Below are 56,692 nucleotides of genomic sequence, written 5' to 3' on the forward strand. Positions count from 1 at the left end.
AAACTGATTCCTGAAGAGCTGGTCCCCGTACGTCCAGTCGGCCGTATGGTGCTCAATCGCAACCCCGACAATTTCTTTGCGGAAACCGAGCAGGTCGCATTCTGTACGGCTCACGTCGTGCCGGGCATCGACTTTTCAAACGACCCACTGCTGGCCGGTCGCATCCATTCATATGTCGATACGCAAATTACCCGGCTGGGCGGTCCTAACTTCCACGAAATTCCCATCAACGCGCCCGTCGCCCAAGTACACAACAATCAGCGAGACGGCATGCACCGACAAGCCATCAACCGCGGCCGGGTGGCTTATGAGCCCAATTCACTCGCTGGCGGCTGCCCTTTTCAGGCCGGGGCTGGCCAAGGCTTTGTGACTTTCCCTGAACGTCTCAAAGCTAAAGAAGAACAGGGCAAGGTGCGCGGTAAACCCGAAAAGTTTGCTGACCATTACACCCAGGCCACCCTCTTCTACAACAGCCAAACCGAACCTGAAAAAGCCCACATCGCCGCCGCCTTCCGCTTCGAGCTAAGCAAGCTGACAGTGCCAGCCATCCGTGAACGCATGATCTCGTCGTTACGCAATGCGTCTGAAGAACTGGCCACCAAGGTGGCGCGTGACCTCGGTATGAAGGAGCTTCCTGATCGCATGCCGCGTGCCATCGACCGCGTGGCTAAGGCGGAGGTCACCCACGCACCGTCTTTGTCGCTTTTCGCCAAGCCGGGTTCCACAGGCATCCGCGCCCGCAAGATCGCAATTTTGATAGCTGACGGCTCCATCGGTGCCACCGCTACCCAAGTGCATGAAGCACTAGTAGCTGAAGGTGCCGTGCCGCGTTTTGTGGCACCCCGTATCGGTGCCGTGAATACAGCAGACGGTACGGCCATCGACGCAGATGCTTCGCTCGAAAACGAGCCTGGCTTTCTTTTTGACGCCTTGGTACTTGCCGATGGCGAAAAAGGCGTAGCCGCTCTCAAGGCAGACGGCCACACCATGGAATTCGTCAAAGACCAATATCGACATTGCAAGACCATCATGGCCATCGGTGAGGCCCAAGCTCTATTTGATATGGCTGATGTCAGCCCGTCGCTTCCGTCGGGTGATCCCGACCCAGGCATCGTTGTTGGGGCTGGAAAGCTCGACAGTGCTATTCAGGCATTCGTTAAGGCGCTCCAGGATCATAGACATCCAATCCGTGAAACTGACCCGCCGCTCGTCTGATGAGTTTTGCGGGCGGAGACGCGCGCGAGTTACAAATGGCGTCGTTCCAACAAGAATGAGGAAAGAAATCGTGATTGGCATCATCGTTCCGGCCCATAACGAAGAAGAAACGATTGCAGGCTGTGTCACATCCCTATTGACCGCATCACAAGCCCCCGCCCTTGCGGGCGAAGCTGTCGAAATCATTGTGGTGCTCGATGCCTGTCGCGACAGGACAGGGTCCGTGGCACGAGCGCTGGGCGTGAGAACCATTGAAGTACGCGCGAACAATGTTGGGCTGGCGCGGCAAGCAGGCGCAGCTTCCGCGCTCGCTCGGGGCGCGCGGTGGCTTGCGTTTACCGATGCCGACAGCGTGGTAGGACCTCAATGGCTGACATCTCAACTCGCACTGGGCGCAGACGCTGTGTGCGGCACCGTGTCAGTTGAAGACTGGGGCACTTACGGCGAGCGCATGCGTCGCCACTTCCGCCTTACTTACAAAGATACGAACGGTCATGCACACGTACATGGTGCCAACATGGGGGTCAGCGCCCAAGCCTACGTCGCAGCTGGCGGCTTTATCGGACTCCAAACCGGTGAAGATGTGGCGTTGGTTGAAGCTCTAAAAACGTGCGGGGCGCGGGTCGAATGGTCTAGCGCACCGAGAGTAATAACGAGTGTCCGAAAAAACTTCAAGGCCCCAGGCGGATTCGGAGCGTATTTGCAAAAAGTAGAACAGCTTCGCCAATGGGTCGGAGTGGACGTGGCGGCGGCATGAGCGCGGCAGTTGCTGAACGGATCACTGACTTGTTCAATGGCGATATGCCGGACGATGCCAACTGGCTGGAGTTGCTTTTAAAAAACAGGCTCGATCAGCTCCCCTACCCCGGCAGAGGGGGAACGCTGGAACGCTGGAAAGCACTCGCGGCGGTAGCCGAGTTCGACCTGTCTCTCACAAAACTATACGAAGGTCACACCGACGCACTGGCGATCATCGATGAACTTGCCCCAGGCAGTGCTGCGACATCTTCCGGAGCATGGTGCGTCTGGGCTGCAGAGTCGCCAAAAGGTCGTGCATTGATTCACGGCAATGGATCAGATGTCGAGCTGAGTGGCTCAAAGCACTGGTGCTCCGGTGCGATAACTGGCGACCACGCTCTTTTGACCGCTTGGGCCAAAGACGAAGATCTGCCTCATCTCATCAGCATCGACCTTGACCAGCCGGGTATTGCCATCGATTCGGACAAATGGAAAGCGGTGGGAATGGCTAGCAGCATGAGCGTCAATGTCGCCTTCGATGGCGCAAAGGGTAGCCGACTGGGTAAGGCCGGGCAATATCTGAGCCGCCCCGGTTTTTGGCAAGGCGGCGCAGGCATAGCAGCTTGCTGGTATGGAGGCGCAGTAGGAATTGCTACAGCGCTCCGAAAAGGGCTTCTGGAGAGTTCGGGCGATGACCAGCAGGGATACAAGCTCGCATCCCTTGGCAAGATCGACCTGGCGCTAGAAGAGACGGGGGCGATACTTCGCCACGCAGCGCGATGGATTGATGACCATCCGTTTTTTGATGCCAGTCAAGTCGCATTGACAGCTCGCCTCTCCGCTGAAAAATGTGCAAAGTCTGTGATTGATGAGGTGGGTAAGGCCATGGGTGCCACACCATTTTGTCTGAACGAGAAATTCGCGAAGGCTGCCGCGGATTTGCCAGTGTTCATCCGCCAAAGCCATGCGGAAAAAGATTTTGCAGCTTTGGGGGAGCGTTCACTCACAAGGGAAGCTCCGGCATGGTCGCTGTAAATGACAGGGCAATCCGGGACGCAGGAACGCCGGAAACTAGCTGGCAACCCTGGCTCAACTATCAGAAAATCCCATTGATCACCCTGGATGCGCTTTGCCCTCCCGCTTCAAGGCTGGTAGTTATCGCCCCCCATCCCGACGATGAAGTACTGTCCTGTGGCGGTCTTCTAGCAATGTACTCAGGGCACCGTTCACCGCTCGTTGTTGCTGTGACAGACGGTGAGGCAAGTCATGGAATAACGGATGTGCAAGCGGGTGCACGACTAGGCGCGCGGAGGGCCGAAGAAAGCTATGCTGGGCTGCGAGAACTGGATGTCATGCCCTCGTCCGTCGTTCGCCTTGGCCTACCCGATGGGAACATCCAGAGGCTAATACCTGTCCTCGAAAAACGACTTCACGCCCTACTTCGTCCCCGAGATGTGGTGATCTCAACCTGGCATTTGGATGGTCACCCTGATCACGAAGCGGTAGGCGAAGCCGCCTCAAAAGCAGCTGCAAGCAAAGGATGCCGAATGCTTCAAGCGCCGGTGTGGATGTGGCATTGGGCTAATCCAGGCGATAACCGCATTCCCTGGCAGAAGCTGATTGCTTTTCGCCTTCCATTTTTTGCATCATTAGCTAAACGACAAGCTCTGACGCGCCATAGAAGCCAGCTGGAGACAACTGCGCTGAGGGCCAACCCTATTCTTATTCCATCTATCGTCGACCGCGCTGCGCGCGAACATGAATATTTTTTTATCAATTGAATATGTCCCTCGATCCGACGTCTCAACCAGACCGCCCAGAATATTTTGATGCCATGTTCGCCAAGAGCGACGACCCCTGGAAGTTTCAGTCGCGTTGGTACGAACGTCGCAAACGCGCACTTACCCTTGCTTGCTTGCCATCCGACAGGTATTCGTATGGGTTCGAGCCAGGGTGTGCAAACGGTGAACTGTCTGCCCGGCTTGGGACCCGATGCGAAAAGCTACTCGTTAGTGATGGCGTTGACAGGGCAGTTGCCCTGACTCGGGAACGACTTAAGGATCAGAAGAATGTGGAGGTCCGAAAGGCATGGCTGCCCAAGGATTGGCCTCGCGACAAATTCGATCTGATCGTGTTGAGCGAATTCCTTTTCTACCTTAAGGCGGACGCGGTTGAAGAAATCGCATGGAAGGCACAGGAGACGCTCACACCAGGGGGAGTCATTCTTGCTTGTCATTGGCGGCATCCGATCGAGCACTGCGTGATTACGGGCGATGACGCTCACAAAGCTCTAGAAAAATTTATACAGCTGCCTAATCAATGCCATGTCGTAGAGCCGGATCTGCGCATAGACGTATGGTGCGCCGGCCCGACCGTTGCAGCGCGCGAAGGTCTGACTTGAAAACTGTACAGCCGATCCCATTGTCTTCGTCCGATTAACTCCACGACCCTCTTCGTATGTCCAGCAGTATCAAATTACCTTCGCTTTCTCCAGATATTCGACTCTTTGGCAATGTCGGCGAAACCATGCTTTCTGAGTTCTTCCGCCAGCAATCTGAAGTTCAACCTGGAAAGTCAATCGTTATGGAGTTGAGTACTTCCGGGGGCGACGCGGACGTTGGTCGTCGAATTGCGCAAGAGGTGCGCATGTGGAGGGACTGCGGGCTTGAGATATTTTTCCTTGGAAAAACGTATGTATTTTCAGCCGGTGTGACGATCATGTCCGCATTTCCCAAGACACACCGATTCCTAACGGCCGATTGCGAACTTCTGATTCACGAACGCAAGATGAAAAAACAACTGAACCTCGAAGGCGCGTTGCGAGGTTGTATGTCCACCGTCAATGACGTATTGGCTGAGATCGAATCGGGGCAGCGGCTTGAACACGAAGGGTTCGCGCAGCTTGCACAAGGCAGTACGCTGAGTGCTCAAGATATCCAAAAACATGTCTATACCAAAGACTGGTACCTGACGGCAAATGATGCTTTGCAACTGGGGCTGGTTGGCGGGGTGATCTGAAAGGTTAGGCTATGTTTGAGCTTCAAACATCCTGGTGGGAATTGCCATTAAGAGCGTCAATCATTTACGTCGCCTTACTGGTCATGGTACGACTCTCTGGAAGACGTACCGTCGGGCAGTTCACACCTTTCGATCTGCTGGTAGTGATGTTACTCAGCGAGTCGGTATCTTCGTCTTTGAATGGCGGTGAAGATTCCATCATCGGAGGTCTACTAGCTGCGGCCACCCTCATTACCCTTAATCTATTGATCGCGTTTTTGACTTCTAGAAGTGCGCGACTACAGCAACTTATTGAAGGCGAGTCTGTGTTGATCGGTCGTGACGGAAAAATTTTGTCAGGCGCGCTGAAGAAATATCGCATTCCGGTTAGTGATGTGGAAGAGGCCTTAAGGGAAGCTGACTGCGACCAAACGGATATGCGATTCGCCTTTTTAGAAGCTGATGGGCAAATCAGCATTCTGAAGGAATCCTCGGCAAATTTCTACCAAACGAAGCGCTGAATGCCTACACGTTCATGCACCAAATAGCGTCGAGCATGAAGTCACATTTGCATATTCTGTCAACACCTAACCTTTGGAGGAAATAACAATGTCAGATACCTATATTCCCACCGCAGGCTTGATTCAGGACGACGGACCTCTATACGGAACAAGGGCAGGCGCAGACGGGTCCTGCGTCAGCTGGGGTGCGATATTTGCCGGCGCGACGGCAGCCGCAGCCCTTTCACTGATTCTGCTGATACTGGGTGTCGGCCTTGGTCTGTCGTCCGTGTCGCCTTGGGCCCAAGCAGGTGTCAGTGCCGCGACCTTCGGCGCCGGCACCATTCTCTGGCTCAGCTTTACGCAACTCGCCGCCTCCGGCATTGGCGGGTACCTGGCGGGCCGCCTGCGCCGCAAGTGGGCCGGCGTGCATAACGACGAAGTCTACTTCCGCGACACGGCTCATGGCCTGCTGGCCTGGTCGATTGCCACCCTGGTTACCGCGGCTCTTCTGGCGGGCACCGTCACTGCCATCGTTGGGGGCAGTGCGAAGGCCGGCATTGCGGTTGCGGGTGGCGCAGCCTCGACCGCAGCAGTTGCTACCGTCGGCGGGGCTGCCGGCAATGATCCGATTCAGGGCTATGCAGTTGACTCACTGTTTCGTCGCGACACCGCGGCAGCAGCCGCAACTACGGCGATTCAGGGCACGGCTTCTTCAAGCACATCGGTCATGGCACCAGCCCCAATGCAAATGTGGAACCCTGATGCACGTCCTGCCACCGCTGAAGTCGTGCGCATTTTTGCCAATGCCCTAAACAACGATGCCGCGCTGCCGCCCGAAGATGTGCGCTACGTAGGCCAGCTGGTGGCGCCGCGTGCAGGCATCAGCCAGCAAGACGCGGAAAAACGCGTCACCGACACCTATACCCGGGTTCAGGCTAAAACAAAAGAAGTGGCGGACAAGGCCAAAACAGCTGCCGATGATGCTCGCAAGGCGTCTGCCTATGCATCGCTGTGGCTCTTCGTGTCGCTCCTCTTGGGCGCCTTTGTCGCCAGCCTGATGGCTACTTTCGGCGGCCGTCATCGCGACATTTGAATACCAACACTAGGAGACCATTCATGCGTTCACTTTTACTTCTTCTGCTCGGCGTGCCACTGCCCATCATTATCCTCATTGCATTGTTTACCCACTGATACTTCGGCATCGCCCTGAGCGGCTATCCTGCTCACCCTCTAAGACTGCGGATGCTGCAAATACAGGTATGAGCACGGTACTCGTCCATTCCCTTAAATCGCTAGGGCACTGGCTAGCCAGTCAGGGCTACCGCTTTGTTACGCCTACGCCAGCTACACACCAGCGCGTGAATACCCGCCATGCGAGTTCAGCCACCAACTTGAGGGATGTCTTCGGCTGGAGCCGGCCCTTCACTGAAGACATGCTGGACAGCCGGGCACTCGGCTGGCTACGCGACGCAGACCTCTTGGAGGTCGCAGGCGAAAACTTTCGCAGCCGGGTTCGTTTTTCTTCCATCGGTGAGCACCTGTACGCCCACTCGGCGTACCCGACCACCGATGCGAACGCCATTTTTTTTGGACCGGATACCTATCGATTTGCAAACCTGGTCGCTGCAGAAATGCAAGCCCGATCATTGGTGCCTGGCGCGCGTATTCTGGATGTTTGCTGTGGCGGCGGCCCCGGCGGCATTGAGGCCGCTATCTGCAGCAAGCCTGCCGAAACGGGTTTTGCTGACATCAATGAAACGGCGCTGGACTTTGCCCGCGCCAATGCCGGACTGGCCGGCTTAGAAGGCGCGGCTTTTTTTCAGGGCGACCTGTTCAATCCCACCGATGGCTTGTTCGATCTGGTGATCGCCAACCCACCGTATCTGGTAGACCCGGCGCACCGTGTATACCGAAACGGGGGCGGCGAGCGAGGCGCAGGATTGTCGGAACGCATCGTCCTCGAAGGGCTGACGAAACTGGCCCCAGGGGGGAGGCTCATTCTGTATACCGGCGTGGCCATCATTGAAGGTGTCGATCCTTTCCACAAAAAGATTTCCCAATTCCTGCAGGAAAAAGGCGCGCATTTCAGCTACCGCGAAATTGACCCAGATGTCTTTGGCGAAGAACTGGAAACACCAGGCTACGCAGATGCTGAGCGTATTGCCGCCGTGGGGCTAGTCGTGCACAGCAACTCGCGCAACAGCCCATGAGGTTTCTCGGCATAGGCACATACAACGACCTCGCGGCGATGTATCACGGTCTGTCAATGCGCGGGCATGAAGTAAGGGTCTTTACTGCGGGGGAAGCTTGGCAAGACATCTATCGGGGCATACTGAACTTTACGCATGACTGGCAGTCAGAACTCGGATGGATTCGCGAAGCCGGCAAGGAGGGCATCATTGTTTTTGAATCCGCAGACCAGGGTCAGCTGCAGGACGATCTGCGGCGGCAGGGCTTTCAAGTCGTTGGGGGCAGCGCTCTGGGTGACCGTCTGGAGGCCGATCGTTCATTCGGTCAGCAGGTCTTCCGGGATGCAGGGCTGCACATCGCAGCCAGCCACAGTTTTGTGTCATACGACGAAGCGCTACATTTTTTGAGGCGGCGTAGTGGGCGTTATGTGCTGAAGTTCAACGGTGCCAATAGCCCACGCACCCGCAACTACATCGGGCAACTGGACGACAGTACGGATATGTTTGCCTTGCTTGAGATGTATCGCGACCATTCGCCCGGGGACGGCAAGCCGGACTTTGTATTGATGCAGCATGTGCAGGGTGTGGAAGTCGGCGTAGGCGCTTATTTCAACGGCCGATCTTTCCTTGAGGCGGTGTGCATCGACTTCGAACACAAGCACTTTTTCCCGGGTGAGCTCGGCGAACTCACCGGTGAGATGGGAACCATCGTCAGCTACCGGGGCGCGGGCAAGCTGTTTGATGCGGCGCTTGCACCGCTCACGGGCCTGCTAGCTGATGGCGGCTATTGTGGTTACATCAACGTCAACATGATCGTCAATGCAGAAGGGCTGTGGCCGCTGGAATTCACCAGCCGTTTCGGCTACCCCGGTTTTGCCATCTGCGAAGCCCTGCACGCCGATCCGTGGGAAAACATCTTCCAACGGATGGCGCGCCGGGACAGCCTGGGCCTGCGGACGCGTAGCGGATTTGCTGCAGGAGTGGTCCTGACGGTGCCGCCCTTTCCGTACAGCCAAGGCTATGAACAGCTTTCGAAAGGAGAACCCATCTGTCTGCGCCCGGGACTTTCTGACCAGGATCGCAAGGCTATTTATTTTGCCGAGGTCGAGCGAGTAGGCGACCACTTGGTAACCAGCGGTGCCACCGGTTATGTGGGCGTGGCTACCGGAACCGGTTACAGCGTGATGCAGGCCAGGGACGCCGCATACCGCATCGCGCAGCAGGTCATCGTTCCCAACATGCGTTACCGAACTGACATTGGTGATCGTGTCATTAATCATGATTGGCAAGCGCTGAGAACACTGGGGTGGCTTGGTGGGGATGCGCTAACAAGCTGAGTGTCTTTTAAGGTAGGAACCCTCCGACCTTTCCTGATGTGCAGAGCCTATAGGCGAGGCGCTTGCAAGGCACAACACTGTTCACTTACCAACACAGATTGAACCCATGTTTATTGCCGCACACGAATGGTTTGCACCTGTACTCGAAGAATCTACGGTTAATGCAAATACGCTCGCCGAGCTATACAAGGGCCTGTCAGAAGATTTCGAAAGCGAAGAGCTCAAGCACAAGGCCCGTCTTTTCCTAGAAAGTGAAATCGCCAAGCTCGACGCATCGGCCTGTGATCTACCGGCGCAGGCACACGAATTGGAGGACTGGATGCAGACCAGCAGTCAGCCTGCAACTTCGCGCTATGGGCAGTACCTGGAAGAGCGCAAGGCTGGCAGTCCGAGGCGCTATTTCAGCAACCGTGCCCATGCGCTTTATTTCCTCCGCGCGGTTGCACCGACCAAGCTGGTAGACGGTGCGTGGGTGTATGGCCTACTGAATCACTGGCGCAATCCGCGCTTTGCAGATCTCATACGCACTTATTTCGAGGAACTCGGCGAAGGATCTAACGATAAAAACCATGTGTTGATCTACCGCCAGTTATTGACACGGTACGGTCTCGATCCCGTAGACGACTTAGCCGAAAGTTTCTACACCCAGGGCTTGATCCAACTCGCACTCGCTGGCCACGCAGAGGAGTACCTACCCGAGGTGATTGGCTTCAATCTGGGGTATGAGCAATTGCCACTGCATTTACTTATCACCGCTTACGAACTCAACGAGCTTGGGATTGATCCATACTACTTCACATTGCACGTCACAGTCGACAACGCAAACACTGGACATGCTCGCCGAGCGGTTCAGGCAGTACTGGATAATATCCCGAAGTTGGGCAGTGCAGACGAGTTCTGGCGGCGAGTCCGTATAGGTTACGGGCTGAGCAACGCAGGTGTCGGAACCACTGACGTAATCGACGGATTTAATATCGACCGCGAGGTCGTCCGAATCTTTGCCCACAAGAGCGAAGCCGGACACGGCGCGCATTCAGACTATTGTCGCGTTGGCGGCCGAAACGTCAATGACTGGTTGGCACGCAAGGAAGACATCCCTGAATTCCTTTCCGCCCTAGAGAAGGCCCGCTGGATAAAACGTGGGGTTCCCGTCGAGCAGAGCCGCTTCTGGGGACTGCTTCAAGGCAGCCGTGCCGAGATGTTTGGAGTGTTCACGTCCTACGAGCTACAGGTAATTCATGACTGGATCCTGGGTGATGCAAGCCGTGACGGTCATTCTTACGCGGAGATTGACAGCGCGAATAGCGTCCCGCGGCGGGCGAGCTTCAGGGTAGCAGCTCGGCTCGCGGCGACACGCTCAGGTATGTCGCTGGACCTTCACACGCAGAGTCCCTCCACATCGATGTTGGACAGTGATCTGCAGAGCCTTACACAGCAACTGCCTACGCTTGACGCGGCGGATCAGGCGTCCATATTGGTAAAGGCTATGGCGCCATCTCAGCACTGGACACCTGCCGGCTTGCATGCAACCAAGCTTTTTGGGAGGCTCTTTTTTTCGGGAGCGTAAGTCCCTACAGTCAACTGCTTACTGTCTTTTAACCTTCGCCAGTCCTGTATTTCATGCGTACCACCCATCGGGTGTTGTACTTCCGGCACCACAGAGATTCAAGCCAAAGTCAAGATGGGATTGCTAAAAAAAGTATCGATTTAATTTTTTTTCAGAACTTGGGTCAGGTAGAGCTCGGCGGCGTATCAAGTCAGACTCCAGACAGTCCACCGAGAAAGCGATTTTAGGCAGCCAACTGAGCAATCTAGCTGAGAGCGTCGACTACCTCGTCGCTTACAACGAGTTCGAATGGGCCGATATGGCTTAGTTAAGGATCAGTTGCTTAAAAGGTTTTAGCGATCGATCGACGACTACCAGTCCCCGCGCCGCGGGATTGTTACTTCAAAGGAGGTCCCTGCCTCGCGGTTAGATCTAACTTCAATCGTGCCGCCGTGAAGCTCAACAATCTGACGCGCAACAAACAACCCGAGGCCCATGCTGGTGCTGGGACGCCTCGCCACCTCTTCGTCAAGCGGCAGCTGCACCATGGCCAGGAATATCGCCTCCATGGATTCAGGCGGAATAGCCTCGCCGTAATTGCTGACGGTAATTTTCACCTCGTCGGCCTGCCCAGCAACCTTAACCTTTACAGGCGTGCCCGGCTCCCGATACTGTGCGGCATTGGCCAAGAGGTTGGTCATGACCTGCTGCATGCGAATGCAGTCGAAGTAACCGTTGAGCTCGCCGTGCACCTCAAGCACATATTCACATTCAGGGTGTGCAAGGCGTGACTCATCAACCGCGTTATGCGCCACTTCACCAATGCTGCAATTTTCAGGCGTGTGGGGCATTTTTCCGTCCAGCTGGCTGCGCGAGTATTCAAGCAGGTCATTCACCATGGCTGTCATGGTTGCGGCACTTCTCTGTAGCCTGAGGCCGATCGATTCGTTTTTGCTGGAGTCATTCCCCAGCCGCGCCAACAACTGCCCGGACATGCTGATAGCTGAAAGGGGCGTTCTCAGATCATGGCCAAGAATGGCCAGCATACGATCGCGCGTTTCGCTACCGCGGTGAGAAAAAGTAACAGCCGACTCCGCCAGCGCTTGGTCTACCGCTTCATTGAAACGCACGATGTCGTGCGTGACGCCTTCATCAAACGTAACGACTCCCGCCAGCCAAAGACGCAGCACACTGGCCCGCAATGCTCTGAATTCCGCAGTCAACTGCACCAACGTAAAGCCACTACCCTCACGCAGAGTGCCGTGAATCGACGCAGCCGTGTTTTTAAAGTGGCTGACTTTACCGTGCGATTTATCCGTGCTTTCCAGCTGGGTTTGCGCGGTGTCTATATCTATAGAAATTGCAGTGAGCATTTGCCTTGCGTGATTACGCAAGGCTTTTGTCGCCATTCCTGAGGCAGCAGGCTCAAGGGTTCTAGCAAATGTGTCCCACTCAGCTAATATTTCTTCAGCGCTCTCGTCTAGGTATTTTGATAATTTCAGACAATGATCCAACGCATTGAAATTGCTTTATGAAATTATTTTAAGTAGGGGTATTTGCCCAAATTTGTAAGACGTTTTCCATACGGCACAGCTTGAAAACTCGGATTTTGGCCTTTTAGGTTCAATATAAATGAATGCCAGTGCCGCAGAGAGGTCAGGTTCTGGTTCGCATGATGGCTGTGTCGGTGAATTTCCGGGATACGCTTATAGCTGCAGGCAAGAATTTCCGCGGCGCGGTTCCGGAAGACACAATTCCGCTGTCAGATGGCGCAGGTGTCGTTGAGGTCGTGGGCGATGGTGTATCTGCATGGCGACCAGGTGACCGTGTTTCCAGCACCTTCATGCCGCGATGGCTTGCCGGCGGAATTACTCGTGAAAAGGCGGCGTCGGTCACAGGGACAACAATTGATGGCGTCCTTACTCAGTGGAAAGTTTTTAATGCAGATGAAATCGTACGCATTCCCGACTATCTGAGCTGGGAGGAAGCCGCTACCCTTCCGTGTACTGCGTTGACCGCGTGGAGTGTTCTGAACGGTCCCGTACCGGTGCGTGCTGGGGAAAGCGTGGTTGTCCTTGGAACTGGAGGCGTCGCACTCTTTACTGCGCAGTTCGCGAGTGCAATGGGTGCTCGCGTAATCATCACCTCGTCGAGCCAAAGCAAGTTGGAACGGGCACTCACACTTGGGGCCACAGACGCCATCAACTATGCGGATAATCCGCGGTGGCATGAGTCCGTGCTCAAGCTTACAGATAGCAATGGGGCCGACCATGTTGTCGAGACTCACGGGCCCGCAACTTTTGAGACCTCCATTGCATCCTGCCGTATGGGCGGCCAGGTCCACGTTGTTGGAACGCAGCGAAATGCTCAGATAGATGGCTCGGCGATTTTGCGGGCAAGAATTTGTCTAAGAAGCGTCACGGTAGGCTCTCACGAAGCCTATTACCAAATGAACTGTTGTTTGACACAGCATCAAATAAGACCCGTCATCGATAGGACATTCGCGTTTGAAGAAGCCCAAGACGCCTTCGCTTAATTGAGCTCAGGGGCGCACTTTGGAAAAGTTGTTGTGCGAATTGATTGACAAGGCAATCCAGTTCGCTGGATTCCCTACTTCCACAACGAATCTAGGGCCAGTAGGCAGCAGCTCTAGCTTCGAAGCCGCGCCAATAAACATTTTTTCGGGAAGATTACACCTGGAATAATCCCGCTTATGCCAATTTAGCAACCCGATTCCCAAGCAAGCCTTTTCTATGGCAGCGTTGCTTGGGACGAATACGGGCTTACTGCAGCGGTTCAAACTCCAGCGACTTCACGTTAGCCTTCATCAGGCTGAGCTTCTGGCGCGAGAAGTGCGACTTGGCTGTGAAGTTGATGGGGGCCATCACCGAGGTTTCCATGTCCTTGGTGTTGTCCATCTCCTTGATGGTGCAGGCCCATGTCAACGCCTTGCCGCAGCGGCGCATGGCTTCGATCAGGGTTTTGGTGCCGGCGTAGGCCACTGGCGTGTAGCGGTTGACGCGTTTCAGGTCGTCTTCGGACAGCAGCTTGGTGGCGCGCGCATAGAAGGCGCGGCTCTGGGCGCTGCCTTCTGGCACAACGTAATCAATCATGTAGAAGTTGCTGGCTGCCGAACCCATGGCCTGCAGGGCCGAGGGGTAGCGGCCGATCCAGGTTGCGCCTACCGGGATCTTGGAGCCCAGGCGTTCAAGCTCTTTCACCATGGCGATGTTCTCTGTGACGATGCCGCCGGCCAGCAGAATTTCCGCGCCGGCCTTGGTGGCTGACAGCATCTCGGCCGAGAAATCCTTCTGGCCCCGGCGATAGGCCGTTTTGTAGACGACATTGAGCTTGTATTTGGCGGCAGCACGCTCCCAGCCTTCACGCATCAGCGAGCCGAGTTCGTCGTCCTGCGTGACCACTGCCCATTTTTTGTTGGGGAAGAGCTTGTTCAGCTCGGTCACCAGCGCCTCAACGCTGTCCTGGTGCGAGGCGCCGCCGACATAGATGTTGGGCACCACAGGCGTGTGCAGCGAATCGGGAAAACTCAGCACGTTGATGGCGGGAATGCCGGTTTCCTTCAGCATGGGCAGCAGCGCGACGCTGGGTGCAGAGCCGGAGATGGCTGCGAGGGCAAAGACCTTGTCGCTGGTGATCAGCTTGCGGGCGGCCTGCACCGCGCGGGTGACGACATAACCGTCATCTTCGGAAATCACGCGGATCTTGCGGCCATTGACGCCGCCGGCGGCATTGGCTTCGGCCACGGCCATCTTGGTGCCCAGGCTCAGGGCCACGCTACCGACGGAAGCAGGCCCGGTCAGTGGCGCGATTTCGCCGATCACGATTTCGGTGTCTGTCACACCCTGCTGCGCGCTGGCGAGCAGGGGGCTGACGGCCAGCAAGGCGGCAGCCAGGGCGGGCAATGTGCGTTTGAGGTTCAGTTTCATGGTTGTCTCCTGCTATTGGTTTCAAAAAGCTGTTTTCACGGGACCATCAGGGATGGGGTTTCTATCGGTAACTCTCAGTGACTCTCAATGACTTTCGTCAACTCCAGTAAACGTCAACGTTTTTGTTGACAGATTTTTCGTGCATGCTACTTCGGGTAAAGAAGGTGGTCAACAGGGTAAATCGGGTGAGGCGCGCATCAGTAGCGCATGGGCCGGCTGGTCCAGAGGCGTTTGAGGTCTATCCACAAACCGACCAGGCCGCGCGGGTCCAGCATCAGGAAGCCGACGATGGCGCAGCCGTAGAGGATGCCCTTGATCTCCAGCGCCACTGAATTGAGCTGCCAGCCAAAGGCGGCACTCACGGCGCCCAGTAATTGCGTGCTGACTTCCGGCAGCGAGATGATGAAGATGGTGCCTATCACCGTGCCTAGCACCGAGCCTATGCCGCCCACAATCAAAATGGCCACCGCCTCAATGCTAAGAAGAAAGGGAAAACCCTCGACGTTCGCAAAGTTGATGAACAACACCATCAGGGCGCCGCTGATACCGGTCAGGAAGGAGCTGATGACAAACGCCAGCAGCTTGTATTTGGTCAGCGAGATGCCCATGGCGACCGCCGCCTGGTCGTTGTCGCGTATGGCCATGAAAGCACGGCCCAGCCGGCTGCGGCGGATATTGAGCACGCCCAGCAGCGTGGCCAGCGTTAGCGCCAGACACAGCCAGTAGAGCGCACGCTCTGACGAAAAATCAATGCCGAAAATGACGGGGCGCGGCACCATGAGGCCGCGGCCGCTACCCGTGAAATCGCCGCCCGCCAGGATGAGCGAGTAAACAATGAAGGTGAAGGCCAGCGTTGTGATGGCCAGGTACAGGCCCTTCAGGCGCAGCGAGGGTATGCCGACTACAAGGCCGGCGACTGCAGGAACCACGCCGGCAAGCCCAAAGGCAAGCAGCGGGTGCAGCCCAAACCTGACAGTGGTAATCGCATAGGCATAACCGCCAAGCACCAGAAAGGCCACATGCCCCAGCGACACCAGCCCGGTAAAGCCGGTCAGCACATTGAGACCCAGCACGCCGACCAGGGTGAACAGCACTGTGGTGAAAAACCCGGTGAGGTAGGGCGAGGCGACGAAAGGCAGCGCGACCAGCGCCGCCAGCACCACCGCATACCAGAGACGCACCGCATTGGAGTCGGTGAGGTTGAGCTGCTCCGAAAAGCTTTGCTTGAAGTTGCCGCTTTGCATCAGACCCTCTCAATGTCTTTCTGGCCGAACATTCCGAACGGCCTGACCATCAGGATGACCAGGATCATCAGGAAACCGGCGATCTCCTTGAGCAGGGGGGCGATGTAACCGCCCACCAGGTTCTCGAAAACACCGATGAAAATACCGCTGGCGCCAGACCCTATGACAGCATCAAGACCGCCAAACACGGTAGCCGGGAAGGACTTGAGACCCAGCGTGAAGATGGACGGCGACAGCTCGAAGCTGACCGCAAAGAACAAACCGGCCAGCCCCGCAAGCACAGACGACGTGGCCCAGGCCACAGCCTGTACGCGCGAGACCGAGATGCCCATCAGGCTGGCAGTGCGCGCGTCCGCAGCCACCGCCCGCATGGCGATGCCGAAGCGGCTGTAGCGGAAGAACACATGCGTGAGCGCCAGGGCCAGCAGCAACACCACAATCACGGCAATCTGGCTCACACGCATGCGCAGGCCGGCAAACACCACGATATCGCTGGCGTATTGCACATCCACGCGCTGCTGCTCGCCGCCCCAGATCATCAGCACGACTGACGTGATGATGACGCCCAGGCCCACCGTGACCAGCACGGCAGAAAACACCGGCTGCCCTATCATCTTTCGCATGATGAAGCGTTCAATCAGCAGCCCCAGCACAATGCTGGAGAGCAGTGCGCCACCCACCAGTGCCCAGGTGCTTGAGCCCAGCGCCGTGCTGATGGACCACGAGATATAGGCGATCAGCATGCCGAGCTCACCCTGTGCAAAGTTCAGCAGGCCGGTGGCCTTGTATGTCATGGCAAAGGCCATCGCCATCAGGCCGTAAATGGCCCCGATGGCAACACCGGAGTAGACCAGCTCAAGCGTGTATCTCATGCCGGCGCCCCTTCGCTGCTTTTTGTTTCTTGTGTTTTCTCGCCATAAATGATGGCCAGTTCGCGTGCAAATTTCTTTTCAATCACGGTGCGGCGTATCTTCTGCGTGGCAGTGAGTTCACCATCGTCGTGGTCCAGTTCTTTTTCAAGGATCACAAAACGCCGGATGTTCTCGACCCGGGCAAAGCGGGCGTTGACCTCATCGACGTTGGCCTGCACCAGCTCGCGCACCTTCGGGTGCAGTGCCAGCGATTTGTAGCCGCTGTAGGAGATGTCACGCTCGCTGGCCCAGCGGCCCACGGTTTCAAAATCGATCTGTATCAGGCCGCCCAGGAAGTGACGGCCATCACCCACCACAATCGCTTCGTGGATGAAGGGGCTGTCGCGCAGCGCGTTCTCGATTTCCGAGGGCGCGATGTTCTTGCCGCCACTGGTGATGATGATGGCCTTCTTGCGGTCAACGATGACCAGCTCACCTGCCTCATCCAGCTTGCCGATGTCGCCGGTGCTGAGCCAGCCCCCGTTATCCATCGTCGAGACAGTGGCCGCCTCGTCGTAAAGGTAGCCCTTGAAGACACCGGGCGACTTGAGCAGGATTTCGCCATCGTCTGCAAACTTCAGCTCCACGCCGTCCAGTGGCAGGCCGCAGGTACCGATGCGGCTGCTGCGGTCAGGGCGCTGCACAAAAGCCATGCCGCAGCTTTCGGTCAGGCCGTAGCCCTGGCATATCTGCAAGCCGAGGATATCGAAGAACAGCAGGGTCTCGGGCGAGACCGAAGCACCGCCGCAAACCCGCACGCGCGAACGGTCCAGCCCCATCAGGCGCTGCATGTTGCGGTACATCAGCCAGTACCAAAAGCTGTATTCAATGCTTTCAAACAAAGAACGCCGCCCTTGCCGCGCAGCTTTCTTTTCAGCCAGCTTGCGGCCGCGGCCCATCGCCAGGTTGAAGACCCGGCACCACGGGTTGCCCGGCTCACGCGCCTTGAAGGTGGTGTTCTGCTGGAGCTTTTCCCAGATGCGCGGCACGCCCAGAAAGAAGCTGGGCGCGATCTCGCGGATGTTGGCGGACACGGTATCTACCGACTCGGCGAAGTTCACCACGCCGCCCAGCACCAGATGCAGGACCATGGAATACGAACGCTCGGCAACGTGGCACAGCGGCAGATAGCAGACGGCCTCATACTGGCCCGCCTTGAGGCCGCTCGCCTGGGCAAAACGGCAGGTCGCAAAGGTCAGGTTGCGATGCGTCAGCATGGCGCCCTTGGGCGGCCCGGTGGTGCCCGATGTATAGATCAGCACGTTCACATCGTCGATGCGGCCGGCATCAGTCTCGCGCTTGAGCCAGTCTGCAGCCTCGGGCTGGGTGTCCAGCAGTTGCTGGCCTTTTGCAAGCAGCTCGCCAAAACTATGCACCATTGCCTTGTCATAGTGGCGCATGCCTTTGGGGTCTATGCAGATGACGTGCTTAAGCTCCGGCAGGCCGCCTTCTTTTTGCATCGCCTCCAGTACCTTGTCGGTCTGCTCCTGGTCGCCGCAGATCACGACGCTGGCTTTGCAATGGCGCACCACGTACTGCAGTTCGTTCCACGGGTTGGTGGGGTATATGCCCACCACCTCAACGCCCATCAGTTCGGCACCCAGGTCGGCAAAAAACCATTCCGGCATGCCTTCAGCTGCAATCGCGATGCGGTCACCGCGCTTGAGGCCCAGCTCACGCAGGCCAAGTGCCACCTGGCGCACCTGCGTGTTATAGCCCTGCCATGAAATGCCCTGCCAGATGCCCAGGCGTTTTTGCCGCAAGGCCGTGGCGTTAGGCGTGTGCCCTGCGCGCCAGGCCAGCAGCTGCGGCAGCGTCATGGCCTGCGCGGCCGCGAGTGTCAGTTCTTCACGCATCGGATGGCGCCTCTTCGCCCAGGTAGGCCTTCGTCACGGCCGGGTCGTTCATGATTTCCGCAGGCGTTCCGGTGGCGATCAGGCAACCAAAATCAAGCACGTAGATGCGGTCGGACAGGTCCATCACGACCTGCATGTCGTGCTCGATCATCAGCACCGTGATGCCCAGTTCGTCGCGGATATCAAGGATGAAGCGCGCGATATCTTCTTTCTCTTCGCGGTTCATGCCGGCGACGATTTCATCAAGCAGCAGCAGGTCGGGGTCGCTGGCCAGCGCCCGGCCCAGTTCAACCCGCTTTTGCTGGCCGTAAGACAGCGAACCGACAATCTTGTCGCGCAGGCTTTCAATTTCAAGAAACTCCACGATCTGCTCGACGCGCTCACGTGCTGCGACCTCCTCGCGCCGCGCACGGCCAAGAAAGAATATCGATTCCAGCGGGTTGCACTTGATGTGCGTGTGCCGGCCGACCAGCAGGTTCTCTATCACCGTGCTGTGCTTGAACAGCGCCAGGTTCTGGAAGGTCCGTCCCATGCCGGCGGCAGCATAGTTCTCGGGGCGCTCGCGCGCCATGCTTTTTTCCTTGAAGAAAACCTCGCCTGAGGTAGGCCTGAGCACACCGCTGATCAGGTTGAAGAGTGTGGTCTTGCCCGCGCCGTTGGGGCCTATCAGGCTGCAGATTTCGCCGGCATTGACGTGCAGGCTCACCTCGTTGACAGCCGTCAGGCCGCCGAACTTCTTGACCACCCCGCGCGCTTCCATCAGGTGGGTCATGACAGCCACCTCTTGCGCCGTTTGTAATGTTTCACGTCACGCATGCTTTGCACTTCACCACTCTTGATTCCCAGGTAAAACTCACGCACATCGGGGTTGTCTTTCAGATCTGCGGAGCTGCCGGTCAGCATGACACGGCCGTTTTCCATGATGTAGGCGCGGTCGGCAATGGCCAGTGCTTTCATGGCGTTTTGCTCGACCAGCAGGATGGTGAGTTTTTCGTCGCGTGCGAGCTGGCGAATGCGCTCGAAGATTTCGTTGACCACCAGCGGCGCAAGACCCAGGCCGGGCTCGTCAAGCGCGAGTATGCGCGGCTTGCTCATCAGCGCACGGCCAATCGCCACCATCTGCTGCTCGCCGCCAGACAGGTAACCGGCCACTTGCGTGCGCCGCTCCTGCAGGCGCGGAAACAGGTTGTAGACATATTCGAGGCTGTCGCCCAGGCCCGCGCGGTTGCGGTGGTGGCCGCCGACGACCAGGTTCTCCTGCACGGTCATGGAGGCAAACAGGCGTCGGCCTTCCGGCACATGCACCAGCCCGCGCCCGACGATGTTTGCCGCGGACATGCGGCCCAACTGCTCGCCCGCGTAACGGATTTCACCTTTTTCAATCTTGCCGTCTTCAAAATCAAGAATGCCCGAAATGGCTTTCAGCACCGTCGATTTGCCGGCACCGTTGGCACCGAGCAGGGCCACGATCTGTCCGGCGTGGACTTCAAATGAAACGTCGCGCAAGGCCTCGATGGCGCCGCCATAAACAACCTGGAGGTTGTTGACGGCCAGCAGTGGCTCGTCAGGGGGCGTGGTGTGGTCTGTCATGTTGTGAATGCCTGCCGTTCGCTTGACGAAGACTGCGCCGATGCTTCACCTATGCACTGCGCCAGCTGGCCATGAAAGTGTTGCAGGCCGGGCTCATTGCGACCAAAAACGATGCGGTCGCCAGGGACGGCATGTATGGAGTTCTGTATGCCCTTGGACACAACCCAGTCTTCAGCGATCACCGTGCCGGTCATGATGTTCCAGTTGCGGCTCCACTTGTCCTTGAACTCGGCCTCTGCCATTTCTTTTGTCGTGATCGACTGCACGTGCGTCAGGGATTTGTCCGGCTGCCCCGCCGGAAAGGATGTCCAGCATTCGAAGTGATCGCCCTGCCATACCAGCACGGTGTTCGGGAAGATCATGTAGTTGACGGCGAAGTGTTTGATGAGTTCCATCGTCTCAAGATGCGTCTTGGGCTGGCCACGCAGCTTGTCGAACGATGCCCGCACGCCGACCATGCGGCCATGCGGGCCAAAGGCATGAAACGGCGAATGGTTGCCGTGAAAGTAGGGCGCAATGCTTTTGGCATGCAGGGCCGAAAAATGGTAGACCTCCAGGAACCCGTCAAGGACAAATTTCCAGTTGATGTCTGCGGGCATGAAGGCCTCACGCTCCATCACCAGATCCGCCGGTTTGTAGCTGGCGAGCTCGGCATCAAGCGCGCCCAGGTGGGCAGCGACGTCAATGGACGCACCCGGCGTGGCCACAACCCAAATGAATCCGTGGCGCTCTTCACATGGCAGTTGCTGTAACCCGTACTGGGCCTTGTCGGTGTTGGGGAAGGCCTCTTGGCGGGGAATGCCGCGCAGGCCGCCGTCGGTCTTGAAGGTCCACGCATGGTAGGGGCACACAAAGGCCCTGCGATTGCCCTCGCCCTCTGCGCACAGGCGTGTGCCGCGGTGGGTGCAGATATTGAGCATGGCGCGCACCGAACCATCTTCCTGGCGCACGATGAGCAGGGGCAGGCCCGTGGCGTCGTGCGTGAAGTAATCACCAGGCGCCCTGATCTTGGAGCTGTGCCCGACGATCACCGGGTGGCTGCGCAGCACCTGCTGCTCTTTCGCCAGCCAGGCCGGGTCGGAATAGTTGCTGGCGTGCTGGGGCGCTTCTTTCTCCCACATCGTGGTGGTTCCGTTGTCCATGAAGCCTTCAACTTCCACGACGATGGCGTCAAGCGTTGCCCTGTCCATAACGATTGCCTCTTCTTTCTTCTTCTCAGCGAGCGATTGATAAAACACACTGCGCATCCCCGGAGCCGCATTCGATCGCACGGGAAATTTTGACGCCGTGAGTGCAATTGTCAAACACAAACTTTTCGTCGTCAACGTACGTGTTGACAATTTTTGTCGGGGTCAACCCTTGGTGAAACCCTTGCAGCTTCATGGCTTCACGCGCCATTGCCGGGCCCTGCAACGCCTGCATCACGCAACGCCCGGATGTTCTGGTGCTGCAGCCGCGATCTCCAGCGCCTTCATCACCATGGCGCGTCCTGCGCCCATCTTTATCGCATTGCCCAGATGCAGGCGCATGCCGGGCATGAAACGATGGGTAGGCGTCGCGTCTGCCGCCATTGAGATCAGCTCCTTGGTCAGGACCGGCAGGTGGGAAGACTTCCAGGGCACAGCGCAGTAACGAAAGAATGCGTCGAAACCTTCGTGTGAGGCCTTGAGCAGGTTTGCCAGGAAGCCGGGCACCTCGCGCTCGAAACCCTGCCAGTAGCCGCCTGTGCCTATCCACTTGTCCCAAAGCTGCTGACGCGTTTCATCCAGCGGCGGCGTCGGGCTTGCTGCATTTGAAGCCGGAGTCGCGGACAGCTCATTGACAAGCCGCGTGCCCTCAAACAATGAATGCACACCCAGCCCCGACACCAGCAGCACAACTTCATGCAGCTGATCCGTGCTGGCGCCAAGATCCATCGCCAGCCGCGCCTGCTGCCGCGCGCCTTCGCTGTCCAGTGTGGTCACCGAGATGCGCACGGCAAACGCAATCAGCGTGCAGGACAGATCATCAAGCACGGGGCCTGCATCTGCGGCCTGCAGCAGCCGTGTCGCCTCTTCGCGTATGTCTGACAGTGTGACCATGGTGATGTGTGGGAAATATTAAGGCGCTCGGTCGCGTTATCTCAGCGCAAAACCTTCGTAATCCCTGGACGCAATGTCCTCGCAGAACTTGCGGTACTCGGGCCCACCGGCGACGTGGACCATGGCGCGGCGGGTCTGCGTACCGTCCGGGTGCGTCTTGACCTTGACCCACCATGCATCGGCCTCGGTCAGCAAGGTCTTGGAAAAGTCTTCATAAACCTGTTTGGTCCATTTGTCCTGCGCTTCTTCAAGCGGCTCGGAATACACCAGCTTGTGGTCACGCATGTAGCCCAGCATGCGGCTCACCCATTCAACCTGCAGACCACCGCAGACGCCGACATTGCAGAAGGTGGCGCCGTTGTGCGGGCCGACAAGCGTGAAGAAGTTGGGGAACTTGCGTACCTGCAAACCAAGATAGGTCAGCGGGCCGTCGTCCCAGGTCTGCTTGAGCGGCTCACCGCCGCGGCCGCGAATATCGATGAGGTCAAGCGAACCTGTGACCGCATCAAAGCCGGTGGCATAAACGATGACATCCAGGTCGTAGCTCTGGTCGCCAACCTGCAAGCCCGTGGGCGTGACGCGTGTGATGGGTGTCTCGCGCACATCGACGAGCTTCACATTGGGCTGGTTGTAGACCTCGTAGTAATAGGTCTCCATGGGCACGCGCTTGGTACCGAAAGGGTGATCCTTGGGAATCAGTTTCTCGGCCGTCACCGGGTCCTTGACGCGCTGGCGTATCTTGCTGGCGATGAATTCAGCCAGGTAGTTGTTCGACGTCTTGCTGGTCAACAAATCCCTGTAGCCAGACAGCCAGATGCCGTAGCCCGGCATGTCGTAGAGCGACTCGAAAAGCTGTGCGCGCTCTTCAGGCGTGGTCTGGCTGCCCTTCTTGTTGTTGCGCTCGTAAGGAAAGCCTGTGGGCGTGGACGATACAAAGGCCAGGATCTTTTCGTACTCGCTGCGCAGCTTGACCATCTCGTCTTCGGTGATGGGCGTGTTGCCCAACGGTGTGCACCAGTTGGGCGAGCGCTGGAAGACAACCAGTTCTTTTGCCGACTTGGCGACGATGGGAATCACCTGAACGCCGGTGGCACCGGTGCCTATCACGCCCACGCGTTTGTTGCTGAAGTCGATCTGCTGTGCGCCGTTCGGGTCAGACGGGTCACGCGGCCAGCGCGATGTATGGAAGGACTCGCCCTTGAAATCTTCTATGCCCGCAATATTGGGCATGCGGGTAGCCGACAGCGGCCCGACTGCAGAGATAAGGTAGCGGCACGAGACCTCGCTGCCATCATCAAGGCCCAGTTCCCACATGTCAGTGGCTTCGTTGAAATGGGCTTTGGTGACACGGGTGTTGAACTGGTAGTTCTTGCGGATGTCCATCTTGTCAGCCGCATAGTTGCAGTAACGCAGCATGGTCGGCTGGCCGGCAAAACGCTCGGTCCAGGTCCACTCGGGCATGATGCCCTTGAGGCCGAAGTAGCCGTAGGCATAACTTTCCGTGTCAAGCCGGCAACCAGGGTAGCGGTTCCAGTACCAGGTGCCGCCCACATTGCTGGATCCGTCATAGCCCTGGACGGAAAAGCCCATCTCGCGCAGGACATAGGTCTGATACATGCCCGTGATGCCTGCGCCTATGACGACGGCATCAACACTGCGGGTCTCGACTTTTTTCAACATCTGGAAATCTCCGTGACTGGGGACGACTTTGGACAATGGGCGCCTCAGCGGCCCTGCCACTGTGGTTTGCGTTTTTCGGCGAAAGCCTGGCGGCCTTCAAGCCTGTCGGCGGTAAATGCATAAGCCTCGATAGGTTCGTAACGAGTGGCCAGCGCCACTTCCAGCGGCATGTCCAGACGGGACAGCACAGCAGCCTTGGCGGCCTGCGCTGCCAGCGGCGAGGCGGCGCAGAGCTTGTCTGCCCAGCGCTGGGCTGCGGCCATCAGGTCCGCAGGCTCAACCACCTCACTGACCAGCCCGAAGTTCAGCGCGTCCTTCACGGGCATGCGCTCACCGGTGAGGATCATGGTCATCGCGATGCGGTATGGCAACTGGCGGATAGCGCGGTGCATGATGCCGCTTTCGCCCATGATGCCGGCCTTGGTTTCGGGCATGCCGAACTGCGTATTGCTGGCAGCCACCATGACGTCGGCACACATGACCATCTCGAAACCGCCGCCCAGCACGTAACCGTGCACTGCAGCGACCAATGGTTTTTTCAGCGTCAGGAGCGGGCCGCCTACACCGGTGATGCCGCCGCCAAAAGCGATGCGGCTGGTCGGCTCTGCGTCACCGCTGACATCAGCGCCCGCGCAGAAAGCCTTTTCACCTTCAGCAGAGAGAATCGCCACCCAGATGTCGGGGTCATTGTTGATCTCCAACCATGCGTCATGGAGAAGCTGGTTCATTTCGCCGCTGATGGCGTTGAGTGATTTGGGCCGGTTCAATCGGACGTGGGCAACATGCCCTTCCCGTGAAAACTCTACATCTGCCATGAATATTTACTCCTGTGTCTTTCGGTAAGTCTCGGGGGCCGGCGCGGTCAGCGGCGTGCTCGGCGGTGAACGGTATGCGGCGATGGCATCCTTCATGCCAACCTCGACTATCCATTTGCGAAGCTCAAGCACTGACGGTGTCATGTGCAGCAGCGCATCCATCTCGGCCACGGCGGCGCCCGCTTCGCGAAAGCCGCAGGCTTCTGCTGCGCGGTTGATGGACAGCTTCTTGATGCGCAGCACGGACGGCGGCGTCTTGGCAATTCGGTATGCAAGGAATTCGACCGCGGCAATCAGCTCATCAGCCGGAACGCTGTGGTTGGCCCAACCCCATTCGACTGCCGTGCGGCCGTCAATGCTGTTGCCAGGTATGAAGGACATTTCCTTGGCGCGTTTGGGGCCGACCAGAGGCGTCCAGACCGGGGCGATGTAGCCACCGCCTATCGGCAAGGTCGGCTCGCTGATGCGCGCATCGTTGGCAACAATGGTGATGTCGGCGTACACACATATCTGGGTGGCTCCTGCGGCGCAGTAGCCGTGCACCGCTGCGATGACGGGTTTGGGGTGGTCCCAGATCGCGAGGTAACGATCAAGGTTGCGGCGCAGGCGGTCCCGGTCAGCCACCGGGTCGTCGGAGTTGCCCACCTTGCCGTACTGACCCATGTCGTAACCGGAGGAGAAGCCGCGACCTTCACCGCGTATCGCAATCACCGAGCCACCTTCGGTCTCAAGCCGCCTGAGCGCATCACTCAATTCATCAAGCAGCTCGGTGGACAGGGCATTGGCCTTGTCCGGGCGGTTCAGGATCAGCCACGTCAACGGACCCGCATGCTCGATACGGATGGTGTTGTAGCTGAAAGGCTTTGCAGCGCTGTCCATGTTGCTCACCTGGTCGTCCTCAGGCGCGACCGATGGGTACGCATTCCTTGACGTGGAAGTCCTTGTGGCCCGTGACACGCAACTCGCGGCGCTTGAACTTCCACACGCCGTTCACGCGCACCACCACATCGTGGTACTGGCCATAGACATGCGAGTCAGGCCGCTCACGTGTGTAGCGGTGCCAGGCATAGAGCACGGCACGCGTATGCGCTTCGTCATTGCCCTTGAAGTCGTGGACGATGTTGGACACATGGTGGCTGGTGCCCACAAAGTAGCTGCCTATGCCCTCCAGCGTCTTGGCATATGCCTCGCGGCCGACGGCGCCGAAGTTGGGGCCGTAAATCACTTCGCAGTCATCGACAAAGAGGTTCACCAGATCTTGCGGGTGATTCATGTCGAGATGAAACGCGTAATCAAAAATCAGTTTGTTGATGGCTTCGATATCTATCAGGCGCTGTACGCCCGGGTCTTGTGATGTGATGCTCATGGGAGTGAATTCCTTGTTGTCAACATGAGTGTTGATAATAGGCACGGCGGGATTTTCTGTCAACACGCGTGTTGAAAATTTAGGTGAAAATCCGCCCGGCATTCGGGTTTGTACTGATTAAAACGCGGCTGCAAGGGCTGTTCGCAAGCCCTTGCAGCGCACAAAAGACCCGCCAAAGCCCTCTAAAAGCTTTTGCAAGGCCTTTTCAGGCCTTGTGGGTATCGGCTGATTCAGCCAGTCGCTGGCGCAGGCCGCGCTTGTCGATTTTGGTCAGAGACATGGGCCACGCGCCGGGAGCGACGAAGTGGACTTCGCGCGGCACCTTGTAGTTGGCGATGCGGCCCTTGCAAAACGCTATCAATGCCTCTTCGGTGAGATCAGCGCCTTCATGCAGTTCAACAAAAGCCACCGGCACTTCGTCGAGCCTCGGGTCAGGCTTGCCCACCACCTCGGCAATGCGTACGGCCGGGTGCTGGCTCAAGTAAGACTCGACCTCGACGACGGCGACATTTTCGCCACCCACCTTGAGCATGTCCTTGAGGCGGCCGCTGAAGACCAGGTCGCCGTCTTCCGTGCCGACATACAGGTCGCCGGTATGCAACCAGCCTTCTGCGTCGAGCGAGGCAGCCGTCTTCTCGGGGTCCTTGTAATAGCCATCCATCACGCAGTAACCTCGCACCCAGATTTCGCCGATATCGCCTGCCCGGCTTTCTTCACCGGAGTGCGGGTCGACCAAGCGCACCTCAAGGCCGGGGTAGACCTTGCCCTGCGTGTGCGCACGTGCTTTCGGGCTGTCGTCCGGCCTGCTGAGGCCAAAGATGCCTGCAGTCTCTGTCATGCCGCAGCCCTGGAGGATTTCAGCGTCCGGGAAACGCGCCTGCACCTTTTCGACCAGTGCACCCGAGGCGATCAGCACGATGCGTTTGACATGCGGCAGGCTCTCGCCGTCAAATCCTGGCTGGTCCATCAGGCCCAGCACGATGGCGGGAAACCAGGGCCAGATGGTGGTGGCCTTGCCGTCCTTTATCAACGCAAGGGCGCGCGGCGCGTCGTAATACAGGTCGGTGGTGTAGGTGATGCCCGCGCCCCAGGCGCCTATGGCCGGCCCCAGTGAGCCGATGTGAAACAGCGGCCCCGCGCCCCAGTGCACATCGTTGTTACCGCAGGCCAGCCTGAACTGCGCGCGTTCAACCGGTCCGCGCGACAGGGCCTCGTGCGAGAGCATGCAGCCTTTGGGGTTAGCCGTGGTGCCCGAGGTGTAAATGATGATGGCTGTGTCACGCAGGCGCACGTGCTTGCGCAGTGCCTGCACATGCGAGTCCGCCACGCTTTCGGCAGCCGATGCAAACGTCCTGCTGTCCATGTACCCGGGGCTGCTGGCACCGCGCAGGAGCACCGCGCGCCTGAGCATGGGGGCCTGGGACAAGGTGACATCAACACCTGCAGGTGTATCTGCCAGGCCGGGCAGGGCATCACAGAGCAGATCCGCAAAATTGACGTGTGCGTTGTCATCTTCCTCTGTGAGCACAGCCACCAGATCGGCATTGCGAATGATGTAGGCCAGTTCGGTCGCCTTGTGCCGCACATTGAGCGGCACCACGACTGCACCCATCAGCGAGATGCCGAAAAATGCCTGGACAAAATCGCTGCTGTTCGATGCCAGCAGCCCGACATGCTCGCCGCGCTTCACGCCCTGCGCGAGCAGCCCGCGCGCCACGCGCATGGCGCCGTCCAGCAACTGTGAATAGGTGACGCGTGATTCGGGAAAAACCAGCGCATCGCGGTTGGGGTGGCGGTTTGCGCTTTTGACCAGCAGGTCGCCCAGTGGCGAAACCTCGGTCCAAGGACTGGATGTCAGCATGTGTGGAGCTCTATCAGGTTGGAAGGCTGGGGCGCCGCACAAAACACTGCTCGCGCGACCCCGCCATTGGGCGGCAGAATACGTCGTGAAAACTCAATAGTCAACATTTGAGTTGACTATTGCGGGTAAACCCGCCAGTCTGGCCCGGCGTAACTCAGTCCGTTTTGGCTTTTTGGCGTACCGGCTGCGGATTCATGCCATTGAAGAAGATTTCGCAAAAGCCGGCGGCAATCTCCTTGGCGCCGCGCTTGCCGCCCGGCTTGAACCAGCGGTGTGTCCAGTTGAGCATGCCGAACAGCGCATTGACCGAAATGCTGGCCGGTATATCGCTGCGAAGTATGCCCTCGGCCATGCCTTCCTCCACCAGCTTCATGAAGATGGTTTCCCAGCGGCGCGTGTGTCGCGACATGGCCAGCGCCCATTCAGACGTATCACCGTCGACCTGGTGCATTTCTTCCTGGATGTAGACATACATGTGCGGGTAGTGCTCTTCGTACGAACACATCAGCGCTTCGACGAGTTGCACCAGCTTCTGCCCGGCATCGAGCTCTTTCGACTTGAAGATGCGCTGCGCCTTGGCGGCATTTTTGTTGACCAGGTCCTGCACTGCTTCGCGGAAGAGTTCTTCCTTGCTGCCGACGTAGTAATACACCGTGGCACGGTCGACGCCGGCGACCTCGGCGACATGAGCAAGAGTGGTGGACTTGTAACCACGCTCCCTGAACAGGCGGGATGCCGCCTTCACGATTTCATCGCGCTTGAGCTTGTAGTCCGCACTGCCATCCGACAGGGCCGACTTGCGGCGACGGGCGATATTGCTGCCGTTTTCCATGGTGTGTTGGTCTCGAAGGGTACTGCTCAAAAGCCGCTGGGCACGGCAACGGGGTTCGTGTGCATTATGAATGAAGCAGACCGTTTTATCGCTGCCATGCAGCGCCCGCTTTAAGTCAACATTATTGTTGACAACTGGACAAGCTTACCTCAAACTTCTATCCATCAGAGTGGTCGTCAGGCCATCAAGTGGAGACGCCGCACATGACAGTTCATCTCAGGTCACACCTGCAAGCGCCATGAAAACCGCACTTCTGGTAGGCGGCACGGCAGCCACGGGCATTGCCATTTCGGCAGAGTTGCGCGCCCGCGGCTTTGAGGTCACGATTTACCACCGCGGACTTCATGAGGTCCCCGAGCTGAATGACATCGAGCACATCCATGGCGACCCGCACCATGAGAGCACCATAGACCACGACCTGGCGGGCCGCCATTGGGATGTCACCGTCGCAACCTATGGCCGCATACGCCACCTGGCCGCCGCGTTACGCGGCCGCACCGGGCACTTTGTGTCGATCAGCGGTACGCCGGTGGTCGGCATGCAGCCGGGCGTTCCCATGCGCGAGGATTTCCCCTGCGAAACCGCGCAGCACGCACCCGCAGGCCTGCGCGGTTTGCTGGCGAAGATCGCGCAGACCGAAGAGGCGGTGCTGGCCGCCCATACACGCGGGGATTTTGTCTCGACAGTGGTTCGCTATCCCTATGTCTACGGCCCGCATGCCGTTGTTCCCATGGAATGGCACGTGATCAGGCGTGTGCTGGATGCGCGCAGCCGCTGGATATTCCAGGGCGCCGGCCTTGCCCTGCAGGGCCGCTGTGCATCGCCCAACGCAGCCCGGCTGGTGGGTCTGGTACTTGACCAGCCGCAGCATTCAGGCGGCGAGATTTACCACGCCGCCGATACGCGCCAGTACACACAACGCGAATGGGTAGACCTGGTTGCGGCCGCCATGAACCACGAGTTTCAGCCGGTCGACATTCCCGCCGCCATCTGCGCACTGGGCCGATCTGCCGTTCCCATGGCCGGTGAATACAACTGGGTGCGTGGAACTGACGTCGATACAGGTCGCCTGCGGCATTCGCTGGTCAGCAACGAGAAAGCCCGGGTGCAACTGGGCTATCAAGATGCGGTGACGCCCGCCGACTGGATTCGTGAAACCGTGGCGTACTGGCTGAAGTCGCCCCCGCTGGTTGACGGGCTCTCAGGCCGGCTCGGCCCTGACGATTTTGACTACGCAGCCGAAGACAGCCTTCTCGCCTGGTGGGACACGGCCCTTGCCCAAGCGCCAGACTGCGGCACACCACTGGTGCGCTCGCACCCCTATGACCACCCCACGCAGGCACCGCTAGCAAAGTCGGTGCAGGCCCCTCCACACTGACACAACGCAGGATCAACACGATGAAGATGGACAACAAGGTAGCCGTGCTGACCGGCGCAGGCAATGGCATTGGCGAGGCACTGGCAAAACGCATGGCCGCTGCAGGCGCGCGCGGCGTGCTGGTCAGCGACCTGAACGAAGCCGATGCACAGCGCGTGGCGGACGAGATCGTCGCCGCAGGAGGCCGGGCGTTCGGCATGGCGGCAGATGTGTCGAGCGAAGCGGCCATCCAGCGCCTGGTTCAAGAAGCTGAATCGCGCTTCGGGCCGGTAGACCTGTTCTGCTCCAACGCCGGCATCGTCGATGAAGGCGGGGCCGACGCGCCCGACAGCAAATGGGAGCGTTCATGGAAAATCAACGTCATGGCCCATGTGTTTGCAACGCGCGCCGTGCTGCCCGGCATGCTGGCGCGCGGGAGCGGCTACCTGCTCAGCACCTGCTCGGCAGCCGGCCTGCTGACCAGCCCGGGCGCGGCCCCCTATGCAGTGACCAAACATGCTGCCATTGCGCTGGCTGAATGGCTTGCCATCATGCATGGGGATGCGGGCATCAAAGTCAGCGTGATCTGCCCGCAGGCGGTACGCACAAAATTGCTCGAACACTCTATCAGCTCGGGCAATGCAGCATCAGATGCATTTGCGAAAGTCGGCAAACTGATGGAGCCCGACGAAGTCGCAGCCACCGTAATGACGGGCGTTGAGAAAGAAGTCTTTCTTATACTTCCTCACCCCGAAGTCCAGGGTTTTGTGGCTCGCAAGGCCTCAGACATTGACGGGTGGCTTGCTGGAATGCGCAGGTTTCTCGCGAAGCACTAAACAAGCTGCGTGAGTGTGCGAGGCAACTGCTTCCGTTGGTGGCGGCGGGTCAGTTTGTATTCAGTTCTTCACCTCAGGCCTTGAGCTTTGCCAAATCCCTAGGAACAGGCCTCTTAGACGCGGTGGACTATTTATGGAATGGCGTCAGTGCTCGGGTAGGTGATTATGCGTCTGCCCAATAGTGCAGACCGCCACGCTCCTGAAGTTCTTCCACACGGCGACCACCTCATGAGCTATTCAGTGCCAACACTCCCTCTCTCAAATAAGCCGTAGATTTTAGTTTTTCTGCAATTTCAAATCCTGTGCCAGCTTGGACCAGCGCGCAAGTTCTGCAGCCGTCCGCTGGTCTGCCGCTTCCGGTGTGGAGGTCTTGCTGTCCAGGCCCAGCGCGAGCAGCTTGCTGCTCATCTCCGGCTCGCTCATAACCGCGATGATTTCCTTGTTAAGGCGCGTAACAACGTCGCGCGGCGTTTTGGCGGGAGCCACTATTGAAAAATACCCGGTGACCTCGTAACCCGGAACGCCACTTTCGCCTGCTGGTGGCACTTCAGGCAGGCTGCGTGTCCGTGCTGCAGTACTTGTGGCGAGCGCCCGGACCTTGTTACCGGCAATTTGCGGTTTGGCGGTAATTGGCGTGTCGAATGTGAATTGCGTTTCACCAGCTGCGACAGAACCTATGCTGGTGGCGCTGCTGTTGTAGGGTACGTGAACGGCCTGCGCCCCCATCATGGTCAGCAGCAGTTCCATCGCAAAGTGGTTGGATGACCCGACGCCGCCACTGGCGTAGTTGTATTTGCCGGGAGCGCTTTTCAGCAACGTGGCGAATTCCTGGAAGGTTTTGGCAGGCACCTGCGCATTGACCAGCAGGATGTAGGGGATCTCGCCAACGATGGACACGCCTGCAAAGTCCTTCGATGCATTGAAGGCCACAGTCTTGTCGAGTGCCTGGTTGACTACACCGCTGGTACCTCCCAGTAGCAGTGTGTAGCCGTCCGGTTCGGCGTTCTTTACCGCCATGATTCCCAGTGTGGTGCCGGCACCGGGTTTGTTGTCAATGATCACGGGCTGGCCCAGGCGGTCGGCAAGCTTCAGGCCCAGCATGCGTGCCAGCTGGTCGGATGCGCCGCCTGCGCCGAAGGGAACGACCAGGCGAACCGGTCTGGTGGGATAGTCGGCGGCGAAGGACGGCATTGCGCCCACTGCGATCAGGCCCAGACTGAATGTGAGACAGGTTGCCAGTCGGGTAAGGGATTTTTTCATCATTGCTTGTCTCCTGTGATTTTTGAGAATTCTGTATCGGGCTTTGCGCAACTATGCCAGCAGCTTACGCTCCCGCAGCCAGCTGGTCATCAGCCTGCAGGCCTCCTCCAGAAGCTCGGGTCGGCCGGTGTAATAGTGATTCGCACCTTCAATGACCTTGAGCATCTTGTCGGGGCTGGCAGCAGCGTTGTATACCGCCTTCATGTGGGAAGTGGGTGCGGCGTCATCTGCACTGTTTTCAATCGCCAGCAAGGGCACGCGAATATGCCTGACGCACTCCTCGGCGTTGGCGACTGAATCGTCAATCGACCACTGCGACAGCCAGGAGCGCAGGCTGCTGAAACGAGCAAAACCTGCTGGCCCATTGTTGGCGGAGCGCGGGTCGCCTATAAAACTCATGCCAGCCTTGCGGTCATTAGGGTCAATCGTCACGTCAAGCCAGCGCGGGTCTGCCATGGTGCGGTGTGTCACAAAGCCCTGTTCAAGTTCAACACTGCCCCGGCTTTTGAGTTCGGCAATCTGCTGCTTCACCCAGCTTGTAATCCTTCGTATGCGTGCATATTGAGCAGCACGGTAACGCTCAATAAATGCTGCCGAATATGGCGGCTGGTTGGTATTTGCAGGATCATAAATGTCGAGGCTGGCATCGCGCCGGTCGGGATTGGCCTCGTCAAGAACAGACGGGTCAATGTAGTCGGCCAGGATTTGCGCCCGCGAGATGCTGGCGGCCTGGAATATCAGCGCATCGGCAGGTATAAGCCTCGCGTCCCTGATGTTCACCGGGTCACCTGCCGGAGTACTGGTGATGGTCGGGTTCTCTGCCTGCGACTGATAAAAAGTGGTCAGTGGGCCACCACCGCTCCAGCCTACCAGGACAATTTTTTTGTAGCCGAGCACTTCCTTGGCATGGCGTATGTGGGCACCCAGATCAAGAATGGTTTTCTCGAAAATCAGCGCCGTGTCGTTGCGGAAATAGCGGTTCTGCGCGCACAGTACGTGGCAACCTTGGGAAGCCAGCGCACGGGGGACAGGCAACACGTGCTGCGCTGCAGTGGGATGCATGAATACAAACAGGGTCTCCGAGGCATGGCCTTCTGGATGCATCAACACCGCATCGATATGCACAAAACCCTGGCTGCCGGCAAAGCCATAGGTTTCTACAAAAGCCCTCGGCTCCTCATATTTAAGGGCGATGAAATCCAGTTGCAGTCCATGAGTGCGTATGTCTGTCATTGAAATCTTTGACTCAATTAAATGGTTGTGTGACCGAAACTCTGTCCCCAGCCTTCTATCCGCCGCGTAGCCTCCATCAGCTTCCAGTAAACCGTGCGGCCCTTTTTTGAGCAGTGGCAGCAACACCTTCTTTGAAATCCGAGGTTCTCCAATGCAGTTCTTGCTCACTTCCCTCACGCACCATTGCCAGCTGAATGTCGTCTGCAAGCGTTCCCCGCAAGGTTTGTCGGGTTGACATCACAGCGAGCGGTGCATTCGCAGCGAGCTCGACTGCCAGCTCCTGGGCAGCCGCCAGCACACTGCCATGTTCGACGAGCACATCTGCAAGACCGATGGCCAGCGCGTCGGTGCCGCTGAGCCGCCTGCCCGTCAACATCAAAAGCGTGGCCTGCTGGATTCCGATGAGGCGCGGCAGGGTCACAGACAAACCGAAGCCGGGATGAAAGCCGAGTTTTGTGAAGTTCGCCGCAAAACGTGCTTCATCGCATGTCACGCGAAAATCGCCCACCAGGCTCAAACCCAGACCACCGCCTATCGCAGCGCCCTGGACGGCGGCGACGACCGGCTTGCGGGTGCGAAACAGCCGCAACGCTTCGCGATACAGCAGCTGCGGCGAATGTTTTGCATTCGTTTCGGGTGAAAAGTCTGCGCCCGCGCAAAACGATTTGCCCCTGGAAGCCAGCACAATGGCGCGGCAATCCGCCTGGGTGTCCAGATACTCGAACGCATCGGCAAGACCTGCGATGAGGTCGTAATCGAAAAAATTGTGCGGCGGGCGGCATATCTCGAGCGTCGCCACATGGCCGCTCATGCTGCAGACCAGGTCCTTGTACAGCGCGGCCTGAATGTTTTCGCTCATAGCGTGGCCTGCGAGCCGAGTATGACCGTGGCCTGGCTCGACAGCACGCCGCCATTGCCGTGTGCCAGGCCAAGATCAACGTCCTTTTGCTGGCGCTCGCCCGCCACACCCATCACCTGCCGCGCGGCTTCAACAACCGTGAACAGCCCGTACATGCCGGGGTGAGTGCATGAGAGGCCGCCGCCGTTGGTGTTGACCGCCAGTGCGCCGCCGGGCGCAATGCGGCCGTTTTCCACAAAAGTACCGCCTTCGCCTTTTTTGCAGAAGCCGAGGTCTTCAAGGAAGAGGATGGTGTTGATGGTGAAAGCGTCGTAAACCTGCACCACGTCGATGTCGGCGGGCGCAACGCCGGCCTGCGCGAACGCGCGTTTGCCCGAGAGCGCCGCGCCCGTCACCGTCAAGTCAGGCATGGAGGCAATTTCGCGGTGTGTGGTTTCTGCTGCGGCCCCCAGAACATAGGCGGGGCGGCTCGCCAGCTCTTTCGCGTAGTCGGAGCGAACCATCACAATCGCGGCCGCGCCATCAGTCACCAGGCAGCAGTCACGCAAACCCAGGGGGTCCGACACCATGCGTGCCGAAAGATAGTCATCCATGGAGAGCGGCTCGCGCGCAAATGCCTCGGGGTTCAGCTGCGCCCACTGGCGTGCCGCGAGTGCCACCGCGCCTAGCTGTTCACGCGTGGTCCCGAACTCATGCATGTGCCTGGCCGCAGCCAATGAGTACGACGATATCGGGTTCAGCGGTTTATAGGGCTGCTCGTAAATCGAGGGGCGAAACGGGGTGACCAGCTTGCCGCTGGCGCTGCGCTGGTTGCTGCCGTAGGCAATCAGCGCAACATTGCACTGGCCCGACATCAGGGCCAGCGATGCCCACATTAAATGTGTGAGGAAGGCTGAGCCGCCCGTGCGGTTGTTTTCGGTAATGCGTGGATGTATGCCCAGATACTCTGCGAATGTCAGGCCGGACAGAAAATCATCCGGTGTAGCGACAAACAATGCATCGACATCGCCAGGTGTCAAGCCGACGCTGGCCAGCGCCTTGACGCTGGCGCCAACGGCCAGGTCCATCGACGACAGGCCAGGAGCTTCGCCAGATTCATGGGTTGCCGTTGCCACGATGGCTGTGGACCCGCGGGGGAACATGTCCTTCATTTGCGGCCGCCTTCCGGCTTGTCGTTCGACGCTTGCAGCGGGTCAAACACCACACACACCTCGCCGCTGTCGTCTTTGCTGATGCGGGCCCGCACCTGCATGCCAATCTTCACGTCCTCAGGCGCCAGGCCTTCAACCCGACTCATCATGCGCACGCCCTCCTGCAGGTCGATCAGTGCCACGTTGTAGTTGTCGGCGGGCAATTTTTTGCGCACCGTGGTGGTTGAGTAAACAGTGCCGGCGCCAGATGCCGCGACCCACTCAAGATCAGTGTTGCCGGTGACCGGTTCGGCCACGCGCGGATAAAAAAAGCAGCGTCCGCTTTTTTTGCTCATGAGGAGCATGAATTTGCCCTGCTGCAAATGCTGCAGGTATTCCTGTTCGGGTTTGATCATCTCGGTATCTTTCCTTGGGGGGTGTTCTCGGGAGTGTTCCTGCATCAGGCGGGCAGAAGCGCCAGTTCCTGCTGTACGTCAAAAGAACGTGAGGTCAGCGCTGACCAGAAGTCTGCGCCGCCGGTTCTGATCGCCGCGCGGCCTACCGCTGCAGACCAATACGCTTCGCTGCCGAACTCCTGCCGCCACGACAGCAGCCGCCTTGTGAACTGCTGCAGGTTGTGCTCGCGTGTAAAACCAATGGCACCCTGCACCTGGTGCAGGGTTGAAAATGCATCGGAGGCCGCAACAGAGGCCCTGATTTTGGCAACCGCGATGTCAAACATCAGGGCGCCATCGAAAGGGTCCTTTGAGAGATTTTGCAGCGCCACCTGCGTCGCCATATGCGCCGACTGGACAGAGGTCGCAAGCGTGGCCAGGTTTTGCTGGATCACCTGGTTCTTGCCCAGCGGTTTGCCGAATTGCACGCGCTGGTTGACATACGCGATGGTCTGTTCAAGTGCAGCATCCAGCGCGCCGCAAATCATGGCGCTGCGCATCAGGGCACCCAGCAGCAGGGGGGAAATGACCAGGCGTGCATCAGACCCTGAACACGTGCACGGCACACTGGCAAAGACGATACGGCTACGCGGCTCGCCGGCAAGGTTGGTACCGGGGTGAATCTTGATACCCGCCTGCAGCAGGTCCACCAAAACCAGCACAAGTGTCTGATTGGCGTGAAGTGCCTGCATCACCAGCCAGCGGCAGTCGCCTGCCCAGGCCACGCCCTCAAGCTCGCCCGTGAGCACCGGGCCCGCCGTAGTCTCAAGCACATGGGGCGCAGCAGCAATGTTCGCAGCCAGCGAATCAGCCAGGGTCACGCGACCTTCGCACGGCGTCATGCCGGCCCGCTCCAGCAGCCAGTTGGCCGCCAGTGTTTCTGACAGGGGCAAGGGCACGCACCAGCGGCCCATTGCCTCAAGAACGGGTGAAACCTCGGACCAGCTGAAGCCGCTGCCACCGGACTCCTGCGCACACGCCGCAAGCGGCAGGCCGTTGTCTTCAACCAGCCCCCAGAGCGTTGACGCGAAGGTGCCGGATTCAGAACTCTCGATCAATGAAGGCGTGACATGGCCGCTGAAGATGCTTTGCACACTGGCAGCGATCATGCTTTTGGCTTCGGACTGCATAAGTTTCCCTGATATGTGGCTAGCGCAGGCCAACGCCGCGCGCGATGATGCCGCGAAGAATCTCGCGCGTGCCGCCGCGCAGCGAAAAGGACGGCGCCGCCTGCGAGACATAGGCCATGACCTTTGAGAGGTCACTGCCTTGCAGCGCATGGGCCGCGAACAGATCCTGCGCCAGGACCGGAATGTGCTGCTCGACAGTGGCGCCAAGATCCTTGACGATGGTGGCTGCGAGTGCGGGGTTCTCACCCCGCTGCAACATGCCCGCCACACCCAGCGACATTTGCCGCAGGGTTGCGTAGCTGGCCACCAGCCGGCCCAGTTCCACGGCATGCCGCGCATCGGATGCATCGGCCTGCGTGAGCATTTCAACCAGCAGCTGGGTGCTGCTCAGGTAGCGCTCGGGGCCGCTGCGCTCAAGGGCCAGCTCTGCGGTCACCTGCGCCCAGCCGTCTCCGGGGTTTCCGATCAGGCAATCATTGGGTACCCAGACGTCTTCGAGAAAGACCTCATTGAATTCTTCCTCGCCCAGCATGTTCCTGATGGGCCTGACCGTCACGCCCGGGCTTGTCATGTCGATCAGGAATTGGGACATGCCGGCGTGGCGGTTATCGGTGCGCTCACCGGCCCGCACAATCGCAATCATGTAATGCGCCCGGTGCGCACCAGTCGTCCAGACCTTGTTGCCGTTAATGCGCCAGCCGTCACCATCGGGTTTCGCATTGGCGCGTATGGAAGCCAGGTCAGAGCCGGCGTTCGGCTCGCTCATGCCGATGCAGAAATAAGTTTCGCCCCTGGCAATGCCCGGCAGGATTTTGGGCGCGAGGGTGTCAGGCGCGTAACGCATCAACAGCGGACCGCTCTGGCGATCAGCGATCCAATGGGCGCCCACAGGCGCGCCGGCGGCGACCATTTCTTCGAGCACCACATAACGCTCAAGCGCCGAGCGTTCGTGGCCGCCGTATTTTTTGGGCCAGGTCATGCCTATCCAGCCACGCTCGCCCATGCGCCGGCTGAACCCCACATCTGCGCCGGTCCAGCTTTCGGCCCGCTTGACAGGCGAGACACCCTTGAGTTCTTCCGCCAGAAATTCGCGCACCTCCATGCGAAGCGCTTCTGCGCTCGCACCGGGTTCGCAGGTTTCGATGTCCACGATGCTCATGCAGCCGTCAATTCAGCCAGGCCGTTGGTAAACACAATCGCATCGCGCGCCGGGACAGACGCGCGCACGCTGATTTTTTCGGCATCTTTCCACAGGCTCACGGCGATTTCTTCGCCGGGATACACAGGGCCCGAAAAACGGCCCGCCAGCGATTTGATGCGCGCCGAATCGTAGCCGCACATGCCGGCCATCACTGCATGGCCCATCACGCCGTAGGTTGCAAGTCCGTGAAGTATGGGCCTGGGAAAGCCCGCCGCCTTTGCAACAGCCGGATCGGCGTGCAAGGGGTTTATATCGCCGCTCAGCCGGTAAATCAGCGCGGCCTGCGGCAGGGTTTTCAGCGTGATCACGGCATCAGGCTCGCGCTCGGGGATTGCGTGCGAAGCGGGTGCCGCCTTGCCTGCGCTGCCGATACCGCCATTGCCGCGCGCGAACACCGTCATCGCCAGCGTGGCCAGGTGGTCCCCGCTGGTGTCGTCAAAAAGCTCGCGGGTGATCAGCACGACTGCGCCCTTGTCTGCGCCCTTGTCGGTAACGCCTTCAACCCTGGTGCGGGCAGTGACCGTGCCCTTGACCGGGGGGAGCTTGTGAATCTGTACGCTCTGCTCGCCATGAACCATCTTGAGGTAATTGAGCCCCAGGTTCATGTCGCTGATGCGGGTGTAGGCCAGCACGGCCGGCAGGGTCGGCAAGGTCTTGAGGCCCGCTTTTTCATACACATAGACCAGCTGCGAAACATCCATCGGGTCTTGCCCCAGACCGATTCCCAGCGCATAGAGGATGACCTCTTTTTCGGTGTAGGTTTGCGTGACGTCGGCGATTTTCAGTGCCAGCAGGCTTTCGGCGGTAACAGTCATGAAGATTCAGTCCCGCCTTAGATGGTAATGCGGCGGCCGCCGTTCACCGAGATGTGCTGGCCCGTGATGTATGAGGCGCCGCTCGACATCAGGAAGCAGATCGGCTTGGCAACCTCCTCAGGTGACGACCAGCGGCCGAGCGGGATTTCTGCGAGGTAGCGGTCGCGGAATTTTTCGCCACGTATGACTTCGGTCATCTGCGTCTCGACCATGCCGAACAAAACCGTGTTGACACGAATACCGTAGCGGGCCATCTCGCGTGCACCGCTCATGGTCAGGCCCAGCACACCGGCTTTCGCTGCGGTGTAGTTGATCTGGCCGATGGTGCCGTTGCGGCCCGTGTCGGATGAGATGTTGACGATGGAACCCGGTGTGGGCTCACCTGCCTTGAAGCGCGTGATCATGTGCTTGCACACAGCCTGCAGGAAGGTGAACGATCCCGTCAGGTGAACATCGATCACTTCCTGCCATTCCTTGAGCGTCATTTTTTCAAGCATCGCTGCGCGCACGACGCCCGCGTTGTTGACCAGGCCATGCACGGCGCCGAACTTTTTGACGGCTTCAGCGACCGTGACGTCAGCCAGTTCGGGATCAGCCACGCTGCCGACAACCGTGAGCACGCGTGCCGGGTCCAGGGTTTTGGCAACGGCCTCAAGTTCGGCACCATCGAAATCGACCATGATGACATTGGCACCCTGCTCAAGGGCGGCTTTGGTGATGCCCAGGCCTACGCCCCGCGCAGCGCCTGTAACGATGATGTTCTGATTTTTGAGTTCCATGAGGTGTCTTTCCTGAAAGTTTTGGGGGTGGGAATATTTACGCTGCGGCAAAACCGGCACTGGCCGGGGCGGCATTTTTTGAAGCTTGTGCAGGGCCGCCAAATACTCATCAGCCATGCGCTCGACAAGCTCATCGACATGCGGAATGTCATTGACCATGCCAACGCCCTGACCCGCGCCCCAGATGTCTTTCCAGGTTTTTGCGGCGTCGGGGTTTTCGCTTCGTGAGGCAGGCCCGATGTAGGCAGGCTTGCCATCATTGCGGCCCAGTTGCAGCGGGTCAAGCCCCGCTTTCACTATGCTTTGTTTGAGGTAGTTGCCATGCACGCCGGTGAAATGGTTGGTGTAGACGATGTCGCCGGCACGCGCTTCAAGCAGGGTGGCTTTGTAGGCCTCTGCGGCCTGGGCTTCAACGGTCGCAATAAAGCGCGTGCCGATATAGGCAAAGTCTGCGCCCATGGCCTGCGCAGCCAGAATGCCCGAGCCGGTGGAAATAGCGCCCGACAAGCCGATCAAGCCGTCATAGAAAGTGCGGATTTCACCGAGCAGCGCAAACGGCGACAGCGTGCCTGCATGACCCCCGGCGCCTGCAGCGACAAGGATCAAACCGTCTACGCCGGCTTCAAGCGCTTTTTCGGCATGACGCCGGTTGACCACGTCATGTACGACGATGCCGCCATAGGCATGCGCTTCATCAATCAGCTCCCGGGGCGGCGCACGCAGGCTGGTGATGAAGACCGGCACCTTGTGGTCAATGCAGGTCCTGATGTCCTTCTCAAGGCGGCTGTTGCTGTTGTTGACGATCAGGTTGACCGCATAGGCTGCCGGCTTTTGTGCGGCATCGGCAGATTCGCGCAGGCCGTCAGCTAGTTGCGAAAGCCAGTCGGCGAGCAGTTCTGCGGGACGCGCATTGAGTGCAGGGAAAGAGCCGATGATGCCGGCCCGGCATTGCGCCAGAACCAGCTCCGGATAGCTCACCGTAAACATGGGTGCAGCCATCACCGGCAGGCGCAGCCCCTGAAAGCATGAGGGCAATCCTTGATGTGTTGTCATTAAATTTCCTTGCGCCCTAGCGGCCGGTGAAAACAGCTGCACGTTTGCTGAGGAGGGCTGCCAGGCCTTCTGCGTAGTCAGCCGTCTTCCGCATCGCCCGCTGTTGCCGGGCTTCCTCGTCGAGGCTCGCACGAGAGATTTCTTCGCGGCCGTGAAGAAGTTTGCGGGTAGCTGCCATTGCAAGAGGCGCCTGTTCAGCCAGCTTTTGCGCCATGGCCATGCAACTGTCCATGCCCTTGCCAGGTTCGCAGCTGACATCGATCAGGCCTGTGGCTGCAGCCCGTTCGGTATCAAATACTGCACCGCCAATCAGCATGGACCGCGCAAGTGCCATGCCTATGCGCTCTGGAAGTGTGCTCACCAGCCCGATGTCGGGCACCAGCCCGATGCGAATGAAAGGCGCGGCGAATTTCGCACCGGTTTCTGCATAGACAAAGTCACAGGCCAGTGCCAGTGAAAGCCCGGCGCCGTAAACATAGCCCTGCACCATGGCCAGACCGGGCTTGGCGCCATGACGCATGGACATATAGACATCCTGCAGGGTATCGAGAATGTCGCGCCCTGTTTCAAGACTCTTGTCGCGTTTGACATCTGCGCCGGTGCAGAAGTTTCCGCCCTGCCCGGCAAACACAATGACACGCACGGTGGGGTCGCTCTGCGCGTCTTCCATGGCGGCATGCAGGGCATTGACGAGACCCTGATCCAGGGCGTTCATGCGCTGGGGGCGATTGAGCGTGAACAGGCGGATCGCCCCCCTGCTCTCAACCAGCAAAGGGCTTTCAGCTGTCATACCGTGCGCGCCTGACGCAGTTCAGCTATCCGTTTCTGATCCAGACCGGCCAGGCCACCCAGAATCTCGTCGGTGTGTTGACCCAATACAGGCGCTGCCGATTCATAGGTGATAGGTGTGTCGGACATGCGTATCGGGTTGGCCACATTCGGTGCCGTACCACCCGCACCATGCGCAATGTCAGTCCTGATATTGCGTTCAACCACATGATCATCTTCAAAGACCTGCTTCATGTTGTAGATCGGCCCGCACGGCACGTTGGCCGCTTCAAGAACATGCAGCCATTCGGTCATGGTGCGTTCGGGCATGTGCCTGGCGATGTCGGCAATCAGCACTTCGCGGTGGCGCACCCGGCCGGCGACTTTTACAAAACGTTCGTCGGTCTCAAGGTCCTTTCGGCCCAGTACCCGGCAGAAGCTGGCGTACTGGCTGTCATTGCCGACAGCAACAATGACCTTGCCGTCCTTGCAGTCAAACACCTGGTAGGGCACCATGTTCGGATGTGCGTTCCCCAGCGGCGTAGGTATGCGGCCCGAAAGGAAATAGTTGGTGGCCTGGTAGGCAATCAGTGCGATGGCGGAATCCAGCAGGGACAGGTCAATGTACTGCCCCCTGTTGCTGCGATGCCTGTATTCAAGCGCCGCAAGAATCGCCGTGCTTGCATACATGCCGGTAACCACATCGGCGACCGCAATGCCAACTTTCACCGGCCCGCCGCTGCCTCCGTTTTCGGGAAAGCCCGTCAGGCTCATCAGGCCGGACATTCCCTGGAACACAAAATCGTAGCCCGGCTGCGATGCATAGGGGCCGTCCTGCCCATAGCCCGTTACTGAGCAATAAACCAGGCGCGGGTTGACTTCTTTCAGGTCGTCATAGGACAGGCCGTACCTTGCCAGCGTGCCCACCTTGTAGTTCTCGACAAACACATCTGACTGCTTCGCCAGCGTGCGGACGATTTCCTGGCCTTCAGCCGTCGAAATATCCAGGGTCACAGACTTCTTGCCGCGGTTGGCGCTGATGAAGTAAGAGGCGTCGGTCGTTTCCTTGCCCTCACCGTTTTTCAGGAAGGGCGGACCCCATGCGCGCGTGTCATCACCCGTACCGGGGCGCTCTATCTTGATCACCTCCGCGCCCAGGTCTGCAAGATTCTGCGTCGCCCAGGGCCCCGCCAGCACACGCGTCAGGTCGAGGACACGAATATGGGAGAGGGACTTCGGACTGGCTTGTTCGTCGGCCATGGTTTCCTTTTGCAATTTATGTGACATCACAAGTTAGTATTATTGGAATAATTTTCCATGTATGAATATTAAACGGTTTTTTTGGGTTTTCCATTAGGCGTCTAATTTTCTGATCAGTACAAACCACTATACACATTCATATATTATTTAACTACATTTATCCAGAACCAAATGAAAACAAGACAATGGACCTGAGCGAAAACCCGCAAGATGTTGAATTCCGCCTGGAAGTAAGGCAGTTCCTGGCTACGCACATGCCTGCAGCCTTGCGGGCCAAGGGTTTTGCCTTGCAAAAGCCGGACAAGAACGATCTTGTTTCATGGCAAAGAATTCTTTTTGAAAAAGGCTGGGGCGCACCTGCGTGGTCAAAGGAATTTGGCGGTACAGGCTGGAGCGTCAACCAGCAGCTGATCTTTGAGGAAGAAACCTTCCTCAATGGCGGCCCCCGCTATGTGCCCCAGATCAACATGATCGGCCCGGTGCTACAACGCTTTGGCACCAAAGCCCAGCAGGACAGGTTTTTGCCACGGCTTATAAAACTTGAAGACTGGTGGTGCCAGGGTTATTCGGAGCCGGGCGCGGGCTCTGACCTGACTTCATTGCGCACCCAGGCCCGCCGCGACGGTGACCACTATGTTGTGACCGGGCAGAAAATCTGGACCTCGACTGCCCATTGGGCAGACTGGATGTTTGCGCTGGTGCGCACCAGCAATGAAGGCAAGGCTGCAGCGGGCATCAGCTTTCTGTTGATAGACATGAAGTCGCCGGGCATACGCGTCAATGCCATCAAGGGCATTGACGGTGCGGGCACCCTGGCAGAAGTATTTCTGGACGAAGTGCGGGTACCCTGCGAAAACCTTGTGCACGAGGAAAACCAGGGCTGGACGGTGGCCAAGTATCTGCTCGGCTTCGAGCGTTCCGGTCAGGCGGCGCTGGGCCAGTGCAAGTTCTTTCTGGAGTTGCTGCGCATGCTGGCAAACACACCAGACGGAACGGGCGCCTGCATGATGCAGCAACAGGGCTTTCAGCAAAAGTTTGCTGAGGCTGAAATTTCCGTGATGGCGCATGAGTGGACACTGCTGCGAATGCTGTCCTCCACAGCTGCCGGCCCCCAATTTTCAATGCTCAAGAATTGCGGCGCCCTTCTGCAGCAACAGTTGTCGAAATTGATGCTGGAGTGCAGCAATACACCGACATCCGGCGAGTCAAAAACCAAAAACGGATCGCAGGATATCCAGCTGCCGGACAGCGCCGCCATCGCGAAAAACTATCTCGATTTCCGCAAGGTCACCATCTTTGCGGGCACCACCGAAATCCAGAAAAACATCATCGCCAAGTCCCTGCTTGGCACCCCTTCCAACTGAGACAGTTTTCCAACTTAAAGGAATCATCATGAAATACCTGAAGTCCGCCAGCCTCGCATTTGCAGCCACAGCACTTTTCGCCACTGGCGTGCATGCGGCTGACGACTACCCCACCAAACCCATACGCCTGATCGTGCCGTACTCGGCAGGAGGGGCCGTCGATATCGTCGGACGCGTCTATGCGAAGAAGCTGGGCGAGCTGCTGGGGCAGCCGGTGGTGGTCGAAAACAAACCCGGTGGCGGCGCCATGATCGGCATACGCCAGGTTCTTGCGGCATCGGCCGACGGTTACACGCTGCTGATGTCCACCACCACGCACACTACCAACACCATCATGTACAAGGCGCCCGGCTACTCGCTGGATGACTTCTCCATGGTTTCAGCCATCGGCGTGACGCCGCTGGCGCTGCTGCAAAACGCCAATCTCCCGCCTAAAAGCTACGCCCAGCTGATTGCATACGCCAAGGCAAATCCCGGCAAGCTCAACTCCGGGATACTCGGCGGCGGCGGCATCACGCAGCTGATGACCTACCGCTTCAAGAATGCGGCCGGCATTGAAACCACCGACATCAATTTCCCCGGCGGCGGGCCAGCCATGGTCAGCCTGCTTGCCGGCAACATCGATATATTTCTGGACCCCATGCCGACCACTGCACCGCAGTTGCCCGGCGGCCGCATCAAGGCCCTGGCGGTGACGTCCGAAACGCGCCTGTCTTATTTGCCTGATGTACCCACCTTCCGGGAGGTCGGTTTGCCGTCCATGATTGGCGGCGCGTGGTTCGCCATTTTTGCGCCGGCTAAAACCACCGCCGCAATTCAGCAAAAACTTCGCGCGGCGAGTGAAACCGCGACGAAAACAAAAGAAGTCCAGGACAGGCTGGCCGAAGTGAAGATCGAGCCGTGGACGGCCGGCATCGAAAAGTTCCGCGAGTTCCTGGTGAAAGACAAGGAACTCTGGGAGCAGGATGCAAAACGCGGCGGCATTGCCGGCACGCTTTAAGCAGGGCCCGGCCAAATGGATTTCAGCCTGAGCGAAGAACAGGTCATGCTTTCAGACATGGCCACACGGATGTTTGCCAACGAGCATGACTGGCAGGTCCGCAAGCACGTCCTGGCTGACCCCGCATACACGCCCCCCAGTCTGTGGGGACAGCTTTCAGACCTTGGTTTGCTCGGCATCTACATGGATGAAGAAGCCAGTGTGCAGGACAGGGCCGTCGCAGCACACCTGGTCTGCACAGCCATGGGCAAGTCGCTGGCGCTCGAACCTTTTGTCAGCACCGCGGTGATGGCCGCATCCATTCTGGGCAGTGGGGCCGTATCGCCCGCCAATAAGGCCATGCTTGCAGCGATCCAGGCAGGGCGCGCAAAGGTTGCGCTTGCGCTGCTTGAGACCCGATCCGGGTTCGAACTTGCCAATATCGGCCTGACGGCAACGCAGGTTGAGAACGGCTATTTGATCAGCGGCCGGAAAATAGCAGTCATCGATGGGCCGGGCGCCAGCCATGTGCTGGTATCGGCCCGAACCAGCGGCAAACCCGGGGACCGCAAGGGCGTCACCCTCTTCCTCATCAACCGCGATACATCGGGCCTGACCGTCAGCAGCAGCGTCGCCATCGACGGCACACCCCTGGCAGCGATTTCCTTTGAGAACGTAGAGGTACCTGCTGCGTCGCTTGCAGGCGAGTTGCACGAGGGTCTCGACCTGCTTGAAACAGCCGTGAACCACGGCAGGAGCGCCATGCTGTCGGAGGCTGTGGGTGCCATGGACCGGCTGCTTGAATTGTGTGTTGAATACCTCAACACACGCGTGCAGTTTGGCCAGAAGCTGGCCCAGTTCCAGGTCATGCAGCACCACATCGCCGATTTCTACACAGCCGTCGAGCAGTCAAGATCAATGGCTTTGCTCGCCATCAGGGCGCTGACCGACCCCGACCAAATGCAACAAAAAAAGCTGCTGGCTGCCGCCTGCTGCACCGTGGGCAAGGCGTCCCTGCTTGCCGGCGAGCTGGCCGTACAGATGCACGGCGGCGTTGGCATGAGCGATGAGCTGTCAGTGGGCCACTACTTCAGGAGGCTGATATTCCTGGATGATTGCTGGGGCAATGCCGAGTACAACGCCCGGCTGTATGCAGCCCTGAATTGAATCTGCACCGCACAAGCCGTGCGGGCTGAATCACTGGCCGGCCTGCGACTTTTTAATGCTTGCCGCCATGACCTTGACGATGTGCGCGCGATTTTGGAGCAAGCGGTCTGCCACGCCACCGGCAGCAATCGCCATCCGCATGCCATTGGGCGCAACCGGCAAAGCCATGGCAATAGTGCCGGCCCCGTCGGTCACTGTGCGATTTGACAGCGCATAGCCATTTTTTCGGACCAGGCGAACCTGCTCCGCTACTGCTTCCTGAGTGATCTTCGCCGCAATTGGGTCCTTGCCGAGGCGCAGCTGTGTACGCTCGACCAGGCGGGCAATGGTTTCATCCGGCTGCTGGCTCAGCATGGCCCAACCCGTACCGCACCAGCACAGCAGGCGGCGCGTACCCACCGGTACATTGAGTTGTATGACCTGGTTGCGGTTGGGCATGATGTGCACGTACTGCGAATAGATGTCGTTCTGGATCGACAGCATTGCCGTCTCGCCCGTTTCGCGGCAGACATCTTCCATCAGGCTCAGCAAATGACCACCGACGTGCATGGCGTCATATAGCCAGTCACCCAGCATGGCAATACGAATCGTGGGGAAGAAAGACCGGATATCGGAGTCGTACGTCAGGTAACCCAGGGTCGCCAGGCTTTTGACAAGCACAGCCGTGCTTGAAAGGGGGTAGCCAAACCGCTCGGAAATCTCGCGCACGCTCAAGGGCCCACGTACGTCCCTGAAATACTCAAATATCTCGAGTACCCGACCCGCAGTCTTGATGACGGAGTCCGCGCTTTTTTTATCGGCAGGGGCAGATGACATTTGTTATGAGACTTCCAATATCCATGAAGCAGGACTATAGAAATTTAATTCTATCGTCTATGGTCACAGCTTGCGGATCAGATCTACTAAAGTCTTTCCAATGAGAACCACTCATCAGATCCGAATCTCAATGAAATAACAACGAACCGCGCGGTTGAGCAAAATTTGATGGATTGAGATGTGCTTGTGAAACACCTTTGATTCAACATTCCAACCAAACCTATCAAACTCAAGTCTTAACTACTCTCTTCGCTTTATGCATCGCTCTGGGAAGGCTTCCAAACACCACAATCTCAACCTCGGCACGCACCAGCAATTGGTCCTTGATGCGGCGGGTCAGTTCTGCCTGAAGTTCAAATGCATTACCGGCCTCGACTTCAGCGATGACCTTGATGCCGGTCAGGAAACCGGCCGGATCTTTCAGGGAATCGTCGACCTTGATCTGGAACTCGACGCCCACCCCGGGGATGGAGCGAACAACCTCTTCTATCGCACTGGGGAAAAGGTTCACGCCACGTATGACCAGCATGTCGTCAGCGCGACCGCGTACGCCGCCCACCAGCCGGGCAAAGGTACGGCCGTCATCGCCGGGGCGTGAATCCCTGACAACAATATCGCCGGTTGCCCAACGCACCAGCGGGCAGGCCTCCTTGTCGAGATGGGTCAGCACCAGCATGCCCGGGCTGCCGTCCGGCACCGCATCAAGGGTCTGGGGGTCGAGCACCTCGGCGTACACAAAGTCTTCTGCGATGACCAGGCCGTTCTGCGCCTGCGTCTCCCAGGCTGTGGGCTGGAATTCAATCATGCCGTAGCAGTCGTATGTCCTGGCGCCCCAGGTTTGTTCAATCCGGGCCCGGGTTCCGGCAAGCCCGCCGCCAGGCTCACCCCCCACCAGGATGTTCTGGACTTTTGACTGGCGCAGGTCCTTGCCCATCCCGGCAGCCACCTCCGCAAGGTGTGCTGCAAAGGAAGGCGTTGCGAACAGCGCGGTGACACCGTAGTCAAGAATGGTGTTGATCTGGCGCTCGCTATCGCCATTGCCGGCGGGTATGACTGCGGCGCCCAGCCGCTGCACGGCCTGCGAGATGGCCAGCCCGCCGACAAACCAGGCAAAGCCGACCATCACCTGAAATACATCCCCCTTGCGCAAGCCTTGCGAGTAAAGATATCTTGCAAAAACATCGGCCCAGCGCTCCACGTCTTTTTCTGTCCAGCACATGTGAACCGGCCGCGACGTGGTACCGGACGAAAAATTGACGCGCAGAATGTCTTCAGGCGCACAGGCCAGGCAGTCACCCCAGGGCGGTGAATTCTCCATGGACCTCACGTAATCGCGTTTCCAGGTCAGGGGGAGTTTTCGCAGGTCCGACAGGCTCTTCAGGTCCCGGGCATCAAAACCGGTGGCCTTGAATTGCTGCCGGTAATGAACGCTTTTTTCCTGTACATAAGCTAGCTGGCGCTGCATGGCTGCCAGTTGGAAGGCGTCAATCTGGTCACGGGACCACACTTCGCACGCAGACCAGACCGTGTCTGAAAAAGCTTGCCCAACCAACATTGTTTATCTCCTTAAAGCCTGAATGGAAAAGTCTGCGAGCTGCCTGGACATGTCTTCAATTTGAGCTGCCGTGGTATTGCGCGATGGGTCAAACCAGACGGTGATCCAGTTGAGGGCGCCCAAAAAGCCCTTGACGGCAAGACCGAGGTGGCTTTCACGAAAGATGCCCGCCTGCATGCCCTCGCCTATAGTTGTCGTGAACATCTTTTCGTACTCGTCGCGCATGCGGATGATGCGGCGCAGCTCCCTGCGTGCCTGCACGCCGGTTGCATTCATCAGGCTCTTCTCAAGACCCTGCACCCCAACCTTGGAAGTGGGGAAATTCATCAGGATGGCCATCACATGCTTTTGCGCCATCAGCTGCAGTCTGCCCTTCAGGTCCGGCGTTCCTTCAAATGTCGGCCGCACCATCTGGTCGATATGGGCCAGGCCCGCTTCAAGCACACCGAAATACAACTCCGACTTGCTGGTGAAGTGGTGATAGACGTAGCCCTTGGTCACACCCAGCACATTCGCGATGTCGTCAATTGAAGTACCTGAATAGCCGCGCTCCATGAATGCAACTGCTGCCGCGGCCAGAACCTTCTCCCTTCCGTTCGGGTCCGGTTGCCGACCGCGTGAGCGTTTGGCCGGGACCTCCTTGAGGCCGGGTTCAGCCAGCACATGTGTGCCCTCGCCCGGTGTGGCGGATGCGTCCTTCTTTTTCATTCTGGATGGGATGGAGTGGTCATGGACAGCAGCTTACGTCATGTATTTTATAGATACCAATTGGTATCATATCAGGCAATTTTCAGGTATTTACCCTTACAAATTTGCCTAAAAACCGGGTTGATTCATCAATTCAAATACCATACAGTATCTGAATTGAAGATTTTTCAGACCTTCTGGAGCAGTTGATGACCTTGAGAACCGGCAAAGAGTACCTGGCAAGCCTTTCAGACAACCGTGTCGTGTTTTACGCCGGTCAGCGGGTGGACAGCGTGACCTCGCATCCAGAGCTTTCCCTGCACGCCAACGCCATCGCGAACTCTTTCGGAAACGGCATGGGCGACGATGAGGCTCTCCTGAAGCAGAGATCCACACTGCTTGCGGACGGCGACCGCGTGCATCGCTGGGCGGTTGCCCCCAAGAGCCGCGAAGACCTGCTGGCTTTTGTTGAAATGGAAGAAAACCTGTCAGGCGACGAACACGGCGCGTTGACAGCCGGGCTCAGTGCCCTGCAAATTCTGGCGCCCCGCATGGATGCCAAACACGGCACCAACTACGTTGAGCGCATCACCAAATACGCAGACTGGTTTGCACGCACGGATGCGCAAGGCGCCTTTGCTATGACAGACGCCAAGGGAGACCGCTCCAAAGCCCCATCCGGCCAGGTAGATCCGGATCTGTTCCTTCGTGTGGTCGAGCGCCGCAAGGACGGAATCGTCATACGCGGGGCAAAAACCTCCGTCACTGCAGCTGCGCTGGCCAATGAGTTGCTTGTGCTCCCCACACACGCCATGGGTGAGGCAGACAGGGACTGGGCAGTCGCCTGCGCCGTGCCGGCCAATGCGCCAGGCGTGGTGATGATTTCCAACTATGTTGGCAAACCCTGGGGCCCGGAGTTCAGGTTTGACAGGCCCCTGAACCACAGCGCTTTCCACCACGACGCGACAGTTTTTTTTGACAACGTGTTTGTGCCCCACGAAAAAGTCTTTATGGACGGGGAGTTTGAATTCACGCGCGAGTTCCTGGGCTATTTCACCAGCCTGCACCGCACGCGCATCCTGGTCATGGAGCCAAGGGACACCAAAAAGCTGATCGGCGTTGCCCAGCTCATGGCCCGCTACAACGGCCTGGAGAAAGTCGGCGGCATCAAGGACCGCATCGGCGAAATGATCCAGACCGCCGTGTTGCTCGACACCCTGCGCTACGCGGCATTCAGCAGGCTTCAGTTTATTGAAGGCATATGCGTGCCGGATGCAGCCGCCTGTAACCTGGCCGGCCTGACCGTGACCAGTACCCGGCAGGGGTATTTGAGTTTTCTCTGCGAGCTGGCCGGCGGGCCTGTTCTCACCGCACCCACGGGCCTGGACCTGGCCAATCCGGAAACAGCAGCGCTGGTGCACAAGTATTACGTCGGCAGTCCAGGGGTTGGGGCCGAAGAGCGGCTTCGCCTCGTCAAGTACATCTACGACATTGCCGCTTCGGATTCCGCGGGGTGGGACAGGGCACTGGCAGTCTCCGGCGCCGGGTCCCCTGGTGCGCGCCGGGTAGCCGCTGCCCGCGGTTTTGACCTGGAAGCCTGCACGGCGTCGGTACTCGCCGACCTGAACACATCCGCCGCCTGAGCAGCACCGGTTTAGCAAAGGCGATTCAGATGAACCTGGCTATCAGCGGTGAACAAGGTCTTTTGCAGGAGGTGTTGTCCCGCGTTTTTCGTGAGCATTCAACGCCCGCCCGCATCAGGGAAAGTGAGCCCGTGGGTTTTGACCGTGCGCTGTGGATGACGCTCGTCGAACTGGAAGTGCCGCAACTGCGCAGCGCCGCGGACGAAGGCGGCGCCAGCCTCATGCATGCGGTTCTGGCGGCGGAACAGGCCGGCCGGCATCTGGCGTCGATTCCCCTGGTTGAAACCGTGGTGACCATCCGTCTTTTGTCGCTGCTGGGGGCCGAAGGGAAGAAATACCTTGACGATGCGAGCTGTGGAAAAACAGTTGTCACGCTGGCACTGCAGAACCTGGACACTGTGCCCAATCAGCTTATTCCTGCCGGGGCTGTCGCCGACGTCATCATCGGGCTCGCAGGCGGAAAGCTGGTGGCGCTGTCCGGCCTGACCCGCAGCAATGCACCTGTTCACGGGTCCATCCCTGCCCTGACTCTGGGAAAGATAAAAGCATCGGAGCGGCATCAGTTCCCGGCTACGCAAGGGCCAGCCCTGCTTCAGGCGGCCATCGAGGAATGGCACCTGCTGACGGCGGCCATGGTCACCTCCGCAGGCATCAGGGCCCTGCAACTGGCCGCTGAATACGCCAGCGACAGAACCGCTTTCGGCAGAAAAATTGGCGAGTTCCAAGGCGTCTCGCATCCGCTTGCAGATTCATACACCGACCTTGAAGGTGCCCGCTTGCTGTGCTGGAGCGCGGCCGACAGGATAGCCCGCAAGGATGTGGAAGCAGGGGCGACCATCGCCATGGCTGCGTGGTGGTGCGGGGCTGCGGCTCGGCGCGCTGCACTGCGCGCCATGCGCACGCTGGGCGGCTACGGCATGGCCATGGAATATGACCTGCAACTGTATTTCCGCAGGATCAACGCATGGTCACTCTGCGCAGGGGCCCCCGAGCAGCATCTCGACAGCATTTGCAGCCGGCTTTGGGACGGCGACAAGGTGGAGTTGCCCGAGGCGGGCGAGATCGCGATTGACTTCAGCTGGGGTGAGGAGAGCAGCCAGGCCATCGCCCGGGCCACCGCTTTCTGCGAAGAGAAAAACACCGAATGCATGAAACACTTCATGCGCTTTTCAGGTGATGGTTTTGACCCGGTGCTGCAGCGCGATATGGCAGCCGCCGGCCTGCTGTATCCGGATGCCCCGACGGCCTATGGCGGTCCGGGCCTGGGCGCAAGCACTGCGGCGGCCGTGCGTGATGTGACCGGGCAGTACTACTGGAACCTCGTCGCGCCCAGCGTAACCGACATGGTTGCAAAAACCATTCTGGGGTTTGGCAGCGAAAAGGCCAGGGACGACATATTGCCGCGCCTGTACTCAGGCCAGGCCTACTGCACGCTGGGCTATTCAGAGCCGTCCGGCGGGTCAGACATCTTTGCTGCAAAAACCACCGCCCGGCGAGATGGCGATGACTGGCTGATCAACGGCCAGAAGATGTTCACGTCAACCGCACACCTTGCCGATTACGCACTGATGGTGATCCGGACGGGCGAGGACAAATACCGCGGCCTGACACTTTTTATTGTGCCGACCAGGCAGGCCGGTTTTCATCTCGACGAGATTAAAACGCTTGGTGACGAGCGCACCAATGTCACGTTTTATTCCGATGTGCGCGTCAGTGACGCCTACCGCATCGGCGAGGTCAACGGCGGGCACAAGGTTCTTGCCGCAGCATTGACCATAGAGCAGTCATCCGGTGACCTGTATGTCATGTCAATGCGCTACCTGCTGCGGCAGGCTTTGCAATGGGCTCAGGGCGCCAGTTCTGGCAAAGCCGGGAAAAACCACATGCGGCGGACGGAAGTCAGGCGTGCCCTGGCCGAGACGGCCACGCGGCTGGCAGTCGAGGACGCGCTGAACCGGCGCTGTGTCTGGGCATCTGAAAACCGGGCGCTGGAAAAGCACCATGGGCCCATGGCCAAACTCTTTGGCAGCGAGTCATGGACGAGCTGCGCAGGCCGCCTGATGGAAGTCGCGGCACCGGACTCACTTGAGTTGAGCGGCGAGCCCGCAGGAAGCATGGAATTCATGCTCAGGCGGGCGATTCCATCAACCATCTATGCCGGCACCAGCGAAGTCCAGCGCAGCCTGATTGCAGAAGCCGGGCTCGGGCTGCCGCGTTCCCGTTAGGGAGGTGTCCAGATTTATTGCCACAAACATCATGCATTTCAGCAGCAGGTTTTGAGTCAGTTAACTAACAGCAAGGAGACATTCAAATGAAACGGTTTTTAAGGATTTCCACGGTTCTCACCGGCGCCCTCTTCCTGGCACTTTCCGCGCAGGTACAGGCACAACAAACTGTCAAGGTCGGCGTGATCTTCCCATTGAGCGGCGGCTCCGGCCCGAACGGGCAGGCCACCGTGAAGGCGGTGGAAACCATGGCCGCGATGATCAATGACGAAGGCGGCGTTCTGGGAAGAAAAATCCAGCTGGTCGTGCGCGATGACGAAAGTACGCCCGCAGTAGGTGTGGCGCGCGCAAACGAACTGGTCAGCGAAGGCGTAGCAGCCGTGATCGAAGGCTGGAACAGCCCGGTCTCCCTGGCCATGCAGCCGATTTTCAACCGCGCCAACATTTTTGACATCACCTCCAACGCCCAGGCCGACCAGATCCTGTCGGGTGAAGGCAATCCGCTGGCGGTGCGGCTCAACAGCGCCGGTTCGCTCAATGGCGAAGCCACGGCCCAGTTCATCAAAAAGCGCGGCTACAAGAGGCTCGCGCTGCTGGTGCAAAACGATGTCTACGGCAATGGCGGGCGCGCGTCACTGGAAGAGAACCTGAAAAAGCTGGGCGTTGACTACACGGTCGTCTCAGAGCAGAAGTTTCCGATCACGCAGCTGGACTTTCGCGGTGTATTCACCAGCGTGCGCGATGCAAAGCCTGACGCCGTCGTTTTCTGGAATGCAAGTACGGCCACCGGCGTGCCCAGCATACTGACGCAATACCGCCAGATGCGCATGGACTTTCCGCTCATCGCCGCAGCGGGCGTGGTGGTCGAAAGCACGATTGAAACCGTGGGCGCACCTGCCAACGGCGTTCTCAGTTCAGACTTCTACTTTGCAGAGATCCCGCCCTTCAACGCCATCCCGCAAAACAACAAGTTTGTGGCCCGGATGAAGCAGATGCACGGCATCAAGCCAGACAAATACATGGCCATGGGCGCGCTGGCGCTGCAGGTATGGGCCAAAGCGGCCAATGAGACGAAGTCGTTGAGCAAAGACGTGATTGCAAAACGCATTCGCGGCCAGTCCATCAGCGACACCATGCTGGGCGATGTGAAATTCGCAGCCAACGGGCAGTTGCTGGCGAAGTTCTACGACTTCACCGCGCGTGACGGCAAGGCCGTGATTCTTGACCAGCCCGCAGCCAGCAAGTGAACTCGATGACCGCTCCGGCATTGCGTGTTGAGTCACTGAGTGTTTCCTTCGGGTCCCTGCACGCCCTGCGTGAGGTCTCGTGGGAATGCTCGGGCGGCGAAATACTCGGGCTCATTGGCCCCAATGGTGCCGGTAAAAGCACCTGCCTGGAAGCGGCTACGAACATGGTGAACAGGCGCGGGCGGGTCTTCCTGAACGGGGCGGACATCACCGCCCTGCCCACTTGGGAGCTGGCACCCCGGGGCCTGCGCCGGGCCTTCCAGCAAAACGCTTTTTTTGGCGAACTGTCGGTGCTTGAGAACATGACGGGCATGCTGATACGCAGCCAGGGCACCAGCCTTTTCAGTTCGATTTGCACGCCCTGGGTTGAAGCTGCCAGGCGAAGGGCCAGTGAGCAGCGGGCAGTTGAAATTCTTGAACGGTTTTCAATTTCGCGCCAATACCACGACATCCATCCGGGCAAGATTCCCTACGGCGTGCAGCGCCTGCTGTCGGTCGCGCTGGCGTATGCAGATGGCGCGCAGATCCTGCTTCTTGACGAGCCTGCCGCCGGCCTGGGCGGCGAAGACATCGAGCAGCTTGCCATACTGCTTCGCGACCTGCGTCAGGAGGGCCTGGCCCTGGTGCTGATCGAGCATCACATGGACCTGGTGATGGCGGTTGCCGACCGCATCGTTGTACTGAACCAGGGCAGCGTCCTGTTTACAGGGCGTCCTGACGAAGTGCGCAGTGATGCACGTGTTGTCGATGCCTACCTTGGCGGAGTTCAATGATGGCGCTGATAGAGATTATAGATCTTGCAGTTGACTACGGTGGTAACCGTGCCTTGCAGGTCGCCTCCATGTCGCTTGAGCAGGGCACCCTGACCGGTGTGGTGGGTGCCAACGGCGCGGGCAAAAGCACGCTTGTGAACGCACTGGCGAACTGGTCTCGCGGCGACCCCCGGGTTACCGCCTCAGTAAAGCTTGACGGGCGTGAAGTCAGCCACATGACTTCTGCAGAAAGGGCACGGCTGGGAATCCTGCTTGTGCCGGAAGGACGCGGCGTTTTCTACAACATGACCGTTGAAGAAAACATCAAGGCCGTTATTGCACCTGACCGCAACTCGCGCTGCCTTTTTGACCGGCAGCGGGTGTTGTCGCTTTTCCCCAGCCTGGGCGAACGGCTGGGCCATGCGGGCTCGATGCTGAGCGGCGGTGAACGCCAGATGCTGGCCCTGGCCAGGGCGCTGCTGGCCGGCCCGCGCGTGCTTCTGCTTGATGAACCTTCTATCGGCCTGGCTCCCAAGGTGGTCACTTCGCTGCTGGCCACGGTACGCCAGCTGGTCAACGAAGGCCTGACGGTGCTGCTGGTTGAACAGAATGTCCGGGCGGCCATAGAGGTTGTCGACAGCCTTTACCTTTTTGAACGCGGCCACATCGTGGCGCATGGCAACCGGGACGACATGAAAAACCATCCAAAGCTTCTGGAAGCCTATCTGGGAGAGATGAAAAAATGAACCTCTCACAACACATCGTCAACGGGCTGGTTCTCGGCCATGCGTATGCACTGGTCGCCATTGGCTGGACACTGCTTCTGGGTGTGGCGCGCATGGTCAATTTCGGCCATGGGCAGTTCTACATGTTTGGCGCCTTCATGACCTGGCTGGCTGTTGAAAAACTGAAACTCCCCTATTACGTTGCCGTGCCGTTTTCGATGTGCGCAGGCGCGCTCATCGGTGTGCTCATACAGCGCGTGATGCTCAAACTCACGCTGAAGCAGAACCTGACCAGCATGATGATGGTCACCCTGGGTTTCGGCTTGTTGATCGAGGGAATTTCGGGACTGTCTTTTGGCTCCAGCCCGCTGTCGATCAAGAGCCCCCTGAACAGCATCGACCTGTATTTCGGCGACGTGTGGCTGACCGGCCGCGACGTGGCAGTCATGGCGGTGACCATCGCCTCCTTTGCCGTGCTGTACTGGACGCTGCGCTTTACCCGGCTGGGCGCATGGGTGCGCATGGTGGCAGAAGATCCAAAACTGGCGCAACTCGGCGGGCTGAATGTGGCGTGGGTCTATCTTGGCGTTTTCGCATTTGAAGGTGCGGCTGTAGCGCTGGCGGCCGCAGTCGTGTCGCCCAACCTTCCCATCCTCACGTCCATGGGTTTTGAAGAGCTGATCTTCAC

General features: G+C 58.6%; 53 protein-coding genes and 1 pseudogene (2 of these 54 only partly in view). 23 read left to right on the top strand and 31 right to left on the bottom strand.

Features of this window, described 5'->3' with window-relative positions; all coding sequences use genetic code 11:
- The 11 genes from ACFQND_RS26635 to ACFQND_RS26685 form a co-directional block, all read left to right on the top strand.
- A protein-coding gene (locus ACFQND_RS26635) for a catalase (RefSeq protein ID WP_371434907.1) crosses the window boundary here: on the top strand, positions 1–1,215 show its 3' portion. 1,200 nt of this gene lie to the left of the window's left edge; 1,215 of the gene's 2,415 nt are visible here — the last part of the coding sequence; the start codon falls outside the window, past its left edge; its stop codon occupies positions 1,213–1,215.
- 70 nt (positions 1,216–1,285) lie between these two features.
- Positions 1,286–1,972, top strand: a complete 687-nt coding sequence (locus tag ACFQND_RS26640) for a glycosyltransferase (RefSeq protein ID WP_371435048.1) — start codon at positions 1,286–1,288, stop codon at positions 1,970–1,972.
- A complete protein-coding gene (locus tag ACFQND_RS26645; protein WP_371434906.1) occupies positions 1,969–2,988 on the top strand; it encodes an acyl-CoA dehydrogenase in 1,020 nt (339 codons plus the stop codon). Before ACFQND_RS26640 ends, ACFQND_RS26645 begins: the two co-directional genes overlap by 4 nt.
- Positions 2,976–3,734: a PIG-L deacetylase family protein gene (locus tag ACFQND_RS26650; RefSeq protein WP_371434905.1), complete on the top strand. Its 759-nt coding sequence runs from the start codon at positions 2,976–2,978 to the stop codon at positions 3,732–3,734. Before ACFQND_RS26645 ends, ACFQND_RS26650 begins: the two co-directional genes overlap by 13 nt.
- A gap of 2 nt (positions 3,735–3,736) precedes the next feature.
- Complete coding sequence (locus ACFQND_RS26655) at positions 3,737–4,354, top strand: SAM-dependent methyltransferase (RefSeq protein ID WP_371434904.1); 618 nt, start codon at positions 3,737–3,739, stop codon at positions 4,352–4,354.
- A gap of 56 nt (positions 4,355–4,410) precedes the next feature.
- Positions 4,411–4,971, top strand: coding sequence for an ATP-dependent Clp protease proteolytic subunit (locus tag ACFQND_RS26660; RefSeq protein WP_371434903.1), 561 nt, complete (start codon positions 4,411–4,413; stop codon positions 4,969–4,971).
- A gap of 11 nt (positions 4,972–4,982) precedes the next feature.
- On the top strand, positions 4,983–5,471 hold the full coding sequence (locus ACFQND_RS26665) for a DUF421 domain-containing protein (protein WP_371434902.1): 489 nt from the start codon (positions 4,983–4,985) through the stop codon (positions 5,469–5,471).
- Positions 5,472–5,559: 88 nt separating this feature from the next.
- The gene (locus ACFQND_RS26670) at positions 5,560–6,546 is read left to right on the top strand and encodes a hypothetical protein (RefSeq protein ID WP_371434901.1); all 987 of its coding nucleotides are present in this window, start codon (positions 5,560–5,562) and stop codon (positions 6,544–6,546) included.
- A gap of 340 nt (positions 6,547–6,886) precedes the next feature.
- Positions 6,887–7,663, top strand: a complete 777-nt coding sequence (locus tag ACFQND_RS26675; protein ID WP_371434900.1) for a methyltransferase — start codon at positions 6,887–6,889, stop codon at positions 7,661–7,663.
- Positions 7,660–8,979, top strand: a complete 1,320-nt coding sequence (locus tag ACFQND_RS26680; RefSeq protein ID WP_371434899.1) for a phosphoribosylglycinamide synthetase C domain-containing protein — start codon at positions 7,660–7,662, stop codon at positions 8,977–8,979. The genes ACFQND_RS26675 and ACFQND_RS26680 overlap by 4 nt, the downstream gene beginning before the upstream one ends.
- Positions 8,980–9,085: 106 nt before the next feature.
- Entirely contained in the window at positions 9,086–10,546 is a 1,461-nt protein-coding gene (locus tag ACFQND_RS26685; RefSeq protein WP_371434898.1) for an iron-containing redox enzyme family protein, read from the top strand.
- A 350-nt stretch (positions 10,547–10,896) separates the two neighbouring features.
- Here the strand turns inward: ACFQND_RS26685 and ACFQND_RS26690 are convergent, their stop codons facing one another.
- Complete coding sequence (locus ACFQND_RS26690; protein ID WP_377415146.1) at positions 10,897–12,039, bottom strand: sensor histidine kinase; 1,143 nt, start codon at positions 12,037–12,039, stop codon at positions 10,897–10,899.
- 122 nt (positions 12,040–12,161) lie between these two features.
- Between ACFQND_RS26690 and ACFQND_RS26695 the strand changes: the two genes are divergently transcribed.
- Positions 12,162–13,061, top strand: a complete 900-nt coding sequence (locus ACFQND_RS26695; RefSeq protein ID WP_371434896.1) for a zinc-dependent alcohol dehydrogenase family protein — start codon at positions 12,162–12,164, stop codon at positions 13,059–13,061.
- Positions 13,062–13,308: 247 nt separating this feature from the next.
- Here the strand turns inward: ACFQND_RS26695 and ACFQND_RS26700 are convergent, their stop codons facing one another.
- From ACFQND_RS26700 to ACFQND_RS26770, 15 genes are all read right to left on the bottom strand, one after another.
- Positions 13,309–14,472 carry an ABC transporter substrate-binding protein gene (locus tag ACFQND_RS26700; RefSeq protein ID WP_371434895.1) on the bottom strand — a complete coding sequence of 388 codons (1,164 nt, stop codon included), beginning with the start codon at positions 14,470–14,472 and terminating at the stop codon, positions 13,309–13,311.
- Positions 14,473–14,669: 197 nt separating this feature from the next.
- On the bottom strand, positions 14,670–15,716 hold the full coding sequence (locus ACFQND_RS26705; RefSeq protein ID WP_371434894.1) for a branched-chain amino acid ABC transporter permease: 1,047 nt from the start codon (positions 15,714–15,716) through the stop codon (positions 14,670–14,672).
- Positions 15,716–16,588, bottom strand: a complete 873-nt coding sequence (locus ACFQND_RS26710; protein ID WP_371437950.1) for a branched-chain amino acid ABC transporter permease — start codon at positions 16,586–16,588, stop codon at positions 15,716–15,718. The genes ACFQND_RS26705 and ACFQND_RS26710 overlap by 1 nt, the downstream gene beginning before the upstream one ends.
- Positions 16,585–18,483, bottom strand: a complete 1,899-nt coding sequence (locus ACFQND_RS26715; RefSeq protein WP_371437949.1) for an AMP-dependent synthetase/ligase — start codon at positions 18,481–18,483, stop codon at positions 16,585–16,587. Before ACFQND_RS26715 ends, ACFQND_RS26710 begins: the two co-directional genes overlap by 4 nt.
- Entirely contained in the window at positions 18,476–19,255 is a 780-nt protein-coding gene (locus tag ACFQND_RS26720) for an ABC transporter ATP-binding protein (RefSeq protein WP_371437948.1), read from the bottom strand. The genes ACFQND_RS26715 and ACFQND_RS26720 overlap by 8 nt, the downstream gene beginning before the upstream one ends.
- Complete coding sequence (locus ACFQND_RS26725; RefSeq protein WP_371437947.1) at positions 19,252–20,073, bottom strand: ABC transporter ATP-binding protein; 822 nt, start codon at positions 20,071–20,073, stop codon at positions 19,252–19,254. Before ACFQND_RS26725 ends, ACFQND_RS26720 begins: the two co-directional genes overlap by 4 nt.
- The gene (locus ACFQND_RS26730; RefSeq protein ID WP_377415154.1) at positions 20,070–21,263 is read right to left on the bottom strand and encodes an aromatic ring-hydroxylating oxygenase subunit alpha; all 1,194 of its coding nucleotides are present in this window, start codon (positions 21,261–21,263) and stop codon (positions 20,070–20,072) included. Before ACFQND_RS26730 ends, ACFQND_RS26725 begins: the two co-directional genes overlap by 4 nt.
- 25 nt (positions 21,264–21,288) lie before the next feature.
- Complete coding sequence (locus tag ACFQND_RS26735) at positions 21,289–21,495, bottom strand: hypothetical protein (RefSeq protein WP_377415157.1); 207 nt, start codon at positions 21,493–21,495, stop codon at positions 21,289–21,291.
- Entirely contained in the window at positions 21,495–22,154 is a 660-nt protein-coding gene (locus ACFQND_RS26740; RefSeq protein ID WP_371435996.1) for a carboxymuconolactone decarboxylase family protein, read from the bottom strand. The genes ACFQND_RS26735 and ACFQND_RS26740 overlap by 1 nt, the downstream gene beginning before the upstream one ends.
- A gap of 36 nt (positions 22,155–22,190) precedes the next feature.
- Positions 22,191–23,834, bottom strand: a complete 1,644-nt coding sequence (locus tag ACFQND_RS26745) for a flavin-containing monooxygenase (protein ID WP_377415160.1) — start codon at positions 23,832–23,834, stop codon at positions 22,191–22,193.
- 44 nt (positions 23,835–23,878) lie between these two features.
- Positions 23,879–24,649 carry an enoyl-CoA hydratase-related protein gene (locus ACFQND_RS26750; protein WP_371439515.1) on the bottom strand — a complete coding sequence of 257 codons (771 nt, stop codon included), beginning with the start codon at positions 24,647–24,649 and terminating at the stop codon, positions 23,879–23,881.
- Between the two features lie 6 nt (positions 24,650–24,655).
- Positions 24,656–25,528 carry an enoyl-CoA hydratase/isomerase family protein gene (locus ACFQND_RS26755; protein ID WP_377415163.1) on the bottom strand — a complete coding sequence of 291 codons (873 nt, stop codon included), beginning with the start codon at positions 25,526–25,528 and terminating at the stop codon, positions 24,656–24,658.
- A gap of 19 nt (positions 25,529–25,547) precedes the next feature.
- Entirely contained in the window at positions 25,548–26,015 is a 468-nt protein-coding gene (locus tag ACFQND_RS26760) for a nuclear transport factor 2 family protein (protein ID WP_371439483.1), read from the bottom strand.
- 205 nt (positions 26,016–26,220) lie between these two features.
- Positions 26,221–27,876 carry a class I adenylate-forming enzyme family protein gene (locus ACFQND_RS26765; RefSeq protein ID WP_371439482.1) on the bottom strand — a complete coding sequence of 552 codons (1,656 nt, stop codon included), beginning with the start codon at positions 27,874–27,876 and terminating at the stop codon, positions 26,221–26,223.
- Positions 27,877–28,030: 154 nt separating this feature from the next.
- A complete protein-coding gene (locus tag ACFQND_RS26770) occupies positions 28,031–28,708 on the bottom strand; it encodes a TetR/AcrR family transcriptional regulator (RefSeq protein ID WP_371439481.1) in 678 nt (225 codons plus the stop codon).
- A gap of 238 nt (positions 28,709–28,946) precedes the next feature.
- Here ACFQND_RS26770 and ACFQND_RS26775 point away from each other — a divergent pair, with 238 nt between their 5' ends.
- Entirely contained in the window at positions 28,947–30,086 is a 1,140-nt protein-coding gene (locus ACFQND_RS26775) for a hypothetical protein (protein WP_371439480.1), read from the top strand.
- Between the two features lie 20 nt (positions 30,087–30,106).
- Entirely contained in the window at positions 30,107–30,901 is a 795-nt protein-coding gene (locus ACFQND_RS26780; protein WP_371439479.1) for an SDR family oxidoreductase, read from the top strand.
- Positions 30,902–31,177: 276 nt separating this feature from the next.
- Here ACFQND_RS26780 and ACFQND_RS26785 read toward each other — a convergent pair whose 3' ends face one another.
- The 12 genes and pseudogenes from ACFQND_RS26785 to ACFQND_RS26840 all read right to left on the bottom strand — a co-directional run bounded on the left by ACFQND_RS26785 (position 31,178) and on the right by ACFQND_RS26840 (position 42,844).
- Positions 31,178–32,164 carry a Bug family tripartite tricarboxylate transporter substrate binding protein gene (locus tag ACFQND_RS26785; protein WP_371439478.1) on the bottom strand — a complete coding sequence of 329 codons (987 nt, stop codon included), beginning with the start codon at positions 32,162–32,164 and terminating at the stop codon, positions 31,178–31,180.
- A gap of 48 nt (positions 32,165–32,212) precedes the next feature.
- The gene (locus ACFQND_RS26790; protein ID WP_371439477.1) at positions 32,213–33,394 is read right to left on the bottom strand and encodes an alpha/beta hydrolase; all 1,182 of its coding nucleotides are present in this window, start codon (positions 33,392–33,394) and stop codon (positions 32,213–32,215) included.
- Positions 33,395–33,470: 76 nt separating this feature from the next.
- The gene (locus tag ACFQND_RS26795) at positions 33,471–34,205 is read right to left on the bottom strand and encodes an enoyl-CoA hydratase/isomerase family protein (protein WP_371439476.1); all 735 of its coding nucleotides are present in this window, start codon (positions 34,203–34,205) and stop codon (positions 33,471–33,473) included.
- Between the two features lie 44 nt (positions 34,206–34,249).
- The gene (locus ACFQND_RS26800) at positions 34,250–35,404 is read right to left on the bottom strand and encodes a thiolase (RefSeq protein ID WP_371439475.1); all 1,155 of its coding nucleotides are present in this window, start codon (positions 35,402–35,404) and stop codon (positions 34,250–34,252) included.
- On the bottom strand, positions 35,401–35,799 hold the full coding sequence (locus ACFQND_RS26805; RefSeq protein WP_371439474.1) for a Zn-ribbon domain-containing OB-fold protein: 399 nt from the start codon (positions 35,797–35,799) through the stop codon (positions 35,401–35,403). Before ACFQND_RS26805 ends, ACFQND_RS26800 begins: the two co-directional genes overlap by 4 nt.
- A 44-nt stretch (positions 35,800–35,843) precedes the next feature.
- Positions 35,844–36,968 (bottom strand): acyl-CoA dehydrogenase family protein, encoded by a 1,125-nt coding sequence (locus ACFQND_RS26810; protein ID WP_371439473.1) that lies wholly within the window; start codon positions 36,966–36,968, stop codon positions 35,844–35,846.
- Between the two features lie 19 nt (positions 36,969–36,987).
- Entirely contained in the window at positions 36,988–38,127 is a 1,140-nt protein-coding gene (locus tag ACFQND_RS26815) for an acyl-CoA dehydrogenase family protein (protein ID WP_371439472.1), read from the bottom strand.
- Positions 38,124–38,984 (bottom strand): MaoC/PaaZ C-terminal domain-containing protein, encoded by an 861-nt coding sequence (locus ACFQND_RS26820; protein ID WP_371439471.1) that lies wholly within the window; start codon positions 38,982–38,984, stop codon positions 38,124–38,126. The genes ACFQND_RS26815 and ACFQND_RS26820 overlap by 4 nt, the downstream gene beginning before the upstream one ends.
- Positions 38,985–39,001: 17 nt before the next feature.
- Positions 39,002–39,838 carry an SDR family NAD(P)-dependent oxidoreductase gene (locus ACFQND_RS26825; protein ID WP_377415228.1) on the bottom strand — a complete coding sequence of 279 codons (837 nt, stop codon included), beginning with the start codon at positions 39,836–39,838 and terminating at the stop codon, positions 39,002–39,004.
- Positions 39,839–39,844: 6 nt separating this feature from the next.
- Positions 39,845–40,816, bottom strand: a pseudogene (locus ACFQND_RS26830) (NAD(P)H-dependent flavin oxidoreductase); the annotation flags it as partial.
- A 16-nt stretch (positions 40,817–40,832) separates the two neighbouring features.
- Positions 40,833–41,606, bottom strand: a complete 774-nt coding sequence (locus tag ACFQND_RS26835; RefSeq protein ID WP_371439470.1) for an enoyl-CoA hydratase/isomerase family protein — start codon at positions 41,604–41,606, stop codon at positions 40,833–40,835.
- Positions 41,603–42,844, bottom strand: coding sequence for a CaiB/BaiF CoA transferase family protein (locus ACFQND_RS26840; RefSeq protein ID WP_371439469.1), 1,242 nt, complete (start codon positions 42,842–42,844; stop codon positions 41,603–41,605). The genes ACFQND_RS26835 and ACFQND_RS26840 overlap by 4 nt, the downstream gene beginning before the upstream one ends.
- Positions 42,845–43,029: 185 nt before the next feature.
- Here ACFQND_RS26840 and ACFQND_RS26845 point away from each other — a divergent pair, with 185 nt between their 5' ends.
- The 3 genes from ACFQND_RS26845 to ACFQND_RS26855 are packed head-to-tail and all read left to right on the top strand — an operon-like array spanning position 43,030 to position 46,354.
- On the top strand, positions 43,030–44,208 hold the full coding sequence (locus tag ACFQND_RS26845; RefSeq protein ID WP_371439468.1) for an acyl-CoA dehydrogenase family protein: 1,179 nt from the start codon (positions 43,030–43,032) through the stop codon (positions 44,206–44,208).
- Between the two features lie 28 nt (positions 44,209–44,236).
- Positions 44,237–45,208, top strand: a complete 972-nt coding sequence (locus ACFQND_RS26850) for a Bug family tripartite tricarboxylate transporter substrate binding protein (RefSeq protein ID WP_371439467.1) — start codon at positions 44,237–44,239, stop codon at positions 45,206–45,208.
- Positions 45,209–45,223: 15 nt separating this feature from the next.
- On the top strand, positions 45,224–46,354 hold the full coding sequence (locus ACFQND_RS26855) for an acyl-CoA dehydrogenase family protein (RefSeq protein WP_371439466.1): 1,131 nt from the start codon (positions 45,224–45,226) through the stop codon (positions 46,352–46,354).
- 30 nt (positions 46,355–46,384) lie between these two features.
- On the opposite strand, the gene ACFQND_RS26860 is transcribed toward ACFQND_RS26855, so the two are convergent.
- The 3 genes from ACFQND_RS26860 to ACFQND_RS26870 all read right to left on the bottom strand — a co-directional run bounded on the left by ACFQND_RS26860 (position 46,385) and on the right by ACFQND_RS26870 (position 49,433).
- Positions 46,385–47,170 carry an IclR family transcriptional regulator gene (locus ACFQND_RS26860; protein ID WP_371439465.1) on the bottom strand — a complete coding sequence of 262 codons (786 nt, stop codon included), beginning with the start codon at positions 47,168–47,170 and terminating at the stop codon, positions 46,385–46,387.
- Positions 47,171–47,399: 229 nt separating this feature from the next.
- Entirely contained in the window at positions 47,400–48,725 is a 1,326-nt protein-coding gene (locus ACFQND_RS26865; protein ID WP_371439464.1) for a phenylacetate--CoA ligase family protein, read from the bottom strand.
- 3 nt (positions 48,726–48,728) lie between these two features.
- Positions 48,729–49,433, bottom strand: a complete 705-nt coding sequence (locus ACFQND_RS26870) for a TetR/AcrR family transcriptional regulator (protein ID WP_371439463.1) — start codon at positions 49,431–49,433, stop codon at positions 48,729–48,731.
- Between the two features lie 188 nt (positions 49,434–49,621).
- On the opposite strand from ACFQND_RS26870, the gene ACFQND_RS26875 reads away from it, so the two are divergent.
- The 6 genes from ACFQND_RS26875 to ACFQND_RS26900 all read left to right on the top strand — a co-directional run.
- The gene (locus ACFQND_RS26875) at positions 49,622–51,055 is read left to right on the top strand and encodes a 4-hydroxyphenylacetate 3-hydroxylase N-terminal domain-containing protein (protein ID WP_371439462.1); all 1,434 of its coding nucleotides are present in this window, start codon (positions 49,622–49,624) and stop codon (positions 51,053–51,055) included.
- Positions 51,056–51,084: 29 nt separating this feature from the next.
- Positions 51,085–53,280: an acyl-CoA dehydrogenase family protein gene (locus ACFQND_RS26880; protein WP_371439461.1), complete on the top strand. Its 2,196-nt coding sequence runs from the start codon at positions 51,085–51,087 to the stop codon at positions 53,278–53,280.
- 86 nt (positions 53,281–53,366) lie between these two features.
- Positions 53,367–54,527, top strand: coding sequence for an ABC transporter substrate-binding protein (locus ACFQND_RS26885; RefSeq protein ID WP_371439460.1), 1,161 nt, complete (start codon positions 53,367–53,369; stop codon positions 54,525–54,527).
- A gap of 5 nt (positions 54,528–54,532) precedes the next feature.
- Positions 54,533–55,300: an ABC transporter ATP-binding protein gene (locus ACFQND_RS26890; RefSeq protein WP_371439459.1), complete on the top strand. Its 768-nt coding sequence runs from the start codon at positions 54,533–54,535 to the stop codon at positions 55,298–55,300.
- The gene (locus ACFQND_RS26895) at positions 55,300–56,025 is read left to right on the top strand and encodes an ABC transporter ATP-binding protein (protein ID WP_371439458.1); all 726 of its coding nucleotides are present in this window, start codon (positions 55,300–55,302) and stop codon (positions 56,023–56,025) included. The genes ACFQND_RS26890 and ACFQND_RS26895 overlap by 1 nt, the downstream gene beginning before the upstream one ends.
- On the top strand, positions 56,022–56,692 hold the 5' portion of the coding sequence (locus tag ACFQND_RS26900) for a branched-chain amino acid ABC transporter permease (protein ID WP_371439457.1). The gene runs 196 nt beyond the window's last position; the window shows 671 of its 867 coding nt (coding positions 1–671); the start codon lies at positions 56,022–56,024; the stop codon falls past the right edge of the window. The genes ACFQND_RS26895 and ACFQND_RS26900 overlap by 4 nt, the downstream gene beginning before the upstream one ends.

The sequence above is a fragment of the Polaromonas aquatica genome, from assembly GCF_042659145.1.
In the GTDB taxonomy this organism is placed as follows: Bacteria; Pseudomonadota; Gammaproteobacteria; order Burkholderiales; family Burkholderiaceae_C; genus Polaromonas; species Polaromonas aquatica.

Coding starts and splice junctions, on each gene's coding strand:
- ACFQND_RS26645 (WP_371434906.1), top strand. CDS start 1,969: ATGAGCGCGGCAGTTGCTGAACGGATCACTGACTTGTTCAATGGCGAT.
- ACFQND_RS26650 (WP_371434905.1), top strand. CDS start 2,976: ATGGTCGCTGTAAATGACAGGGCAATCCGGGACGCAGGAACGCCGGAA.
- ACFQND_RS26655 (WP_371434904.1), top strand. CDS start 3,737: ATGTCCCTCGATCCGACGTCTCAACCAGACCGCCCAGAATATTTTGAT.
- ACFQND_RS26660 (WP_371434903.1), top strand. CDS start 4,411: ATGTCCAGCAGTATCAAATTACCTTCGCTTTCTCCAGATATTCGACTC.
- ACFQND_RS26665 (WP_371434902.1), top strand. CDS start 4,983: ATGTTTGAGCTTCAAACATCCTGGTGGGAATTGCCATTAAGAGCGTCA.
- ACFQND_RS26670 (WP_371434901.1), top strand. CDS start 5,560: ATGTCAGATACCTATATTCCCACCGCAGGCTTGATTCAGGACGACGGA.
- ACFQND_RS26675 (WP_371434900.1), top strand. CDS start 6,887: ATGCTGGACAGCCGGGCACTCGGCTGGCTACGCGACGCAGACCTCTTG.
- ACFQND_RS26680 (WP_371434899.1), top strand. CDS start 7,660: ATGAGGTTTCTCGGCATAGGCACATACAACGACCTCGCGGCGATGTAT.
- ACFQND_RS26685 (WP_371434898.1), top strand. CDS start 9,086: ATGTTTATTGCCGCACACGAATGGTTTGCACCTGTACTCGAAGAATCT.
- ACFQND_RS26695 (WP_371434896.1), top strand. CDS start 12,162: ATGCCAGTGCCGCAGAGAGGTCAGGTTCTGGTTCGCATGATGGCTGTG.
- ACFQND_RS26700 (WP_371434895.1), bottom strand. CDS start 14,472: ATGAAACTGAACCTCAAACGCACATTGCCCGCCCTGGCTGCCGCCTTG.
- ACFQND_RS26705 (WP_371434894.1), bottom strand. CDS start 15,716: ATGCAAAGCGGCAACTTCAAGCAAAGCTTTTCGGAGCAGCTCAACCTC.
- ACFQND_RS26710 (WP_371437950.1), bottom strand. CDS start 16,588: ATGAGATACACGCTTGAGCTGGTCTACTCCGGTGTTGCCATCGGGGCC.
- ACFQND_RS26715 (WP_371437949.1), bottom strand. CDS start 18,483: ATGCGTGAAGAACTGACACTCGCGGCCGCGCAGGCCATGACGCTGCCG.
- ACFQND_RS26720 (WP_371437948.1), bottom strand. CDS start 19,255: ATGACCCACCTGATGGAAGCGCGCGGGGTGGTCAAGAAGTTCGGCGGC.
- ACFQND_RS26725 (WP_371437947.1), bottom strand. CDS start 20,073: ATGACAGACCACACCACGCCCCCTGACGAGCCACTGCTGGCCGTCAAC.
- ACFQND_RS26730 (WP_377415154.1), bottom strand. CDS start 21,263: ATGGACAGGGCAACGCTTGACGCCATCGTCGTGGAAGTTGAAGGCTTC.
- ACFQND_RS26735 (WP_377415157.1), bottom strand. CDS start 21,495: ATGCAGGCGTTGCAGGGCCCGGCAATGGCGCGTGAAGCCATGAAGCTG.
- ACFQND_RS26740 (WP_371435996.1), bottom strand. CDS start 22,154: ATGGTCACACTGTCAGACATACGCGAAGAGGCGACACGGCTGCTGCAG.
- ACFQND_RS26745 (WP_377415160.1), bottom strand. CDS start 23,834: ATGTTGAAAAAAGTCGAGACCCGCAGTGTTGATGCCGTCGTCATAGGC.
- ACFQND_RS26750 (WP_371439515.1), bottom strand. CDS start 24,649: ATGGCAGATGTAGAGTTTTCACGGGAAGGGCATGTTGCCCACGTCCGA.
- ACFQND_RS26755 (WP_377415163.1), bottom strand. CDS start 25,528: ATGGACAGCGCTGCAAAGCCTTTCAGCTACAACACCATCCGTATCGAG.
- ACFQND_RS26760 (WP_371439483.1), bottom strand. CDS start 26,015: ATGAGCATCACATCACAAGACCCGGGCGTACAGCGCCTGATAGATATC.
- ACFQND_RS26765 (WP_371439482.1), bottom strand. CDS start 27,876: ATGCTGACATCCAGTCCTTGGACCGAGGTTTCGCCACTGGGCGACCTG.
- ACFQND_RS26770 (WP_371439481.1), bottom strand. CDS start 28,708: ATGGAAAACGGCAGCAATATCGCCCGTCGCCGCAAGTCGGCCCTGTCG.
- ACFQND_RS26775 (WP_371439480.1), top strand. CDS start 28,947: ATGAAAACCGCACTTCTGGTAGGCGGCACGGCAGCCACGGGCATTGCC.
- ACFQND_RS26780 (WP_371439479.1), top strand. CDS start 30,107: ATGAAGATGGACAACAAGGTAGCCGTGCTGACCGGCGCAGGCAATGGC.
- ACFQND_RS26785 (WP_371439478.1), bottom strand. CDS start 32,164: ATGATGAAAAAATCCCTTACCCGACTGGCAACCTGTCTCACATTCAGT.
- ACFQND_RS26790 (WP_371439477.1), bottom strand. CDS start 33,394: ATGACAGACATACGCACTCATGGACTGCAACTGGATTTCATCGCCCTT.
- ACFQND_RS26795 (WP_371439476.1), bottom strand. CDS start 34,205: ATGAGCGGCCATGTGGCGACGCTCGAGATATGCCGCCCGCCGCACAAT.
- ACFQND_RS26800 (WP_371439475.1), bottom strand. CDS start 35,404: ATGAAGGACATGTTCCCCCGCGGGTCCACAGCCATCGTGGCAACGGCA.
- ACFQND_RS26805 (WP_371439474.1), bottom strand. CDS start 35,799: ATGATCAAACCCGAACAGGAATACCTGCAGCATTTGCAGCAGGGCAAA.
- ACFQND_RS26810 (WP_371439473.1), bottom strand. CDS start 36,968: ATGCAGTCCGAAGCCAAAAGCATGATCGCTGCCAGTGTGCAAAGCATC.
- ACFQND_RS26815 (WP_371439472.1), bottom strand. CDS start 38,127: ATGAGCATCGTGGACATCGAAACCTGCGAACCCGGTGCGAGCGCAGAA.
- ACFQND_RS26820 (WP_371439471.1), bottom strand. CDS start 38,984: ATGACTGTTACCGCCGAAAGCCTGCTGGCACTGAAAATCGCCGACGTC.
- ACFQND_RS26825 (WP_377415228.1), bottom strand. CDS start 39,838: ATGCCGCCCCGGCCAGTGCCGGTTTTGCCGCAGCGTAAATATTCCCAC.
- ACFQND_RS26835 (WP_371439470.1), bottom strand. CDS start 41,606: ATGACAGCTGAAAGCCCTTTGCTGGTTGAGAGCAGGGGGGCGATCCGC.
- ACFQND_RS26840 (WP_371439469.1), bottom strand. CDS start 42,844: ATGGCCGACGAACAAGCCAGTCCGAAGTCCCTCTCCCATATTCGTGTC.
- ACFQND_RS26845 (WP_371439468.1), top strand. CDS start 43,030: ATGGACCTGAGCGAAAACCCGCAAGATGTTGAATTCCGCCTGGAAGTA.
- ACFQND_RS26850 (WP_371439467.1), top strand. CDS start 44,237: ATGAAATACCTGAAGTCCGCCAGCCTCGCATTTGCAGCCACAGCACTT.
- ACFQND_RS26855 (WP_371439466.1), top strand. CDS start 45,224: ATGGATTTCAGCCTGAGCGAAGAACAGGTCATGCTTTCAGACATGGCC.
- ACFQND_RS26860 (WP_371439465.1), bottom strand. CDS start 47,170: ATGTCATCTGCCCCTGCCGATAAAAAAAGCGCGGACTCCGTCATCAAG.
- ACFQND_RS26865 (WP_371439464.1), bottom strand. CDS start 48,725: ATGTTGGTTGGGCAAGCTTTTTCAGACACGGTCTGGTCTGCGTGCGAA.
- ACFQND_RS26870 (WP_371439463.1), bottom strand. CDS start 49,433: ATGAAAAAGAAGGACGCATCCGCCACACCGGGCGAGGGCACACATGTG.
- ACFQND_RS26875 (WP_371439462.1), top strand. CDS start 49,622: ATGACCTTGAGAACCGGCAAAGAGTACCTGGCAAGCCTTTCAGACAAC.
- ACFQND_RS26880 (WP_371439461.1), top strand. CDS start 51,085: ATGAACCTGGCTATCAGCGGTGAACAAGGTCTTTTGCAGGAGGTGTTG.
- ACFQND_RS26885 (WP_371439460.1), top strand. CDS start 53,367: ATGAAACGGTTTTTAAGGATTTCCACGGTTCTCACCGGCGCCCTCTTC.
- ACFQND_RS26890 (WP_371439459.1), top strand. CDS start 54,533: ATGACCGCTCCGGCATTGCGTGTTGAGTCACTGAGTGTTTCCTTCGGG.
- ACFQND_RS26895 (WP_371439458.1), top strand. CDS start 55,300: ATGGCGCTGATAGAGATTATAGATCTTGCAGTTGACTACGGTGGTAAC.